The organism is Haloactinopolyspora sp. (assembly GCF_027324685.1).
GTDB lineage: Bacteria > Actinomycetota > Actinomycetes > Jiangellales > Jiangellaceae > Haloactinopolyspora.
The window spans coordinates 1-57,671 of sequence record NZ_DAHVSH010000085.1 but is presented as its reverse complement, the minus strand read 5'-3'; the positions used below and the strand labels follow the sequence as shown (position 1 = coordinate 57,671).

General features: G+C 67.7%; 47 protein-coding genes and 3 pseudogenes (1 of these 50 running past the window's edge). 34 read left to right on the top strand and 16 right to left on the bottom strand.

Features of this window, described 5'->3' with window-relative positions:
- A protein-coding gene (locus M6444_RS09520; RefSeq protein WP_298326085.1) for a LacI family DNA-binding transcriptional regulator crosses the window boundary here: on the bottom strand, positions 1-853 show its 5' portion. Its footprint begins 185 nt before the window's first position; the window shows 853 of its 1,038 coding nt (coding positions 1-853); the start codon lies at positions 851-853; its stop codon lies off the left edge, out of view.
- 78 nt (positions 854-931) lie between these two features.
- Between M6444_RS09520 and M6444_RS09515 the strand changes: the two genes are divergently transcribed.
- From M6444_RS09515 to M6444_RS09500, 4 genes are read left to right on the top strand one after another with little or no spacing between them, the layout of a single operon-like run.
- A complete protein-coding gene (locus M6444_RS09515; protein WP_298326082.1) occupies positions 932-2,299 on the top strand; it encodes an extracellular solute-binding protein in 1,368 nt (455 codons plus the stop codon).
- The gene (locus M6444_RS09510) at positions 2,296-3,213 is read left to right on the top strand and encodes a sugar ABC transporter permease (protein ID WP_298326079.1); all 918 of its coding nucleotides are present in this window, start codon (positions 2,296-2,298) and stop codon (positions 3,211-3,213) included. The genes M6444_RS09515 and M6444_RS09510 overlap by 4 nt, the downstream gene beginning before the upstream one ends.
- A gap of 2 nt (positions 3,214-3,215) precedes the next feature.
- Positions 3,216-4,133, top strand: a complete 918-nt coding sequence (locus tag M6444_RS09505) for a carbohydrate ABC transporter permease (RefSeq protein WP_298326076.1) — start codon at positions 3,216-3,218, stop codon at positions 4,131-4,133.
- A 3-nt stretch (positions 4,134-4,136) separates the two neighbouring features.
- Entirely contained in the window at positions 4,137-6,230 is a 2,094-nt protein-coding gene (locus M6444_RS09500) for a glycoside hydrolase family 2 TIM barrel-domain containing protein (protein WP_298326073.1), read from the top strand.
- 13 nt (positions 6,231-6,243) lie between these two features.
- Here M6444_RS09500 and M6444_RS09495 read toward each other — a convergent pair whose 3' ends face one another.
- Complete coding sequence (locus M6444_RS09495; protein WP_298326070.1) at positions 6,244-7,014, bottom strand: FadR/GntR family transcriptional regulator; 771 nt, start codon at positions 7,012-7,014, stop codon at positions 6,244-6,246.
- Positions 7,015-7,166: 152 nt separating this feature from the next.
- Between M6444_RS09495 and M6444_RS09490 the strand changes: the two genes are divergently transcribed.
- From M6444_RS09490 to M6444_RS09440, 11 genes are all read left to right on the top strand, one after another.
- On the top strand, positions 7,167-8,441 hold the full coding sequence (locus M6444_RS09490) for an extracellular solute-binding protein (protein WP_298326067.1): 1,275 nt from the start codon (positions 7,167-7,169) through the stop codon (positions 8,439-8,441).
- Between the two features lie 4 nt (positions 8,442-8,445).
- Positions 8,446-9,432: a sugar ABC transporter permease gene (locus tag M6444_RS09485; RefSeq protein WP_298326064.1), complete on the top strand. Its 987-nt coding sequence runs from the start codon at positions 8,446-8,448 to the stop codon at positions 9,430-9,432.
- Positions 9,432-10,262: a carbohydrate ABC transporter permease gene (locus M6444_RS09480; RefSeq protein ID WP_298326061.1), complete on the top strand. Its 831-nt coding sequence runs from the start codon at positions 9,432-9,434 to the stop codon at positions 10,260-10,262. Before M6444_RS09485 ends, M6444_RS09480 begins: the two co-directional genes overlap by 1 nt.
- 1 nt (position 10,263) lies before the next feature.
- Entirely contained in the window at positions 10,264-11,463 is a 1,200-nt protein-coding gene (locus M6444_RS09475) for a mandelate racemase/muconate lactonizing enzyme family protein (protein WP_298326058.1), read from the top strand.
- A 172-nt stretch (positions 11,464-11,635) separates the two neighbouring features.
- A complete protein-coding gene (locus M6444_RS09470; RefSeq protein ID WP_298326056.1) occupies positions 11,636-14,842 on the top strand; it encodes a right-handed parallel beta-helix repeat-containing protein in 3,207 nt (1,068 codons plus the stop codon).
- Positions 14,843-15,078: 236 nt separating this feature from the next.
- Positions 15,079-16,080, top strand: coding sequence for an ABC transporter permease (locus tag M6444_RS09465; protein WP_298326054.1), 1,002 nt, complete (start codon positions 15,079-15,081; stop codon positions 16,078-16,080).
- A 43-nt stretch (positions 16,081-16,123) separates the two neighbouring features.
- A complete protein-coding gene (locus tag M6444_RS09460; RefSeq protein ID WP_298326052.1) occupies positions 16,124-17,197 on the top strand; it encodes an ABC transporter substrate-binding protein in 1,074 nt (357 codons plus the stop codon).
- Entirely contained in the window at positions 17,197-18,015 is an 819-nt protein-coding gene (locus M6444_RS09455) for an ATP-binding cassette domain-containing protein (RefSeq protein WP_298326048.1), read from the top strand. The genes M6444_RS09460 and M6444_RS09455 overlap by 1 nt, the downstream gene beginning before the upstream one ends.
- Positions 18,012-19,037 carry an alcohol dehydrogenase catalytic domain-containing protein gene (locus M6444_RS09450; protein ID WP_298326045.1) on the top strand — a complete coding sequence of 342 codons (1,026 nt, stop codon included), beginning with the start codon at positions 18,012-18,014 and terminating at the stop codon, positions 19,035-19,037. The genes M6444_RS09455 and M6444_RS09450 overlap by 4 nt, the downstream gene beginning before the upstream one ends.
- The gene (gene kduD, locus M6444_RS09445; RefSeq protein ID WP_298326042.1) at positions 19,037-19,798 is read left to right on the top strand and encodes a 2-dehydro-3-deoxy-D-gluconate 5-dehydrogenase KduD; all 762 of its coding nucleotides are present in this window, start codon (positions 19,037-19,039) and stop codon (positions 19,796-19,798) included. The genes M6444_RS09450 and kduD overlap by 1 nt, the downstream gene beginning before the upstream one ends.
- Entirely contained in the window at positions 19,798-20,796 is a 999-nt protein-coding gene (locus M6444_RS09440) for an aldo/keto reductase (protein ID WP_363326300.1), read from the top strand. The genes kduD and M6444_RS09440 overlap by 1 nt, the downstream gene beginning before the upstream one ends.
- A gap of 7 nt (positions 20,797-20,803) precedes the next feature.
- On the opposite strand, the gene M6444_RS09435 is transcribed toward M6444_RS09440, so the two are convergent.
- Together M6444_RS09435 and M6444_RS09430 are read right to left on the bottom strand one after the other, a co-directional pair.
- Positions 20,804-21,529 carry a FadR/GntR family transcriptional regulator gene (locus tag M6444_RS09435; RefSeq protein ID WP_298326036.1) on the bottom strand — a complete coding sequence of 242 codons (726 nt, stop codon included), beginning with the start codon at positions 21,527-21,529 and terminating at the stop codon, positions 20,804-20,806.
- A 15-nt stretch (positions 21,530-21,544) separates the two neighbouring features.
- On the bottom strand, positions 21,545-22,918 hold the full coding sequence (locus M6444_RS09430) for an enolase C-terminal domain-like protein (RefSeq protein ID WP_298326035.1): 1,374 nt from the start codon (positions 22,916-22,918) through the stop codon (positions 21,545-21,547).
- 496 nt (positions 22,919-23,414) lie between these two features.
- Between M6444_RS09430 and M6444_RS09425 the strand changes: the two genes are divergently transcribed.
- The 5 genes and pseudogenes from M6444_RS09425 (at position 23,415) to M6444_RS09400 (ending at position 29,462) form a co-directional block, all read left to right on the top strand.
- A complete protein-coding gene (locus M6444_RS09425) occupies positions 23,415-23,705 on the top strand; it encodes a type II toxin-antitoxin system RelE/ParE family toxin (protein ID WP_363326299.1) in 291 nt (96 codons plus the stop codon).
- 104 nt (positions 23,706-23,809) lie between these two features.
- Positions 23,810-24,082 carry a helix-turn-helix domain-containing protein gene (locus M6444_RS09420; RefSeq protein WP_298326031.1) on the top strand — a complete coding sequence of 91 codons (273 nt, stop codon included), beginning with the start codon at positions 23,810-23,812 and terminating at the stop codon, positions 24,080-24,082.
- A gap of 242 nt (positions 24,083-24,324) precedes the next feature.
- A complete protein-coding gene (locus tag M6444_RS09415; protein WP_298326028.1) occupies positions 24,325-24,633 on the top strand; it encodes a hypothetical protein in 309 nt (102 codons plus the stop codon).
- A gap of 59 nt (positions 24,634-24,692) precedes the next feature.
- A pseudogene (locus M6444_RS22955) lies at positions 24,693-26,364 on the top strand (IlvD/Edd family dehydratase).
- Between the two features lie 476 nt (positions 26,365-26,840).
- Positions 26,841-29,462, top strand: a complete 2,622-nt coding sequence (locus M6444_RS09400) for a LamG-like jellyroll fold domain-containing protein (RefSeq protein ID WP_298326021.1) — start codon at positions 26,841-26,843, stop codon at positions 29,460-29,462.
- Here M6444_RS09400 and M6444_RS09395 read toward each other — a convergent pair.
- Positions 29,449-29,688, bottom strand: coding sequence for a hypothetical protein (locus tag M6444_RS09395; RefSeq protein ID WP_298326019.1), 240 nt, complete (start codon positions 29,686-29,688; stop codon positions 29,449-29,451). The genes M6444_RS09400 and M6444_RS09395 overlap by 14 nt on opposite strands.
- 53 nt (positions 29,689-29,741) lie before the next feature.
- Here M6444_RS09395 and M6444_RS09390 point away from each other — a divergent pair, with 53 nt between their 5' ends.
- The 3 genes from M6444_RS09390 (at position 29,742) to M6444_RS09380 (ending at position 34,476) form a co-directional block, all read left to right on the top strand.
- Complete coding sequence (locus M6444_RS09390) at positions 29,742-30,161, top strand: hypothetical protein (RefSeq protein ID WP_298326016.1); 420 nt, start codon at positions 29,742-29,744, stop codon at positions 30,159-30,161.
- A 164-nt stretch (positions 30,162-30,325) separates the two neighbouring features.
- Positions 30,326-33,622, top strand: coding sequence for a glycoside hydrolase N-terminal domain-containing protein (locus M6444_RS09385; RefSeq protein ID WP_298326012.1), 3,297 nt, complete (start codon positions 30,326-30,328; stop codon positions 33,620-33,622).
- Between the two features lie 11 nt (positions 33,623-33,633).
- On the top strand, positions 33,634-34,476 hold the full coding sequence (locus tag M6444_RS09380; RefSeq protein ID WP_363326298.1) for an amidohydrolase family protein: 843 nt from the start codon (positions 33,634-33,636) through the stop codon (positions 34,474-34,476).
- Between the two features lie 74 nt (positions 34,477-34,550).
- On the opposite strand, the pseudogene M6444_RS09375 reads toward M6444_RS09380, so the two are convergent.
- Positions 34,551-35,015 (bottom strand): annotated as a pseudogene (locus M6444_RS09375) (tripartite tricarboxylate transporter permease); the annotation flags it as partial.
- Between the two features lie 47 nt (positions 35,016-35,062).
- On the opposite strand from M6444_RS09375, the gene M6444_RS09370 reads away from it, so the two are divergent.
- The 4 genes and pseudogenes from M6444_RS09370 to M6444_RS09355 all read left to right on the top strand — a co-directional run bounded on the left by M6444_RS09370 (position 35,063) and on the right by M6444_RS09355 (position 38,880).
- Entirely contained in the window at positions 35,063-35,380 is a 318-nt protein-coding gene (locus M6444_RS09370) for a helix-turn-helix domain-containing protein (RefSeq protein ID WP_298326004.1), read from the top strand.
- Between the two features lie 72 nt (positions 35,381-35,452).
- Positions 35,453-35,656 (top strand): annotated as a pseudogene (locus M6444_RS09365) (hypothetical protein); the annotation flags it as partial.
- A gap of 66 nt (positions 35,657-35,722) precedes the next feature.
- The gene (locus M6444_RS09360; protein ID WP_298326000.1) at positions 35,723-36,346 is read left to right on the top strand and encodes a hypothetical protein; all 624 of its coding nucleotides are present in this window, start codon (positions 35,723-35,725) and stop codon (positions 36,344-36,346) included.
- A gap of 404 nt (positions 36,347-36,750) precedes the next feature.
- Positions 36,751-38,880: an alpha/beta hydrolase-fold protein gene (locus tag M6444_RS09355; protein ID WP_298325998.1), complete on the top strand. Its 2,130-nt coding sequence runs from the start codon at positions 36,751-36,753 to the stop codon at positions 38,878-38,880.
- A 51-nt stretch (positions 38,881-38,931) separates the two neighbouring features.
- On the opposite strand, the gene M6444_RS09350 is transcribed toward M6444_RS09355, so the two are convergent.
- Positions 38,932-39,990 (bottom strand): LacI family DNA-binding transcriptional regulator, encoded by a 1,059-nt coding sequence (locus tag M6444_RS09350; RefSeq protein ID WP_298325996.1) that lies wholly within the window; start codon positions 39,988-39,990, stop codon positions 38,932-38,934.
- A 238-nt stretch (positions 39,991-40,228) separates the two neighbouring features.
- Between M6444_RS09350 and M6444_RS09345 the strand changes: the two genes are divergently transcribed.
- The 6 genes from M6444_RS09345 to M6444_RS09320 all read left to right on the top strand — a co-directional run bounded on the left by M6444_RS09345 (position 40,229) and on the right by M6444_RS09320 (position 47,479).
- Positions 40,229-41,593, top strand: a complete 1,365-nt coding sequence (locus M6444_RS09345) for an extracellular solute-binding protein (protein ID WP_298325993.1) — start codon at positions 40,229-40,231, stop codon at positions 41,591-41,593.
- Positions 41,594-41,674: 81 nt separating this feature from the next.
- The gene (locus M6444_RS09340; RefSeq protein ID WP_298325990.1) at positions 41,675-42,607 is read left to right on the top strand and encodes a sugar ABC transporter permease; all 933 of its coding nucleotides are present in this window, start codon (positions 41,675-41,677) and stop codon (positions 42,605-42,607) included.
- Positions 42,604-43,488, top strand: a complete 885-nt coding sequence (locus M6444_RS09335; RefSeq protein ID WP_298325987.1) for a carbohydrate ABC transporter permease — start codon at positions 42,604-42,606, stop codon at positions 43,486-43,488. Before M6444_RS09340 ends, M6444_RS09335 begins: the two co-directional genes overlap by 4 nt.
- 43 nt (positions 43,489-43,531) lie before the next feature.
- Positions 43,532-45,040 carry an alpha-N-arabinofuranosidase gene (locus M6444_RS09330; RefSeq protein ID WP_298325985.1) on the top strand — a complete coding sequence of 503 codons (1,509 nt, stop codon included), beginning with the start codon at positions 43,532-43,534 and terminating at the stop codon, positions 45,038-45,040.
- Positions 45,037-46,449, top strand: coding sequence for a cellulase family glycosylhydrolase (locus tag M6444_RS09325; RefSeq protein ID WP_298325983.1), 1,413 nt, complete (start codon positions 45,037-45,039; stop codon positions 46,447-46,449). Before M6444_RS09330 ends, M6444_RS09325 begins: the two co-directional genes overlap by 4 nt.
- Positions 46,450-46,465: 16 nt before the next feature.
- The gene (locus M6444_RS09320) at positions 46,466-47,479 is read left to right on the top strand and encodes a LacI family DNA-binding transcriptional regulator (RefSeq protein WP_298326150.1); all 1,014 of its coding nucleotides are present in this window, start codon (positions 46,466-46,468) and stop codon (positions 47,477-47,479) included.
- Positions 47,480-47,545: 66 nt separating this feature from the next.
- Here the strand turns inward: M6444_RS09320 and M6444_RS09315 are convergent, their stop codons facing one another.
- The 5 genes from M6444_RS09315 to M6444_RS09295 all read right to left on the bottom strand — a co-directional run bounded on the left by M6444_RS09315 (position 47,546) and on the right by M6444_RS09295 (position 53,029).
- The gene (locus tag M6444_RS09315; RefSeq protein WP_298325980.1) at positions 47,546-48,748 is read right to left on the bottom strand and encodes a fumarylacetoacetate hydrolase family protein; all 1,203 of its coding nucleotides are present in this window, start codon (positions 48,746-48,748) and stop codon (positions 47,546-47,548) included.
- Positions 48,745-49,926 carry a mandelate racemase/muconate lactonizing enzyme family protein gene (locus M6444_RS09310; RefSeq protein ID WP_298325978.1) on the bottom strand — a complete coding sequence of 394 codons (1,182 nt, stop codon included), beginning with the start codon at positions 49,924-49,926 and terminating at the stop codon, positions 48,745-48,747. The genes M6444_RS09315 and M6444_RS09310 overlap by 4 nt, the downstream gene beginning before the upstream one ends.
- 6 nt (positions 49,927-49,932) lie before the next feature.
- Complete coding sequence (locus tag M6444_RS09305; RefSeq protein ID WP_298325977.1) at positions 49,933-50,763, bottom strand: carbohydrate ABC transporter permease; 831 nt, start codon at positions 50,761-50,763, stop codon at positions 49,933-49,935.
- Positions 50,760-51,701: a sugar ABC transporter permease gene (locus M6444_RS09300; protein ID WP_298325975.1), complete on the bottom strand. Its 942-nt coding sequence runs from the start codon at positions 51,699-51,701 to the stop codon at positions 50,760-50,762. The genes M6444_RS09305 and M6444_RS09300 overlap by 4 nt, the downstream gene beginning before the upstream one ends.
- 68 nt (positions 51,702-51,769) lie before the next feature.
- Positions 51,770-53,029, bottom strand: coding sequence for a sugar ABC transporter substrate-binding protein (locus M6444_RS09295; RefSeq protein WP_298325971.1), 1,260 nt, complete (start codon positions 53,027-53,029; stop codon positions 51,770-51,772).
- Positions 53,030-53,157: 128 nt separating this feature from the next.
- On the opposite strand from M6444_RS09295, the gene M6444_RS09290 reads away from it, so the two are divergent.
- The gene (locus M6444_RS09290; protein WP_298325967.1) at positions 53,158-53,931 is read left to right on the top strand and encodes an IclR family transcriptional regulator; all 774 of its coding nucleotides are present in this window, start codon (positions 53,158-53,160) and stop codon (positions 53,929-53,931) included.
- On the opposite strand, the gene M6444_RS09285 is transcribed toward M6444_RS09290, so the two are convergent.
- From M6444_RS09285 to M6444_RS09270, 4 genes are all read right to left on the bottom strand, one after another.
- Positions 53,928-54,779 carry an ABC transporter ATP-binding protein gene (locus tag M6444_RS09285; RefSeq protein WP_298325964.1) on the bottom strand — a complete coding sequence of 284 codons (852 nt, stop codon included), beginning with the start codon at positions 54,777-54,779 and terminating at the stop codon, positions 53,928-53,930. The two genes, M6444_RS09290 and M6444_RS09285, sit on opposite strands and share 4 nt — an antisense overlap.
- Entirely contained in the window at positions 54,776-55,852 is a 1,077-nt protein-coding gene (locus M6444_RS09280) for an iron ABC transporter permease (RefSeq protein WP_363326297.1), read from the bottom strand. Before M6444_RS09280 ends, M6444_RS09285 begins: the two co-directional genes overlap by 4 nt.
- 5 nt (positions 55,853-55,857) lie before the next feature.
- Positions 55,858-56,841 (bottom strand): iron ABC transporter permease, encoded by a 984-nt coding sequence (locus tag M6444_RS09275; protein ID WP_363326296.1) that lies wholly within the window; start codon positions 56,839-56,841, stop codon positions 55,858-55,860.
- A gap of 56 nt (positions 56,842-56,897) precedes the next feature.
- The coding region (locus M6444_RS09270; RefSeq protein WP_298325956.1) for an ABC transporter substrate-binding protein at positions 56,898-57,671 on the bottom strand (774 nt) is incomplete at its 5' end.

Below are 57,671 nucleotides of genomic sequence, written 5' to 3'. Positions count from 1 at the left end.
AGCGGCCTTCGTCGATGTCGTCGATCCCGATGACGGCGACGTCGTCGGGCACCCGCAGCCCGGCGTCGAACACCGCCCGCATGGCCCCGATGGCCAGCAGGTCGGAGAAGCAGAAGATCGCGTCCGGCCGGGGCGAGGTGGTCAGCAGGGCCACGCAGGCGGTGTAGCCGCCGGTGCGACTGTAGTGCGCGGCGGGGATCGTGTGCTCGGGGCGGACCTGCAGCCCGGCTTCGCGAAGCGCGGCTTCGTAGCCGGCCGTGCGCTGCAGGGGGGTGGCGTACCCTTCCAGCGGCTGGGTGCCGACCGCGGCGATCCGCGTGCGGCCGAGCGAGATCAAGTGAGTCACCGCGTCGTGGGCGGCCTGCACGTTGTCGATGGCGATGTGGTCGTAGCGGCCGTCGAACTCGTGCTCGCCCAGAAGCACCAGTGGCATGCGGCTGCTGCCGTGCATGTCCAAGAGCTCGGCCTTCGTGACCAGCGGGCTGAACAAGATCCCGTCGAAGAGCATGGTGCGGTTTTCGCCGAGCAGTAGCTGTCGCTCGCGCTCGTGGTCGTGCCCGGTCTGGTCGACCATCACCCGGTAGCCGAGCTCAGCGGCGGAGTCGATCACCTCGCGCGCCAACTCGCTGAAGTACGGCACGTCGATCTCGGGAACGACGAGCGCGAGCATGCCGGTGCGCCCGGTACGCAGGGTCCGCGCGACCGGATTCGGCCGGTAGTCGAGCTCCTCGATGGCCTGCAGGACCCGTTGCCGCATCTGTGGGCTCACGTGCTGGTAGCCGCTGACCACGTTGGACACGGTGCGGACGGAAACCTGGGCGCGGTCGGCGACGTCACGAAGTGTTGCGGGCATGAACGCCATCGTAGCGTTTGCAACGTGTGCAAACCGGCGCTAGGGTCCTTTGCACACGATGGAAAACCGGGAGGGGCCATGGACCGACACCACCGCCGACGCCGGCCGGCACGACTGACTGGCGTCGCTGTCGTCGCCGTCGTCGGGCTCGGGCTGGCCGCATGTGGGCCCGAGGTGACCGGGGGTGACGACACCGGCGATGCCGGGACCCTTCGGGCACCCGATGCTGAACAGCCCGCGGGAGAGATCACGATCTGGGACCGGTCCGGCGATCTCTTCGAGGTCTTCGAGGCGGTCATCGACGACTTCAACGCCGTGTACCCCGACATCACGGTCAACCACGTCGCCGTCGACATCGACGCGCGACTGCAGAACACCCTGATCACCGGCGCCGACGTGCCCGACGGCGTCTTCCTCGACGACGCCAAGGTCGGCGGTTACGCCGAGTACCTGTGGGACCTCAGCGACGTGCTCGCCCCGTACCTCGACGACATCGCGCCGCAGAAGGTCGAGGTGAACTCCGTCGACGGCGGAATCTACGGCGTGCCGTTCGATTTCACGCCGGGCCTGCTGTTCTACAACGCAGCCGCGCTCGATGCCGCCGGCGTGGACGTCAGCGCGATCGAAACCTACGACGACCTCCTGGACGCCGCCCGGGCCTACAAGGCGGCCAAACCGGAATCCGGTCCGATTCACCTGGAACGATCCGAGTTCCTCGGCCAGCTTCAGCTCGAGATGTACGCCGGTCAGCTCGGCACGTCGCTGGCTGATGCCGACGGTGAGCTCCGCTTGGACAGCCCCGCGTTCGAGCAGGTCCTGACCTTCCTCGATACCGTGCGTGCGGAGGAACTGGGCACCCGCGCCGAGTACTTGTCGCCGACTGACCTCGCGGAGCTGGAGAACGGCAACCAGGTGTTCTATCCGTGGGCCATCTGGTTCAGTTTCGCGCCACAGCAACTACTCACCGACACCGCTGGCCAGTGGCGGGCGATGCAGTTGCCGGCCTGGGAGCCGGGCGGCGCGCGCAGCGGCGCCATGGGTGGTTCGTCGTTCGTGGTGCCCAAAGACGGCGAGAACGCCGAACTCGCGTGGCTGTTCTACGAGTTCCTGATGTTCGACGAGGCCGGTTACACGGCCGTGTGGGGGCCGAACGACGTCTACCCGCAGGGCCTCAACACCTCGATACCGAGTTACCAGCCCGCAGCCGACCCGTCAGCGCCGCTGTTCGAGCCGGTCGAGGCTCTCGGGGGCCAGGATCTGTGGGCCGTGGCCACCGAGGCGGGCGCTCAGATCCCCGGTGGCACACCGATACCGAGCTGGTGGGACGGGGCCGTCGACTATCTCGGTACTGACCTGCAGCGGATGCTGGACGGTGACCTCACCCCCAGCGACGTCATGACTCAGGCCACCGAGTCGATCCAGACGAACCTCATCGACCGGCAGTGACCACCGTCTCGGCCGCCCACCACTCCGTGGCTCGCCGGCGGCGAACCAGGACCACCGGCCTGCGCCGCAGGTCGGCTCCCTACCTGTTCGTCCTGCCGTTCGTCGCGGTGTTCCTCGTGTTCAGCGTCTATCCGTTGATCTTCACCGCCCGGTTGAGCTTCACCAACTGGCGGGGGACGGGAGCCGCGCAGTGGGTCGGCTGGGACAACTACACCTACCTGCTGACCAGCTCGGCTTTCTGGGGCTCACTGGGCAACTCCGGCGTGTTGTGGCTGCTGATCGTTCCGATCCAGCTCGTGGTCGCGATCGTGGTCGCGGTGCTGCTGAGCTCGGCCACGCTCAAACTGCGCGGGCTGTACCGCGTGGGGTTCATCGTGCCGTTCGTGACGCCGCTGGTTGCCGTCGCCCAGATCTGGGTCGTCCTGTTCGACCAGGAGTACGGCGCGGTCAACGCGTTGCTGGGGCTGGCCGGGCTGCCCGACGTCGGCTGGTTGACGACCAGCGCTTGGGCGAAGCCCACGTTGGCGCTGCTGTTCTTGTGGAAGACCACCGGATTCGTGGTCATCATCGTGTTGTCGGGGCTGCAGTCGATCGACGCCGACCTCTATGAAGCGGCGGAGCTCGACGGCGCCTCGAAGTCCCGCCAGTTGCTGAGCATCACGGTGCCGCTGCTGCGGCGGACCGTCATGTTCGCCGTCGTCCTGCAGACGCTGGCGGTGTTTCAGATGTTCGCCGAGCCGTTCGTCCTCACTCAGGGTGGTCCCTACAACTCGACCACCACGGCCGGCTACCACCTCTACAACCACATCACGCGGGCGGACCTGGGCACCGGCGCGGCGAACTCGTTCCTGCTGGTGTTCCTCGTCATGGGCCTCTCGTTGTTCTTCGTCCGTCTCCTGCGAGCCAAGGACTAGCGATGACCGAGACCACAGCCGCGATGAAGCAGGCGCAGCGACCCGCAGCGGATGCGGCGCCCGTCGGCAGGAGGCGCCGCCGGCGCAGGCACCTCGGCTCGCACGTCTTCCTCATGCTGCTGCTCGCCGCGCTGCTGGCTCCGGTGGTGTGGGCGCTGCTGTCGGCTTTCAAGCCGGCGAACGACATCGTCCGATCGCCGCTGACGTTCGACCCGTCGGCGGTCACGTTCGACAACTACGCGGCGATGTTCCAGGACGTGCCGCTCGGGCAATCCTTCGTCAACACCACAGTCGTGCTCGTGTTCAAGGGTGCGATCACGATGTTCTTCGCGCCGTTGGCGGCGTACGCCTTCGCGAAGTACCGGTTCGTCGGGCAGAACCTCATCTTCGGCGCCGTGCTCGTGACGCTGATGATGCCGACGATCGTGTTGATCGTCCCGCTGCTGCTGCAGATGAAGAGCCTCGGCTGGGTCGACACCTACCAGGCGCTCATCCTGCCGGGGTCGGTGGACGCCTTCGCCATCTTCTGGATGCGGCAGGTGATCGCCGCCGTGCCCGACGAACTGCTCGACGCCGCCCGGGTGGACGGTAGCGGTGAGTTCGGCACGTTCTTGCGGGTGGTCGTGCCGGTCATCCGCCCCGGCCTCGCCGGCCTGGCGGTGCTCACCATCATGAACATCTACAACGACTTCGTCTGGCCGGTGGTGGTGGCGAGCTCGGAACGGATGGCGACGTTGCAGGTGATGCTGTCGACGCTCGCCCAGAACATCACCGGGAACCGGATCGGTGCCGACTACGCCACCGTGACAGCTGAGTTACTCGCGGCGAGCTCCGTCGCGCTCGTGCCGCTGCTGGTGCTGTTCATCGTGCTCCAGCGGCATTTCATCAACGGCATCCTGGCCGGCAGCGTGAAGGGTTGATGCATGACAGTGTTCCGTTCCGAGGCCGCGACGTTCCGCGCTGCGGACGACTCGCCCACGGTTCCCCGGCCTGAATACCCGCGGCCCGACCGGGACCGCTCCGACCGGTGGCTCAACCTCAACGGTCGCTGGGACTTCCGTGCCGACGGGTACGAGGGGCCGATCACCGTGCCGTTCGCCTGGGAGACCCCGGCCTCGGGCGTGCACCGCACGTGGTTGGAGGAAGGGGTCTATCGTCGCGCGGTGATCCCGCCGACCGCCTGGACCGGTGCCCGTGTCGTGCTCTGTTTCGGGGCCGTGCACCATCGTGCTGTCGTCCGTATCGACGGCGTGGTCGTCGGCGAGCACGTCGGCGGCTACGAATCGTTCGAGTTCGACGTGACCGATGTGGTGGCCCCGGGCGAGACACACGACCTCGAGGTCGCGGTGATGGCCCCGGCGGACAAACGCGCCATCGCGCACGGCAAACAACGCTCCATCCCCCGCGACGACTATGACGGCGTCGCGTTCACCCCCACGTCCGGCATCTGGCAGACGGTGTGGCTGGAAGCCCGCGGGCGGACGTATTCGCGCAGCGTGGCGCTCCGGGGCGACAGTCTGACCGGCATCGACGTGACGGCGGAGCTCGCCGGCGATGCGCCGGGCAACGCGCCTGTCACCGTCACGGTCCTCGGCTCGGGCGAGACGGTGCACCTCACCGCCGACGAGCACGGGCACGTCTCGGGCCGGATCGACCTCGACCAACCGGTGACCTGGACCCCTGAACGTCCGCACCTCTACGAGGTGGCGGTGCGCACCGGCGACGGCGATGGTGCAGACCGGGTCGTGGCGACCACTGGCCTGCGCCGGTTCGAAACTCGCGGGGAACAGCTGTACCTGAACGGCAAGCGTTGCTATCTGCGCGGTGTGCTCGACCAGGGGTACTGGCCCGGCACCGGGCTCACCGCAGCCGACGCGCCGACGTTGTTCCGCGACCTGGCCCTGGCCCGCGAGCTCGGGTACAACCTCGTGCGCAAGCACCTGAAGTTCGAGGAGCCGCTGTGGCTGCACGAGGCGGACCGTACCGGCATGCTCGTGTGGGCCGAACCGCCCAACCCGAGCCGTTTCTCGGCTGAGGCGGTACACGCGTTCGAGGCGCAGCTACCGGGGATGGTCGAACGCGACGGCAACCATCCGAGCATCGTCATCTGGGGGCTCTACAACGAAGAGTGGGGGCTGGACTGGAACATCCCGGGCAGCGCCAAGTGCCGGGAGGCAGCCGTCCGGGCTTACGACCTGCTGCGCGAACTCGACGGCTCCCGGCCGATCGTGGAGAACTCCGGCTGGTCTCATGTCGTCACCGACCTCGTCGATTGGCACTATTACGAGCCTGACGTGGGGGAGTGGAAGCATGCGCTCGCCCGGATGGCCGCGGGCGAGCAGGAGACCTTCCCGGTCCGCCTCGGCCCGGACTTCACGGTCGACAAGTCGCTCTACGCGTCTTCAGCCGTGCCTCGTCGTGGGCTGCCGATCATCAACAGCGAATACGGCGAAGGCGCGACGAGTCTCGAACGCGCCTGGCAGCTGCGGTGGCAGACCCAGGAACTCCGGCGACAGGATCGATTCGCCGGCTACGTGTACACCGAGTTGGCCGACGTGGAACACGAGGCCGCCGGACTGCTCGACGCCGAGCGCCGGCCGAAGGACTGGGGCGGCTGCATCCCGGCATTCGTCAACGCCGAGACGGTGCTCGTGCTCGACATCGTGCCCCGCGTCGCCGGAGCGGACATCGAGCCGCCGACCGATACGTTCCAGTTCGACCTGCACGTCTCGCACCACGGGAGAGCGCCGCTGTCCGGCGTCGTACACGCCGCGTGGGTCGCGTCGGGGACACCGGTTGACCGCGTCGTGGATCATCCCCAGGCCAGTACGGCACCCGTGACGGCCGAGCCGTTCCTGCTCTCACCCGCGGTGACCATCGCGGTTCCGCCACCTGCCGGCCCGGCCCGGCTCCTGCTGTGGCTCACCGACACCGACGGCCGGGTGCGTGCCCGCTCCTTCCTGGACGCGGCGGAGGTGGAACAGCCGAACCGGGCCGGCGCTCGGCCCGGCGAATAGATGTATCCCGGCCTCAGCGGACGATGCGCTCGGGGTCGCCCCGGTCACCCCGCCGGACGAGCCAGGCTTCGGTGATGTGGGTGTACATCGCCTCGGTGGCGCCGTCGGGGTCGTGGGCGGCGATGCGCTCGTAGATGCGACGGTGACCCAGGTTGGACGCCACGCACAGTTCGCGTGCGGTCTGGCCCATGTAGCGGGCGGTGTTGACGACCTGGCTCTCCAGCGAGCGCACGACGGCGCGAGCGATGCGGTTGCCGGAGGCGCGCATCACGGTGTCGTGAAACTGGCGATCATGGTCATGATAAGCGGCCTGGTCGTCGACGAGCTGGTCCATCCGATCGACGAGGGACTCCAGCTCCTCGAGAATCTCCGGCGTGGCTTGACGTGCGGCGACATTGGCCATGTCCGACTCGAGTAGTCGCCGGGTGACCACGAGGTCATCGAGAATCGACAGGGTGTCGTCCTCGGCGATGACCGCGGCCAGAACGACCTCGTCGAGCATGTTCCAGGCCGTGGAGGGCTGCGCGATGGTGCCCGATCCTTGGCGGATCTGCACCAGGCCCTTCTCCTGGAGAATCTTCACCGCTTCACGGACGACCGTGCGGCTGACCGAGAACGCTGTGCACAGTGCGGGCTCTGGCGGCAGTGCTTCACCGGGCCGGTACTGTCCCCGGACGATCCGCTGCACCAGCTCGGCCGTGACGGCTTTGGCCAGGTTGGTCGGGCGCTGAGGCCAAGGTGCAGGCGTGGCCACGCTAGCCGTTGCGTCTTCCGATGCCGTCATGTCCCCTCCCCGTAGCCAACGGCGCCAGTCGCCGTAGCCCGGCTCACATCATACGTCACTCCATTGACGTTAGACGTCATACGAGTTACGTTTGCGGCCCATCTACACACCGTTGGCCGGTGATCCGGTCACCCACGAGAAAGCGAGCGGCAATGAAGCAGCGAGCACTGTTCTCGGCGGTCCTGATCGGGGGGCTGGCGTTGACCGGCTGCGGCAGCGCCTCGGAGCCGGGATCGTCGTCGTCGACCGGAGGCAGCACAGACAAGCTGGTGGTCTGGGATTGGAAGTCGGGTGAGGAGAACGCTGCGGGGTACTTCGAGCAAGCGAAGGCGGACTTCGCGGAGAAACACCCCGACGTGACCGTCGAGTTCGTCGCGCAGCCGTTCGATCAGTACTACACCTTGCTGGGTACCGCGATCCAGGCGGGCGAAGGGCCCGACGTGGTGATGTTCAACGGCGGCGGCCAGATCCGGGACCGCGTGGATGCGTTGCTCGTCTTGGACGACTATGTGGCCGACGACCGTGAGCGCCTCGCCGGATGGGAGGCGTTCAGCAAGGACGGCGAGGTCTTCGCGGCGCCGCTGACCCTGCAAGGGCACCCGATCTACTACAACAAGGCTCTGTACGAGGAGGCCGGGCTCGACCCGGACAACCCTCCGAGCACATGGGAAGACTTCGTCGCCGGCTGCGAGAGCATCAAGACGAAGACCGGGGCCGCCTGCATCGGGCTGGGCAACAAGGAGGGCTACGGCATCGAGTTCTTCCTGTCGGCGATGGGTTCGGCCGTGCTCACGCCGGAGGAGTACGACGCCTGGATCGCTGGTGATCGGGACTGGTCGGCGCCGCACGTGAAGCAGATCTTCGAGCTGTGGCAGACGGCAGGCGACACCGGACTCAACAACGAGGGCGCGAACTCGACCGCGATGTTCAACGACTCGTTCGCGATCTTCCAGGCCGGTGAAGCGGCCAACATCATCGGCTTGATGTCAGACATCGGCCATTGGAAAGACTTCAACGAGTTCCTCGAGCCGGACAACGTCGGGGTGATGCCGGCGCCCGTGGTGAACCAGGAGGCCACGCCGAGCCTGCCGTACGACGGCGGCATCGGGTACGCCGTGATGAACTGGACGCCGAATCCGGACCTGGCAGCTGACCTCGTCCGCTCGCTGACGTCCTCGGAGGCGCTGGAAGCGTTCTACGCCGACGCAGGCGCGATCGTGTCTGACACCACGATCGACGTGTCCGGCGCCGGCCCGGCTGTGGCGACGATCGTCGGTGAGCTCCAGAACGGAAAGCAGGCCCTCCACGTGGCGTTGTCGTCGCAGACGCTGGACCTCATGCATCGCCTGTCTCAGCAGTTGCTGAGTGGCTCGGTCACCGTGGACGACGCGGTCGAGCAGCTGGCGGCTTCGGACGAGGCAGGCTGATCGAGTGCCAGACGCAGGCTCGTTGCCGTCGAGCGGCCCCACCATGGTCGGGCCGGTCGGCGGAACCGAGACACGAGCCGCGGGCGACCGGTCCGGCCCGGGCTCCGGCCCGCAGGCTCGGTCCAGACGCCGTAACGCCGAGCGCTGGGCGCCGTACATCCTGGTCGCGCCGGCGGTGCTCATCATCGCCGGGTTGCGGCTGTATCCGCTGCTGCTGGGGGTGAACTTCTCGTTCACCGGCGATGGCGACCGCAACGGGCAGTCGGTGGGTCTGGACAACTATGTAGCGCTGTTCGACGATCCGCTGTTCCAGCAGGCCCTGCGCAACGTCGGCCTGCTGGTGCTGCTACTGCCGGTGGCCGTGGCCATACCCGGCCTCCTCGCGACGTTCATCTACCTGCGCGTCCCGGGCCATCGGCTCTTTCGCAGCGTGTACTTCTTCCCAGCGGTGTTGTCACCGGTCATCGTCGGTGCGATCTTCAACCTCCTGCTCGCCTACGACGGCCCGCTCAATGACGTGCTCGGTACCGTCGGAGTCGCGCCGATCGACTGGCTCGGTGATCCGGACATCGCCGTGTTCGCGGTCGTCGGTGTTCATATCTGGGCGACGTTCGGCATGGCGCTGGTCGTGTTCCTCGCCGGTTTCGCCACGCTGGATCCGACGCTGCTGGACGCGGCGCGGGTCGACGGCGCATCGCTTCAGCAGGTGATCCGGCACGTGATCGTCCCCGGGCTGTCACGCACGATCCAATTCGTCTTCGTGACCACCATGCTCGGGATGCTCACCTCGATGTTCGGCCTGCTCTACGTCATGACCAACGGCGGGCCGGAAGGCTCCACGTACCTGCCGGAGTACTACATCTGGATTCAACAGGGGCAGATGAATCGCCCGGCGCTGGCCTCAGCGGCTTCCACGGTCCTCTTCGTGATCATGCTCGTCGTCGGGCTCGCGCAGATCAGCATCCTGCGACGGTCGGGGAAGGAGGACTGATGGGCACCGGAGTGCGGCTCGGAAAGTGGATCGTCGCCGTCCCGATGGCTCTGCTTGCTGTGGCCACGGTCTACCCGCTGGTCTTCACCACCAATGTCGCGATGAAGACCCGGCACGAATACATCCTCGACCGCTTCTCGTTGACGTCGGCGCTGCGCTGGGAGAACGTCGACACGGCGTGGAACAGCGTCGGGATGGCCCGGTACTTCGTCAACTCCGTCGTCGTCGTCGGGTGCTCGGTGGCGATCCTGCTCCTTTTCGGCTCGATGGCGGGCTTCGCCCTGGGCCAGTTGCGCTTCAGGGGCTCGCGCGTCCTCTTCCTGGCCTGTCTCGCGGCGCTGTTCATCCCGTTCCAGGTGATCATGGTGCCGCTGGCGCGCACGATGGCCGACACCGGCCTTCTCGACACCTACCCGGGCTTGATCCTGGCCTACGTCGCGCAGTTCCTCCCGTTCACGATCTTCCTGATGACCAGCTACTACGCCGGTGTTCCGAGCGATATCGTCGACGCTGCTCGCATCGACGGCAACACGTTGTACGGCGTCTACCGGCGGATCATGCTGCCGCTCGGCAGGCCCGCCCTGCTGTCGGTGGGGATCCTGAACGCCTTGTTCTGTTGGAACGACGTGCTGATCTCGTTGATCCTCATGCCCTCCGCCGAGCACCGAACGCTCATGGTGGGCGTGACCTCCCTGCGGGGGCAGTATTCGGACAACATCCCCACATTCGCGGCCGGAGTCCTCATCGCTGCCGTGCCGGTTCTCTTGATTTATCTGTTCTTCCAGAGGCAGATCGCCGACGGCGTCACGGCCGGTTCCACGAAGGGCTGACATGCGGATCACTGGGTATCGAACCCTGACGACAATTCAGGAATGGGGCCGGTCCGTCGGCGACGCCAACGGCGTCTTCGACGATGGCGTGACGGTGGTGCCGATCATCGTGGTCGACACCGATGAAGGAATCACCGGTATCGGCTTGGGCTCACACATCGAAGCCGACACAGTATTCGCCGCCATCGAAGGCGAGGATCCCCGTAGCGCTGCGACGCTGTACGACCGCATGCTGAGGCACACGTTCAAGGCAGGTCATGGTGGTGCGCGTTTCGGCACGATCGGCACCTTCGACACCGCCCTGTGGGACATCAAGGCCAAGGCTGCCGGCGAGCCGCTCTGGCGACTGCTGGGTGGGCGCGACCGGATCGTCCCGGCTTACGCCTCCGGTCTGGACATCGGGCTGTCTGACGACGAGCTGGTCTCGGCCTACGAGCTCTACGCCGCGTACGGCCTGCGAGCGGCCAAGCTCAAAGGCGGCCTGGACATCGAGAGCGACCGGCGCCGGCTGCATCTCGTCCGGGACGTCCTCGCCGAGGCCGGGGGCGGTTCTCGGCCGGGCCTGATGCTCGACGTCAACGAGTCCTGGACGCGCAAGCAGGCTGTTCGACACATCTGCGAGCTGGAGGAGAGCCTCGACCTGACGTGGGTGGAGGAGCCAGTGCGGCGGTGGGACGCCGACGGCATGGCAATCGTGGGCCGCGGCATCCGCGCCTCGGTGGCCAGCGGCGAGAACCTCACCGGGCTGGAACAGTTCCGGCCTCTGCTCGCCACGGGCGCGGTCGACATCGTGCAGACCAGTGCGGTAGGAGGGATCACCCATTTCCTGCGTGTCGCGACGGTCGCGCATGCGCACGACCTGCCCGTCAGCCCGATCGGCAACGTTCCGATGGGATTGCTCCACGCCGCGACCAGCGTGCCGAACCACATCGTGAGTGAGCTGCAGGACCTGCAGCCGCCCCGCGGAGTCGTGCTGGATCTGAGCATCGAGGACGGCTCGTTCGTGCTCGGAGACAGCCCTGGGCTCGGGATTCACGTCGACGAGCGGGCGATCGTCTCGAGCGTGGACACCTCGACCCGGCCCTCGGCCGTCGGGCCACACGTGCGGCCCGAAGCCGCCGGCCGGCGGTTGCTGGCGGCTGCGCCGCCCGTCGAACTCAGTGAGCCCGTCGAGCCGACAACACCGCTGACATCGAGTTGACGGGGCACGCCGACACCATGCCGTCAGGGGGTGATCTTCGCCTGTGACCGCGTGAACGGGGAGACCGCCGCGAGCAACGCCACACGAGGAGCGCCATATCGATGTGCAGAGAAATCGCTCAAGGAACAAGGCGTCAACACCGCCGTCACGAGCTCGGAAGGAAGTGCAAGCCATGAGCAGAACAGCACCGGCACGGCTCAGGCGAAGGTTGGGCACCTGCGCCGCATTGGTGGCCACGGCGCTCGCAGCCGCGACCGCGCTCGTCGGTGGCCCGGCGCCGACTTCGGCAGCGGCCGAGAACGCGTTCTATGTCGCCCCCGACGGTGACGATTCGAATGCGGGCACACTGGAGGCTCCATTCCGGACACTCGAGCGCGCACGTGACGCGGTACGCGAAGTGAACTCGGACATGTCTGGTGACATCCACGTCTACCTTCGTGGCGGCTCGTACCCGATCGACAGCACGGTCGAGTTCGGCCCCGAAGATTCGGGCACGAACGGTCATCAGGTGATCTACTCGGCGTTCGAGAACGAGTCGCCCGTGCTCGAGGCGGGCACCGAGATCACCGGCTGGACACAGCACGACGGAAACATCTGGGCGGCTCCGTTGGACCGGGCGGAAAAACTCCGGGCTCTCTACGTCAACGACCAGCGTGCCGAGATGGCCTCTCAGAACGTGCAGTCGCAGGGATGCTACGGCGAGTACACGGTGACCGCGGGGCAGGCACCGTGGGCATGGGAATCGGGCACCGAGTGTGATGGCGCGAGGTATGCGCTGGCCGACGTGCCGGAGATCGACGACAACGCCGAGGACATGGAGATCCAGACGGCCACCACGTGGACCACGGCCATCGTCGGCGTGCGCGACGTCATCACCAGTGATGACGGGGAGAACCGTGTGCTGCTGTTGCAGCAACCAGGCGCCGCGATCGCTGCGGGTGCCTTCAACGGCAACTTCCAGATCCGCGGCAATCACAAACTCATGAACGCCTATGAGTTTCTCGATGAACCCGGCGAATTCTATTACGACCGCAGCGCCAAGACCGTCTACTATTTCGCAGCCGAGTCCGAAGACATGGCCGCCGCGTCGGTTTTCGCTCCGAGCAACACTCAGACAGTCCTGAGGATCGCGGGCACCTCGAGGGCGGACCGCGCCCATGACCTCAGCTTCGAGGGCATCACCGTGCGGCACACCGACTGGAACCTGGCCGAGGTGGACGGAGCCTCGTTCAAGCAGGCGCAGCAGGCGAACATCATCAACTCCGCCTATGTGCACGGAAACTTCCACGAATACCACTACCGCAACGTCGACCTTCAGCCCGCGGCCATCGAGGTGACCAGCGCGGCGAACATCTCTCTCGAGCGCAACCGGGTCGAGCACACCGGAGCAGACGGCATATCGCTCATCAACGACGTCGTGGACTCCCAGATCACGGGCAACAGGACGAGGGACGTGGGCGGTACGGCGATCAACATCGGCCACCCGCAGCACGTGTACATCGGCGATGCGACCGCTGACAACAAGGAGAAGTTCCCGGCTGACGTCGAGGGTGCCCCGACGAACATTCAGATCACGAACAACTACGTGTACGACAGCGCGAAGCTGTTCCTCGGCTCCGCCGCGGTCGCCGCGTACTTCGTCGACACCATGTCCTTCGACCACAACGTGATCGAGAAGACGTCCTGGGCCGGGATCTCGATGGGCTGGGGCTGGTGGAACTTCAACGGGTCACCCGGCTCGATCGAGCCCGGCAACCCCACCGAAGTCGCCAGGAACAACAGCATCCGGCACAACGTGTTCATCGACACCGTGAACGACCGCAACGACACCGGTCCGGTCTACACTCTCGGCGCTCAGCCGGACACCGTCATCTCGCACAACTACATCGACGGCGTGCGGGGCGGGCACACGTACGGATTGCACGCCGACGAGGCGTCGGCCTACATGACGTTCGACCGCAACGTGCTCGACATCTCCGAAGACGTGACCTACACGATCAACTCCGAGGACTGGGGGTCCAAGCATCATCTGACGATCACCAACACGTGGGCCACGGTGTGGAACAAGTACCAGACCGACCCGCCGGACAGCCACATCGAGCCCATCATGGTCTTTTCGGATGCAGTCTGGCCGCTGGAGGCCTACGACGTCACGGTGAACGCCGGGCTGGAGCCCGCCTATCGCGACCTGCTGGGGGTGGAGGCGACCCTGTCGCCCGACCACGTCCTACCGTCCAGCGTGGACGTCGACGCTTCGGTGACCTCGATCCCGATCCGGAGCACGGGCGACGAGTCGGCGACCATCTGGCTCGCGCCCGAGGGCACCACGGATTTCGCCGCCGGTGCCACGATGACCACGGCGGACGGAGACGCGACGAGCATCGCCGTGCCGAAGAAGCCGGGCGAGTATCGCCTCTTCGTCGTCACTGCGGGCGGTGACGTGGCCAGCTCGACTGATGTGGTGCGTCGCAGTGGTCCGCTCGGGGTGTCCCTGACGGCAGACGCGACGAGCCTGGACGCCGGAGGCTCCACCGTCGTCACCGCTTCCCTGCAGAATCTGACCGATGAGCGGCTGTTGGGCCTGCGCGCCAAGATCGATGTTCCCGAAGGATGGAGCGCGGTCCGGGATGGCAAGCCGGTGAAACCTGTGCTGGCGCCGAAAGCCACGGCCTCCGCGTCGTGGACGGTGACGGCGCCGGAGTCGTTGTCGGCGCCGGTAAGTCAGGCGACGATCGAGGCCGCGCTGACCGTGCGCTACGACGGTCTGGAGTACGCCGAGGACAGCTCTCTGACGCTCACCGCGGTCAACCCGTTGACCTCGTTGAACGGCTACGGATCCGTGCCGAGCAGATTCGGCGAAGCCGGATCGGACTACGCGATCCTCACAGCCGGCACCGATATCTGGCAGGACGGCGCCGGATCGTTCGACGAGTACGGCGTGATCTACGACGACGACGCCGTCGGCCAGGACACCACGGTGACCGCGAAGGTGACTCACCTGGACGACACCCATGCCTGGGCGAAGGCCGGTGTGGTCATTCGCAACGACGTCACGGCGCACGGCGCATCGGCCGGCTACGCGATCATGGTCGTCACCCCGGACAACGGCGTCGCGTTCCAGTGGGATGCCGATGGCAACGGCTATCTGGACTCGTTGAGCGGCGCCGGCGGTGTCAGTGCACCTGCCTGGGTGCGGCTGGTCCGTTCAGGGGACGAGGTCAGTGGCTACTACTCGACCGACGGAACGACCTGGACGAAGGTCGGGTCCAGCGTGACTCTGGCCGGCATCGCCCCCACGCAGGACGGTGGACTCATCGCCACCTCGCATGCGCCTGACGTGACCGGGCAGTTCAGCTTCACCGATTTCAGCGTGAGCTGACCCACGGCGGTGATCGTTGGCGCACAGTGGCGGCCATAGCCCCCAGAACGCGCCAACGATCACCGAAGGTCGGTCCGGGCCGGAACATCAGATGAAACCGGCGCGCCGACCTATGTCCGGCCCCAAAAACCTGCTGGTAACCCCTTGGCAACGAGCGGATAGGCATGGCAAGGTAGCGCCTACTTCACTAAACATCAGATCTATCCACCCTTCTGTTGGGGAGGTCCGACCCGGTGATGACTACCGTCGAACGTGCTGACGAGGCCGTCCGGCCGGGTGACTGGTTGCGAGAACGGCTCTCCAACGCCCTGTCCGAGTTCACGGCGGCGGCCGCGCTCATCGTGCTCTTCGTGGCGCTGAGCTTCGCCAGCCCGCACTTCTTGACGGCGGACAACCTGTTCAACATCGGCGCGCAGACGGCCGTCATCGCGATCATCGCCACCGCGCAGACGATGGTGATCATCACGAAGGGCATCGACCTGTCCGTCGGGTCGGTGGCCGCGCTGGCCGGCGTCGTCGGCGCGATGACCGTGCGAGACCTCGGGTTCTCCGTCTGGACGGCGACCCTGGTTGCGATCGTGATCGGTGCCCTCGCCGGGCTGGTCAACGGTCTGCTGGTCACCGCGGCGCGGATCCCGCCGTTCATCGCCACCCTGGGCATGATGTCGGCCGCGCGCGGCCTGGTCTTCATCATCACCGGTGCCGTCGGCGTCTACGGCCTGCCCGAGTCGTTCCAACTGCTGGGCAACGGAGAGATCGCCGGCATTCCGTTCGCCATCGTGCTGACCGGCCTCGTGGCCATCGGCATCGCCTTCCTGCTCTCGCAGACGCAGTTCGGGCAGTACACGTACGCGATGGGGTCGAACCTCGAGGCCGCGCGTCGCTCCGGAATATCCGTCGGGCGTCATCTGACGACCGTGTACGTCATCGCCGGCGTTCTGGTCGGTCTGGGCGGGATGATCGCGGCCTCACGGGTCAACTCCGGGCAGCCGAACTACGGCATCGCGCTCGAACTCGACGTCATCGCCGCGGCCGTGATCGGCGGTGCCAGCCTCTTCGGCGGGCAGGGCCGGATCATCGGCACACTGATCGGCGCCTTCCTCATCGCGCTCGTGCGCAACGGCGCCGTCCTACTCGACATCAGCATCCACGTCCAGATGGTGATCGTCGGTCTGATCATCTGGGCCGCCGTCTACTTCGACCAATACCGCCGCCGCCGACTGGAGTCACGAGGTTGACGCCTCCGCTCCCACGACCACCCGATTCGGAGAGGACTCACTGATGGCGCACAGCATCAAGACCCGTCGCCGCCCGCCCGCCCGTCGTCGTCATGCCGCGGCGCTCACCGTCCTGGTCGCCACCACCGTCCTGGGCGCTTGCGGTGGCGTCGAGGTCCGCGACGGGAACGACGACCAGGCCACGGAGGCCGCCGACCCATCGGGCGACGCGCCCGGACCGCTGGAATTGGCCGTCCTGCCCAAGGCGGTCGGCCATGAGTTCTGGACCACCGTACGGGCCGGCGCGGAATGCGCCGCCGAGCAGGCCGGTGACGTCACCGTCGAGTGGGACGGCGTGACGGCCGAGACCGACGTGGAAGGTCAGGTCAACCTGGTCCAGAATTTCGTGACCACGCAGGTCGACGGGATCGTGTACGCCGCGACCGACTCGGCGGCGCTCGCTCCGGCCACCCAGGCGGCACTCGACGCCGGCATCCCGGTGGCGATGATCGACTCGGGGACCGAACCCCAGCCCGACGAGGTGCCGCTGTACGCCACCGACAACCGCGCCGCGGCGGTCGAGGCGGCGAACCTGCTGGCCGAAGAACTCGGTGAAGGCGAGCACGACGTGGCGCTGATCGAGTTCCAGCCCGGCTCGCAGACCAACACCGAAAGGGTCGAGGGTTTCACCGAGGGATTGGCCCAGCACGACAACCTCACCCTGGTCGGTCAGCAGCCCAGCCACAGTGACGTCAACGAGGCCCGGCGGGTCACCGAGGACATCCTGACCGCCAATCCCGACCTCGCCGGCATCTTCGCGGCCAACGAGCCCAGCGTGCTGGGCGCCGCGCAAGCGGTCGAGGCGGCGGGGCTCTCGGGCGAGATCGTCATCATCGGCTGGGACGCGGCGCCCGACGAGGTGGCGGGTCTACGCAGCGGCCAGATCTCGGCCCTCGTCGTGCAGAATCCGTTCAACATGGGTTACCTCGGGGTGACGAACATGGTGAACCACCTGCGCGAGGGCACCCCGCTGGAGTCCGCCGACACCGGGGTGACGTTCCTGACGCAGGAGAACGTCGACACCGACGAAGCCGCGGCGATCCTCGAGCCCAGCTGCGACAACCCGCCGGTCGGATGATGAGCACCACATCGCGGCCTGAGCCAACCACCGAGCCGACCGATGCCGGCGCCGGAGTGCCCGTGCTCGAAGCACGCGGGATCGTCAAGCGATTCGGCCACGTCGAAGCACTGCGCGGTGCGGACTTCACCGTGCACAAGGCCGAGGTGGTTGCGCTCATCGGCGACAACGGCGCCGGGAAGAGCACGCTGATCAAGACGCTCTCCGGCGTACACGCCCCCGACGAAGGCGAGATCCGCGTCAACGGCCGACCGGTGCGGTTCTCCACACCCGTCGACGCGCGGCAGGCGGGCGTGGAGACGGTGTACCAGGACCTCGCGGTCGCCGACGATCTGACCGTCGCCGCCAACCTCTACCTGGGGCGCGAGATCCTGCGATCCGGTCCGCTCGGCCGGCTCGGTTTGCTCGACAAGCGGGCGATGCGCCGCGGCGCGACGGAGGCCTTGAGCCAGCTGGGTGTCCGTGTCCCCCGGGTCACGACGCCCATCGCCATGTTGTCCGGCGGCCAGCGGCAGAGCGTCGCGGTCGCCAGGGCGATCATCTGGGCGACCAACGTCGTCATCCTCGACGAGCCCACCGCGGCCCTGGGCGTGGTGCAGACCGAGCGGGTCTTGGACGTGGTCCGCCGCGCTCGCGATGCCGGCATGTCCGTCGTCCTGGTCAGCCACAACATGCCACAGGTGCTCGAGGTCGCCGACCGCGTCGAGGTGCTGCGGCTGGGCCGGCGCGCCGCCCGCTTCCAGGCGGATCAGGCCACGACCGACGACCTCGTCGCCGCCATGACCGGCGCACGGGCCACACAGACGGAGGAACCATGACAGCGGTGGTGTACCGCGGTGCGCGGACACTGGAAATCGAACAACGCGACCCCGAGCCGCCGGGGTCCGGGCAGGTACGCATCGACGTGGCCTACACCGGCATCTGCGGAACCGACCTTCACATCTATCACGGGGACATGGATGGCCGGGTGGGTGCGGCCGCGGTGATCGGTCATGAGATGTCCGGCCGGGTCGCGGCTGTCGGAGCCGGTGTGACGGCGTTGAGCGTCGGAATGCCGGTGACGGTCATGCCGACGAAGTTCTGTGGCCAGTGCGCGGCGTGTCGGCGTGGGAACTCCCACATCTGCCAGGCGATGGACTTCATGGGCATCGACTCGCCGGGCGCGATGCAGGCGTCGTGGACCGTGCCCGCCGAGCTCGTCATCCCGCTTCCGGCTGAGCTTTCGCTACGCCACGCCGCGCTGGTCGAGCCCGTGGCCGTGGCCGTGCACGACGTTCGCCGGGCCGACGTAGGCGCTGACGATCACGTCGTCGTCATCGGCGGCGGGCCCGTCGGTGTCCTGATCGCCGCAGTCGCTCAGGGCCGTGGAGCCCACGTCGTTCTGGCCGAGCCTGATGCGTTCCGGCGCGGTGTGGCCGATGAGATCGGCATCGAGTCGATGGACCCGACCACCGACGACGTGGTCGCGCTGATCGACAAGCGCACCGACGGTGCGGGCGCGGACATCGCCTTCGAGGTCTCCGGCTCGGCCGCCGGCGTTTCCACCGCCGTCGACGTACTCGGCACGCGGGGACGCCTGGTCATGGTGGCGATCCACACCCAACCGCGCGAGATCGACCTGCACCGGTATTTCTGGCGCGAGCTGGAACTGTTCGGTGCCCGGCTCTACCAACGCGATGACATGACCGAGGCCGTCCGGCTGATGGCGGCCGGCGCCATCCCGGCGGACCGGCTGATCTCGCGGATCGAGTCCGTGGACTCGGTCGGTGCTGCCTTCGAGGCCTTGGAGGGCGGAGGCAGCGTGATGAAGGTTCTGATCGAGTGGCAGAAGGAACATTGATGACGACTCCGTTCGACCTGTCCGGCCGTGTCGCCGTCGTGACGGGTGCCCGGCGTGGAATCGGGTTGGCGATGGCCGAGGCGCTCGCAGCGGCGGGCGCCGACATCATCGGCGTCTCGGCGAAGTTGGAGCCGACCGGCAGCGACGTCGAGAAGAGGGTGCGCGCGGCCGGGCGGCAATTCACGCCGATACGTGCCGATCTTGCCGATCGCGCCGCCGTACAGGAGTTGATCAGGCGACTGAAATCGCTCGGCCCGATCGACATCCTGGTGAACAACGGCGGCACCATCGCCCGTCGCCCGGCGGTCGAGCATCCCGATGACATGTGGGACCACGTCATCGAGGTCAACTTGACCAGTCAGTTCCACGTGAGCAGGGAGATCGGCGCCGACATGGTGCGTCGCGGCCGCGGAAAGATCATCTTCACCGCCTCGCTGCTGAGCTTCCAGGGCGGTGTCAACGTTCCCTCGTACACCGCGTCGAAGTCCGGCGTAGCGGGTCTGACCAAGGCGCTCGCGAACGAGTGGGCCGCTCACGGGGTGAACGTCAACGCCATCGCGCCCGGGTACATCGCGACGGACAACACCCAGGCACTTCGGGATGACCCCGAGCGAAGTCAGTCGATCCTGGCGCGCATCCCGGCCGGCCGCTGGGGGCAGGCCGAAGACCTCGGCGGTGCCACCGTGTTTCTCGCGTCGTCGGCGTCGGACTACGTCAACGGCGTGGTCCTCCCGGTCGACGGCGGATGGCTGGGACGCTGATGGGCATCGGATCGGCACTGAACCGTCATCAGCTGATACGAAGGCCGGCCATCGGACTCACCGAGCTGGGCTTCGGCGCAGCGCAGGGCGGGAATCTCTACCGCGCGACCTCCGACGAGGAATTCGAGGCCGCAGCCGAGGCCGCCTGGGCGGCGGGCATCAGATACTTCGACACCGCCCCGCACTACGGACTCGGCTTGTCCGAGCGGCGACTCGGAGCCGCCCTGCGGGGACGGCCGCGTGCGGATTTCGCCGTGTCGACGAAGGTCGGCCGCCTTCTGGTGCCGTCGCCGCAAACCGCGCACCAGCGAGACTCCGAGGGCTTCGACGTGGCCGCCGACCACCGCCGAGTCTGGGACTTCAGCCGCGACGGCATCCTGCGCTCGGTGGAGTCCAGCCTGGAGCGTCTCGGCCTGGACCACGTCGAGATCGCGTACCTGCACGACCCGGATGATCACGGGGACCAAGCGGTCGCCGAGGCGATCCCCGCGTTGATCGAGCTACGCGACCAGGGTGTCGTCGGCGCTATCGGCGCAGGCATGAACCAGTCGGCGATGCTCACCCGGTTCGTCCGTGAGACCGACATCGACGTCGTCATGTGCGCCGGGCGTTTCACGCTGCTCGAGCAGGGCGCGCTGGCGGATCTGCTGCCCGCCGCGGCCGAGCGAGCGGTGGGCGTCGTGATCGCCGGGGTGTACAACTCGGGGCTGCTGGCCAGCGACCGCCCGCCGGCCGACTCCACCTACGACTACCAGCAGGCGCCGAGGCGCGTGGTCGAACGGGCGAACGCGATCGCCGACGTGTGTGCCGCCCACGGCGTCACGCTGCCCGAAGCGGCGCTGGCCTTCGTGTGGAGGCACCCGGCGGTCGTCTCGACCGTCGTGGGGATGCGTACTGCCGAACAGGTGCACGAGACGCTGCGACGCGCCCGGGTGACGGTGCCGGACGAGCTCTGGGCGGAGCTACGAGCGGCGGGACTGTTGGATTCGGCCGACTGAGGTGCGCTCAATCGGCGCTGGGAGATTCGGCGGGGGAGTCGCCGTCCTCGAGGTGGTCGTGCAATGACTCCTCGACGCCGATCAGGTGGTTGGCCATCCTGATGTGGGCGGCATCGGGGTCGCGCGCCTCGAGCGCCCGCAGGATCGCCAGGTGCTCCTCGTGCGTGCGCCGATCCGCGCCCTCTTCGTGCAGGCTGCGCCACAGGCGTTCCCGGACCGTGCGACCGGCGAAGGCCTCGATCAGTCCGCTGAGTACGGGATTGGCGCTGTGGGTTGCGATGAGGCGGTGAAAGGCGATGTCGATCTCGATCAACTGCTCGTGTCGCTCGGGCTCGTCGTCGATGATGCGTGCCGCCTCGTCGAGTAGATCAGCGGCCTCACGCAGCGCCTCGTCAGAGATCCTGCTTCCGGCCAGCCGGGCGGCCTCACATTCCAGCAGGCGGCGGACCGCATGGGTGTGCGAGGCGGAGAGGTCGCCGTGAACGTCCACCACGAACTCCATGGGGGCGAGCAACCGGGTGACGTCCAGATTGGTGACGTAGGTGCCGTCGCCCTGGCGAGTGTTGAGGATGCCCAGAATCGACAGCGCGGACACACCTTCGCGCAACGGCCCGCGCGAGACTCCCAGGGCCTCGGCGAGGTCCTTTTCGATCGGCAGCCGGTCGCCGGGGCGCAGCGTGCCTTCGAGGATCATCCGCTTGATGCCGTCGACGACTTCTTCGGTGCGAGACATGAGACGAGTATGTGCCTACGGCTTCACGGCGGCTGCCACACCGATGTTCCCGAGCCCAGGTGTCGGCGCCGAGGCCCAATAGTGGCCCTCAGGGAACCGGTAGGTGTCGATCGATTCCGGGTGCAGTCGCGTCGAGTAGCCGGGATCCCGGGGCAGGACGTAGGCCGTCCCATGGCCGCTGTCGCTCACCACGCAGGGGTCGGTGAAGTGCTCGTGCAGGTGATCGACGAATTCCGTGACCCGGTTCGTGAGATCGCCGGAGACGGCGACGTAGTCGAGCACGGCGACATGCTGAACCATCTCGCACAGGCCGACGCCGCCGGCGTGCGGGCAGACCGGCACGCCGAACTTCGCCGCGAGCAAAAGCACGGAGACGATTTCGTTGATGCTGGCCAACCGCCCGGTGTCGAGTTGGCAGAAGTCGATTGCGCCAGCCTGGAACAACTGCTTGAACATGACGCGGTTGTGACAGTGTTCGCCGGTGGCCACCCCGATCGGCGCGACCGCTCGGCGAATGGCCGCATGGCCCAGGATGTCGTCGGGCCCCGTCGGCTCCTCGATCCACAGCGGCTCGAACCGGGCCAGTTCCCGTACCCACTCGATCGCCTGCCCGACGTCCCAGACCTGGTTGGCATCGATCATCAGTTCGCGCTCGTAGCCGATGATCTCGCGGGCGATCGTGCAGCGGCGGATGTCGTCGTCGAGATCGGCGCCGACCTTGAGCTTGACGTAGCCGTAGCCCGCGTCGACGGCTTCTTGGCACAGTCGCCGCAGCTTGTCGTCGTCGTAGTTCAGCCAGCCCGCCGATGTGGTGTAAGCGGGGTAGCCGCGCCGGGCCAGTTCGGCCACCCGCCCGGCCTTGCCGGCCTCCTGGGCCTGGAGGATCTCCAGCGCCTCATCGCGAGTCAAGGCGTCGGAGAGGTACCGGAGGTCGGCGATGTCGACCAGTTGCTCGGGTGTCATGTCGGTCAGCAGTTGCCACAGCGGCTTGCTCGCCCGGCGCGCGACGAGATCCCAGGATGCGTTCAACACGGCCGCGAGCGACAGATGCACCACGCCCTTCTCCGGGCCCAGCCAGCGCAGCTGCGAGTCCGACGAGAGAAACCGGTAGACCCGGCCCATGTCGGCGGCCATCTCGTCGATGTCCCATCCGACGAGGTGGGCGGCCTGTTGGGCCGCTGCTGCCGCAACGATGTCGTTGCCACGGCCGATCGTGAAGGTCAGGCCATGGCCGGCGAGAGGCGCGCCCGTCGTGTCGGTGCCGTCGGTGTGCAGGACCACGTAAGCGGCCGAGTAGTCGCCGTCCTTGTTCATGGCATCCGAGCCGTCGCCGGTCAACGACGTGGGGAAGCGCACGTCCTCGACGGTGACAGCGGTGATCTGCGGCATAGGGGTCCTCGCCAATACAGAAGCAGCAAATGCAGGCGTAAAGATCAGATGATTCTGGAGTATATGGAAGTGTTTCCTCGCTCGTCAACCTAGAGGTGTGCACAAACCACGTTGAGACATCTTATGTATCTGCGGACTGTGGGTAGTTGGTGATCAGTCGGAGTGAGGCAGGCACGGGTTCGGGCAATCGCCGCCTCACCCACTACGCGCTGCTGAGTGGCCACGCGGTCGCCGTGGACGACGCCCGCGTCTACACCGACATGCCCGAGAAGCGTCGAGGGTCTGCCGCAGCGGGTGTCGAGCGTCGATTCACGCGCTGTTCAAAGCACGCTCCTGCCTATGTCATGTCACGTCACCTCGTCGAGGCCACGGTTTCGGCGGGTGCGCGTGTCTCCGGCCCACGTGACATGACGTGACATACCCTAGGCGTTGTACACCTTAGGAGGTATAGTCGGTGTCATGGGCGATCCATCAGCACCCCGAGGTCGCTGCATGGCTGGCGGATCTGAGCGGGCCGTCCGCCGAGAACGTGACTGCAGCCATCGACCGGCTCGCCGACGATGGCCCGAGTCTCGGCCGGCCCCTGGTCGACACGATCAAGGGCAGCCGTCACAACAACATGAAAGAGCTTCGAGCCCGAACAGTCCGGATCCTGTTCGTATTCGACCCTCGCCGCCAGGCGGTCCTCCTCGTGGCCGGCGACAAGCGAGGGGAGTGGAGCCGTTGGTACAGGAAAGCCGTACCGCTCGCGGATGACCGATACGACGAGTGGCTGAGCGCCACCTGACCTTAAGGGGACACGATCAGCATGCAGTGACACCCACGACCAACAACAAAACCACCACTACCGCCACCCGACACTGGCCCAGGTGGGACGAAACGCGTCCCCGTATGAACGTCACGGAGGAAGGTCTGGCGCGAGCTCGTGCCGAGCTGGACGCAGAAGTGGCTGCGTACCACCTGGCAGAGATTCGCAAGGCGCAGGGCCGCACGCAGACCGACGTGGCCAAAGAGATGGGGGTCAGCCAGAAGCGCATCAGCAAGCTCGAGTCGGCCGAGCTGTCCAAGACCGAAGTCGACACCATCGCCCGGTACGTGGCTGCACTCGGCGGCCGCGTCCGGCTGGTGGCGGACTTCCCGGGGCACTCGATCACCCTCCGCTGACCGTTCCAACGAACGACGAAGGCCCCCGCGCCACACCTCGGCGCGGGGGCCTTTCTTTCGTTCGAGGGCTACTTGCCGGAGCCGTCACCGCGCCACGACCGCTGCACCCGCCATCGCCACGGCGCGCCACCGCAGACACCGGCAGCGCGCCACCGTCCACCACCGGCACCGCGCCGAACGCCGGCGCGATCCGCCGGGTCTCGGGCAGCGCTCCGGTCCTGGAGCGGAAGGCGCGCTTCGGCGTGGATTCCTGGGGATCGACCGATGCGGAGATCCGCCACATCCTGCGGCCGATCGAGGAGCTGTTCGAGCAGGAGTTCCCGGACTTCCAGCCTTACCCTTGGGGAGCCAGGCGCTGGATCCACGGTCATGTGCGCCACGTCATGCTGGCTGAGGCCATGGTCGGCGACTTCGCGAAGGCGTTCGAAGGAGTCACTCCGGACGAGGCCGAACGCCTCGCGGACTCGTTCGCACTCGGCCAGTGCGGTGTGCGCGGGAACCTGGCCGGCATCCTGCGCGACGCGTCGAATACGACGGAGGTGACCCTGTGACGCCCGACGACGATGTTCGCCGCAGCCAGGCGTGGTTCGGGGCGGCCGGCCGATCCGGCATGATCTACCGGTCCTGGATGCGCAACCAGGGCTTCGGTCCCGACGCCTTCGACGGCCGGCCGGTCATCGGCATCGCGTCGACGTGGTCCGAGCTAGCGCCGTGCAACGCGCACCTCAACCGGGTCGCCGAGTCGGTGAAGCGGGGCGTCTGGCAGACCGGCGGTTTTCCGCTCGAGTTCCCGGTCATGGCCACCGGCGAGACGCTGATGCGCCCGACGGCGATGTTCTACCGGAACCTGCTGGCCATGCAGGCCGAAGAGCTGATCCGGGCCAACCCGCTCGACGGCGTCGTGCTGCTGTCCGGCTGCGACAAGACCACGCCCGGCCTGCTCATGGGCGCGGCCAGCGTCGACCTGCCGGCGATCATGGTCACTGGCGGACCGATGCTCAACGGCAAGTTCCGCGGCCAGGACGTCGGCTCCGGCACACACGTCTGGAAGTTCGAGGAGGACCTCAAGGCCGGCCGGATGACGCAGGACGAGGTCTTCGAGGCCGAAGGGTGCATGGCCCGGTCCAACGGGCACTGCATGACCATGGGGACGGCCTCGACCATGGCCTGCGTCGCCGAGGCGCTGGGCATGCAGCTGCCCGGTTCCGCCACCTGGCCGGCGGTGGACATGCGCCGGTTCGAGGTGGCGCAGGAGGCCGGGCGCCGCATCGTCGGCATGGTCGAGGAGGACCTGCGGCCCAGCGCCGTCATGACGCGGGCGGCGTTCGGGAACAGTATCCGGGCCAACGCGGCCATCGGCGGGTCCACGAACGCGATCATCCATCTGATGGCGATCGCCGGGCGGCTCGGCGTCGAGCTGAGCCTGGACGACTTCGACGAGTTGGCCCGGCAGGTGTCCACCGTCGTCGATCTCATGCCTTCGGGCCGGTTCCTCATGGAGGACTTCTGCTACGCAGGGGGGGCTGCCGGTCGTGCTGCGCGACCTGGCCGACGCCGGTCTGCTCGACGGCGACGCGCTGACCGTCACCGGGCTGTCCATGGGTGTGAACGTCGCGACCGCGGAGTGCTGGAACCGCGAGGTGATCCGCCCGCTGGCCGAGCCGATGCAGCCGGCCGGCTCCGGCACCGCGGTGCTGCACGGCAACCTGGCTCCGGGCGGCGCCGTCGTCAAGCAGTCCGCTGCGTCGCCGGGGTTGCTGCGGCATACCGGGCGGGCCGTCGTCTTCGACACCCCGGAGGCCTACCACGAGGTCTGCGACGACCCCGACCTCGACATCGCGGCCGACGACGTCATCGTCATCCGTGGCGCCGGCCCGCGCGGTTACCCCGGCATGCCCGAGGTGGCCAACGTCCCGATCCCGACGAAGCTGCTGCGCGCCGGCGTCACAGACATGGTGCGCATCTGCGACGGCCGCATGAGCGGGACCGGCTACGGCACCGTCGTGCTGCACGTCGCCCCGGAGTCGGCGGTCGGCGGGCCGCTCGCGTTCGTCCGCACCGGCGACTCCGTCACCCTCGACATCGCGGCGCGCGCTCTCACGCTGGACGTGGACGACGACGAGATAGAGCGGCGGCGCGCGGCCTGGAAGCCGCCGGAGCCGGTGCACGGCACTGGTTACGGGTGGCTCTACACGCAGCACGTCCTGCAGGCCGACCAAGGGGCCGACTTCGACTTCCTGGTCGGCTCGCGTGGCCCCGCCGTGCCCCGCGAATCCCACTGACGGCTCGCCAGCTCGGCTTTGCCGCTCCGGGGGCGAGCGTGGGCTGTACTCCCGGTGATCGTCTGCCAGGTTTGACGATGTAGTCGTTGATCCCGGTTGTCGAGTGGCTCTTGACAGGCGTGTTGTTAACGCTCACAATTGTCGCCACAATTGACCGGGAACATTCCCTGCCCGAAACGCCGATTCACGCACAGAGATGCTTCCGAGGCTTTCGAACCGGTTCGACATCCGCGGGCTCGGCCGCTGGCAATGAAAGAAGGGAGGAAGCGCGAGGCTCCGGACGGCCCGGGGCGAGATTCAAGAATTCGAACGATCCCGTTTGCGGAGGGCCCCGATGCGGTGCCGTCCGCGTCAGCACGAGGGGAACAAGGATGTCTCTGACGAGAAGATCACCGATGGCGCGCCGGCGTCGATGGATCGCGACGACGGCCATTGCGGTCGCGAGCGCCGTTGCCCTCGGCACCGTGGGAGCCGCCGTGAACACGACCACGGTGGCTGCCGAGCCGGGGCCCGAATCGACGCTGGTCGTCGAGGCGGATCAGCCGTTCCGCGAGGTCTCGCACGTGGCCACGGGGTCGTTGTACGGGCTCGCCGACGAGGGCGTGCCGTCCGACGACCTCATCGCCCCGATCAAGCCGAACACGTTCGTCCAGATGCCGCCCGGCGGACGCCAGCAGCCGACCGGCGACACGCTCGACGTCTGGCAGACGGCTGCTCGCCACGACGCCGGGATCGTCGTCCGGCTCTGCGACTACTACCCGGGCTGGCCGTACCAGTTCAGCTGGGAGAACACCGAGGACCGCAAGGCGTGGGAGGACGTCATCCGGGACGTCGTGGCGGATGTCGAGGCGGCGGGAGTGACGAACGTCGTCGCCTACGCCCCGTGGAACGAGTCGGACAACACCTGGCTCGAGGAGAACGGCACGTTCGAGGAGCTGTGGGAGTTCAGCTACAACATCCTGCGTGAGGAGTTGGGCCCCGACGTCCCGATCCAGGGGCCGAGCTTCTCGGACAACATCTCCGACATGCGACAGTTCCTCGAGTTCGCCAAGGAGACGAACACCGTCCCCGACGTGCTCGAGTGGCACGAGCTCATCCGATCGTCCAAGATCAAGGGCGATGTCGAGTCGGTGCGCGCCATGCTTGACGAGCTGGGCCTGCCAGACCTCCCGATCGACATCGCCGAGTACGCCCACCCGCAGGAGGTGGGCCTGCCCGGACCTCTCGTCGGGTACATCGCCAAGTTCGAGCGCTTCGGGATCCATCGCGCCGAGCTCGCCTTCTGGAACCAGTCCGGGACCCTGGGCGACCTGCTGGTCGAGCGCGGTGGCGCGCCGAACGGTGCGTACTGGCTGTACACCTGGTACGCCGACATGACCGGGGACATGGTCACCACCACGCCGCCGTCGAACGAGAGCCCGCTGGACGGTGCGGCCGCGGTGAACGATGCCAAGGACGAGGTGCGGATCATCGCGGGCGGCAACAGCGGCCCGACCTCGATCGAGGTCAACGGACTCGACCAGCTCGCCCTGGGTGACGAGGTCAACGTCAAGCTCGAGGTCACGCCGTCCTACGGTCGCACGACGCCGACCGAGGGACCGATCACCGTCTCGGAGACGACGTACGCCGTCGGCGACGACGGGTCGATCACCGTTCCCGTCGTCATGAACCCGGCGTACGGCTACCACGTCGTCGTGTCCGAGGCGGGGGAGACCCAGAGCCTGGCGGGGACGTACACCCTCGACAACGTCCACTCCGGCCTACCCCTCGGCACGGACGACGGCGGTGCCGTCCAGTCCGTGGCCGGCCAGGGCAGCACGTGGGAGATCCGCGACGCCGGTTCGGGCCTCTACACGGTGGCCGACACGGCCAGCGGGCTGCTCCTCGGCGCGCAGCCGGGCGCGACCGGCAACGGTGCACCCGCCGTCGTCCAGGAGGAGGACGGCAGTGAGGAACAGCTGTGGCAGCTGGTGCCCGACGGCCGGGGCAACGTCCGCCTCGCCAACTACGCGACCGGCCTGACCCTCGGCGTCGAGCGGATGAGCACCGAGCCGGGCGCCGCTGTGGTCCAGTGGACCGACGGGACACCGACCTCCAACTGCACCCCCGACGGGCCGCGGCAGCCGGGAAGGCTCGGGACAGCGCTCGACATGTGCGGGACCGACTCGTACGTCACGCTGCCGGACGGCGTCGTCGACGGGCTCGACGGCGACTGGTCGGTCTCCACCTGGGTGAAGCCGTCCGCCCTGCCGACGTGGGCCCGGGTCTTCGACATCGGTTCGGGTACGGGATCGAGCATGTTCCTCACCCTCAACGCCGGGAGCGGGCCGCGGTTCGCCATTACGACGGGCGGGGCCGGGGGAGAGCAGCGACTCGACTACCCGGGTCAGAACCTCCCTCTCGACGAGTGGTCGCAGGTGACGGTCACCGTGTCCGGAACCACCGGCACCCTGTACATCGACGGCGAGGCCGTCGCCACGAACGACCGGATCACCGTGTCACCGGCCGACCTCGGCGCCTCGAACGGGCGGAACTGGCTCGGCAGGTCGCAGTACGGCAGTGACCCGGCGTTCGAAGGTGCGCTCGACGACTTCGCGATCTACAGCCGCGCGCTGTCCGCCGCTGAGGTCTCCGAGCTCGCCGCCGGGGCACCGGCCGACGGAGACGTCATTCACTACGCGTTCGACGAGCCCGACGGGGGTACCGCGGTGCTCGACTCCTCCGGGAACGGCCACGACGGCACGATCACCGTCGGGCTCGGTGCCAGCGACAGGACGACGGCGACCGACGAGGAGACCGCCGACCGGTTTTGGACCCTGACGCCGGTGGACCTCAGCCCGGTGAGCGCCGAGGTGGCCACCCAGTGCCGAGGCACCCAGGCGTTCGTCGTGGTGCGGACGACCAACACCTCGGATGCCCGCACCAACGTGACCGTCACGGCCCTGGGCGAGTCCCGGGAACGAGACGTGCTGAAGCCCGGCCAGGTCTGGCGGACGCCGTTCGCGGCCGGCGCCTCGTCGCTTGAGGCGGGGCAGACGGTCGTCCGGGCCGACGGCGTCGAGACGACCCACGACCACGAGGCCATCAACTGCCGCTGACGGCCACCTGAGACCAGCGGTCGGTCGGCGTGCCGCTGCCTGCGGGACGCCGACCGACCCGTTGCGCGGCTCGTTCGACCGACACCTCGGCGGGACCGACGGCGCCCGGCCCGTCCACCTGCGCAACGTCCCCGGCGACGTCTTCGGTGACCAGGTCCGGGTGAGCATGCGGGAGATCCCGTGGACGGGCCGGCGACAAGACGCTCGGCGTGGATCTCGTCGGCACGGCGACCGGGTCGGGACAACGCCCGACGGCAGGACGCCGCGGCTGCCGGTTCGATGCTGGGTGCCGATGCGGCGTACGACGGTCTGCCGTACTTCTTCTCCGCTCAGTTCGGAATGGCGTTCGAGTACGTCGGACGCGGGAATCCGACGGACGACGTCGTCATTCGCAGCAAGTCCGAGGACGGCGCACTGGGCGACGGGTTCGCCGCGTTCTGGACGTGCGACGGCGTGGTGCAGGCCGGCATGACGGTCAACGCCTGGGGAGCGTCCGAGACGGTCGAGCGGCTCTCATCCGTGCCGGCGAGCCGATCGACCCCGACCGGCTCGCCGACCCCGACGTACCGATCGGCGAGGTCGGCTGACACCCGGCCATTACCCCGCCCGCAACGCAGTTCCTGGATAGGACCGCCCAGTAGATTAGATGTTTACTCGAACATTCCACCACTTTGGGGCATCCGATATGTCAGCTGGTGATGCCATTGACGTAAAGATCAGATCTTTGTAGATTTGCCGTCACCTTGCACGGAACCTCCTCGTGCTGCCGGCGCGCACCGAGCACGTTCCCGCGGTGTCGAGTCGGCAGCTCCAGCGGCCCCGAGCCGCCCGCCTACGTCGACGACGTCCACCGGAGGATCGAGATGCCAGACCTGACACGACGGCAAGCAATCAAGTTCGGCGCGGCGGGAGCGGGTGCATTGCTGCTGCCGCTGCAGTGGACGGCAGCAGCACGGGCCTCGTCCACCCCGCCACCCGAGGTGCAGGCGGCGAACGACCTCGCCCTCTGGTACGACGAGCCGGCCGGCGGCGACTGGCTGCGTGCTCTCCCGCAGGGCAACGGCCGCCTGGGCGCCATGGTCTTCGGCAATCCGGGCACCGAGCGGTTGCAACTCAACGAGGACTCGATCTGGGCCGGCGGACCGTGCGATCCGGCCAATCCCCAGGCGCTCGCGGCTCTGCCAGAGGTCCGCCGGCTTGTCTTCGAGAACGAGTGGATCCAAGCGCAGGACCTCATCGACCAGACCATGCTCGGCGACCCGGTGGGGCAACTGGCGTACCAGACCGTGGGCAACCTGCGGCTCACCGTGCCGGGCATGAGTGGCGCCACCGACTACTCCCGGCAGCTGGACCTGACCACGGCCACAGCGCTCACCAGTTTCGTCGTCGACGGGGTGAACTACCGGCGTGAAACGTTCGTCAGTGCGCCGGACCAGGTCGTTGCCATGCGGCTGAGCGCGGACGTGCCCGGGTCGGTCTCGTTCACGGCGGAGTTCGACAGCGCCCAGCGGACCGTCGTCGCCAGTCCGGACGACGCCACGATCGCGCTGGACGGCGTCTCCAGCGACCAAGAGGGCGTCACCGGACAGGTCCGGTTCCTGACTCTGGCGCGGGCTATCGCCGACGGCGGGAGCGTCAGCAGCGCCGAAGGCGAGCTCACCGTGGTTGACGCCGACAGCGTCGTCCTGCTGCTCTCGATCGGCAGCAGCTACGTGAACTACTCGGACGTCAGCGGCGACTACCAGGGCATTGCGCGGCGCCACCTCGAGGCCGCGCTGGGGACGCCGTACGACGAGCTGCGCAGCCGGCACGTCGCCGAGTACCAGGAGCTGTTCAACCGGACCACGCTGGACTTGGGACGTACCTCGGCGGCGGACCAGCCGACGGATGTCCGGATCGCTCAGCACGGCGGCGTCGACGACCCGCAGTTCTCCGCGCTGCTGTTTCAGTTCGGCCGGTATCTGCTGATCTCGTCGTCGCGGCCAGGTACGCAGCCGGCGAATCTCCAGGGCATCTGGAACGACGAGCTGTTCCCGGCGTGGGACTCGAAGTACACGCTCAACGCCAACCTGCCGATGAACTACTGGCCTGCTGACACGACGAACCTGTCCGAGTGCTTCGAGCCGGTGTTCTCGATGATCAGCGACCTCAGCGTCACCGGTGCGCGCACCGCTGAGGTGCAGTATGGGGCGCGTGGTTGGGTGACCCATCACAACACCGACGGCTGGCGCGCGACGTCGGTGGTCGACGGCGCGTTCTGGGGTATGTGGCAGACCGGCGGTGCATGGCTGGCCACGATGATCTGGGATCACTATCAGTTCACCGGTGACGTGGACTTCCTCCGCGAGTACTACCCGGCGATGAAGGGTTCTGCGCAGTTCTTTCTCGACACTCTGGTGGAGGAGCCCGACCTCGGTTACCTCGTCACCAACCCGTCTAACTCCCCGGAGCTCAGCCACCACCCGAATGCCAGCGTGGCGGCCGGTCCGACGATGGACAACCAGATCCTCACCGACCTGTTCACCGGATGTGCCAAGGCGAGCGAGGTGCTCGGGATCGACGCCGACTTCCGGGCGCAGGTGTTGGCCGCCAAGGACCGTCTGGCGCCGATGAAGATCGGCTCGCGCGGCAACATCCAGGAGTGGCTCTACGACTGGGTCGAAACCGAGCGTCTGCATCGGCACGTGTCGCACCTCTACGGCTTGCACCCCAGCAACCAGATCACCAAACGCGGCACCCCGGAGCTTTTCGAGGCCGCCAAGCGGACGCTCGAGATCCGCGGCGACGACGGCACGGGATGGTCGCTGGCGTGGAAGATCAATTTCTGGGCGCGGCTCGAAGAAGGAAAACGCGCCCACGACCTGATCAATTACCTGGTCACACCGGCCCGGTTGGCGCCCAACATGTTCGACCTTCACCCGCCGTTTCAGATCGACGGCAATTTCGGGGCCACCGGCGGTATCGCGGAGATGCTGCTCCAGAGTCATGCCGGCGAGGTGCACCTGTTGCCGGCGCTGCCACCGCAGTGGCCGAACGGCACCGTGGACGGACTTCGAGCGCGTGGTGGCCACACGGTCGGCGCGACGTGGAGTGACGGACAGGCCGACGAGTACCGGGTCACCCCCGATCGAGACGGCACCGTGGCTTTGCGCGGAAAGCTCTTCGCCGGCCGATTCGCCGTGGTCGACGCGACTCGGGGCGGGCGGGCCAGGATCAAGAAGACCGCGAGCGACCAGGTCGAGTTGGTCGGTGAGGGCAACCACACGTATCGCGCTTACGCCTTGCAGAAGATGGCGGTGAGCACGCCTGTCGAGGTCTCACCCGGCTCGCCGTTCTCAGTCGGTGTGACGCTGCGCGCCGTCGAACGTCCAGTGGTGCGTGCATCCGTGTCACTCGAGGTCCCGGAAGGCTGGTCGGTCGAGCCGGCGAAGGTCGCACTCCGTCCCGTCCGGCCGGGCGCTGAGCAGGCGGTGGAGTTCCAGGTGACCGTCCCGGACGGCACGCCCACCGGTACGGCGACCCTGACTGGTGCGGCCACTGGCCCCGACTGGTCGACCAGCGCTGACAGCGAAGTTCGGGTGTGGGGCGGCACCACCGTCACGCTGCGGGAAAGCTTCAGCAACGTCGCCGTGACCGACGACACCGACACCGACGCCGGGAACTTCGACGGCAATGGCGCATCGATCTCGGCGCAGGCACTGGCGCAGGCCGGCGTCACGCCCGGAGCCGTCGTCAGGCACCGCGGCCTCGAGTTCACCTGGCCTGACGTGCCGGCGGGCAGGCCTGACAACGCGATCGCTTCGGGACAGTCACTGGCGATCTCCGGTCGGGGAGCGACACTGGGCTTTCTGGCGTGCGGTACCTACGGAGCGGTCGCAGGACCGGCGACCGTGGTGTACGTCGATGGCACGCGGCAGACCTTCACGCTCGCCGTACCGGACTGGTACGGCGAGCCCCGGCCCGACGGCGACGCAGTCATCGTGGCGCCCTATCAGAACCGCCCGGGCAACCAGCAGACGAACACGGCGGCAACCATCTACTGTGCGAGCACTGCACTGGAGGACAAGGAGGTCGCGCGGGTGGATCTGCCGAAGATCAGCGACGACGTGGTCGGTGGCGTGCCGGCGATGCACATCTTCGCCGTGGCCATCGGGAGCTGACCGCGGTGCACATCGTCGATGCACATCATCACCTGTGGGATCCGGCCGACCGGGACTATCCGTTCATGCGGCCCGCGGCGTTCGACCCGATCCGGCGCCGGTACGGGCTCGATGATCTGCGTGCTCGGGCGGACGCTGCGGGGGTCGCGGCGACAGTGCTGGTCCAGACCGTGAGCGACACGACAGAGACGCGCGAGTTCCTCGATGTCGCCGCGGCCAGCGACGGGCTGGTGGCCGGGGTGGTGGGCTGGGCCGACCTGACGTCGCCGGCCTTTGCCGCGGAGCTCGACGAGTTGCGTTCGGCTCCGGCAGGACGATGGTTGGTCGGGCTGCGGCATCAAGTCGAGACCGAGCCGGACGCTGGCTGGCTGCAACGCCCGGACGTGCGGCGCGCGATGACGGCGCTGGAGTCGGCGGGATTGGTTTACGACCTGTTGATCCGCGCTGATCAGGCCGCATCGGCCGTCGAGCTCGCGCACGACCACGACCAACTGTCGTTCGTTCTGGACCACGCGGGCAAACCGCCGGTGGCCGGCGGCGCCGTGCCGGCCTGGCGCGAGTGGATCAGTGGACTCGCCGCCGCGCCGAACGTCTACGTGAAGCTGTCCGGCCTGGTGACCGAGGCGGACTGGGCGAGCTGGGCGGTCGCCGATCTGCGGCCGTACGTCGAGGTCATGCTGGAGCTGTTCGGACCGGAGCGGATCATGGTCGGCACGGACTGGCCGGTGTGCGAACTCGCCGCGCCCTACGGCCGCGTGATCGACGCCGCGACGGAGCTCACCGCGCACTTGTCCGCCTCGGAACGCCACGAGATGTTCGCCGGCACCGCCCGGCGGGTCTACGGCATCAAGTGACGGTCCGGGTCGGGGATTGCATGGCACGCTGAACTGCTCCACAAAGCGGGCATATCGGGCGCCGTAGGTCACTTTCAGGGTGCCACGCGGTGCGTTCTGGTGTACCACGTGCGCGCTGCGATGATGACGAGCAGGATCGCCAGCACCGCATAGGTCGCGACGGCGAACGGCGTCGACCACAGCACTGACCAGTCGCCATTGCTGATCTGCAGCGCCTTGCGCAGCCGTGTCTCGGCCAGCGGGCCGAGGATGACGCCGATGATGGCGGGCACGACGGGCAGACCGTAGCGGCGCATGAGGTAGCCGAGCATGCCGACGGCGAGAAGCACCATGATGTCCACGGTGCTCGCGTTGACGCTGTAGCTGCCGAGGACCGCGAAGAACAGGATCCCGGCGTACAGGTAGGGCCGGGGTAGCTGCAGGATCCGCGCCCAGAGCGGTGCAAGCGGCAGGTTGAGCACGAGGAGCATCACATTGCCGATGAACAGGCTGGCCAGCAGGCCCCACACGAGGGTGGAGTCGTTCTCGAACAACAACGGGCTTCGGGCAGCAGGACCTGCGCAACCGGCTGCTCCGCGTCCATCGGATGCGTGCGGAGCTGACCGCGCGTAGCGACTCCACCGTCATGCAGTACGACGTCGACCGACTGTTCAGCGGGACGCCGGAAAGCAGTCCGGCTCGGCTGCCGAAGGGGCTGTCCACCGTCACCATGGACGTGGTCGTGGCCCGGTTGCGTGAACTAGCCGAGCCGTGTTCGGCCACCTCATTGGCCGAGGACGTCGGCTTGTCCCGGGTCAGTGCCCGCCGGTATCTCGACCATCTGGTCAAGCTCGGCGCGGTCCGGGTGGAACTGCGCTATGGCGACGTGGGCCGTCCGGAACATCTTTATCGCTGGGCGAGCTAGCCGGCCACCCGCACTCGCGCAGCTCCTCCAGGACGAGGTGCGCCTGCTCGCACGCGGGTGTCGGCGACCGAACTCGCGGGGGCCGGGCTGATTACGTCCGGGCCGGCGCAGGTCGTGGGGCTGACCGACCGTGGCCGGCTTTCCCCGGGTATGCGCGCCGACCTCGTCCTGGCCGATCTACGGGGAGCGAACCCGATCGTCCACTGGGTCGGCAGGAGGACCACGCGGCGACGGGGCCACTCCGCAACCGTTGTCCTCTTGACGGCCCTCCGGTAGCGACGGAGCGTGGGAGTAGAGGCAGCGCCGCCGGGACGCTGCCGTGCACAAAGATGGGAGCGCGACATGTTCGTACGCGCCACCGAAATGCAAGCCGATCCCGCCAACCTCGACGTCGGCGTCGGGCTGGTCCGCGACGAGATCTTCCCCGCAGTGTCGGAGATGGACGGATGCGTGGGCATGTCGTTGCTCGTCGACCGCGACTCAGGCCGCAGCATCGCGGCGACGGCGTGGGAGACCGAGGACGCGATGCGGCGTAGCGCCGAGGCGGTACTGCCGCTGCGCGGCCGGGCGGAGCAGCGGCTCGGGGCCGCCGACAGCGACGTGCGCCACTGGGAGGTGGCGGTGATGCACCGCGACCACGCCACCCCCGAAGGCGCCTGCGCTCGCCTCACCTGGCTCAGCGGTGACCCGTCGTCGGCCGAGCGAGCCATCGACACGTTCAAGATGGCCGTGCTGCCGCGGCTTCAGCAGATGGACGGGTTCTGCAGCGCGAGCCTGATGATCGACCGCGCGGCCGGCCGAGTGGTGGGCACCGCAGCGTTCGACAGCAGGCAAACCCTGGAAGCCAGTCGCGACGCAGCCATGCAGATCCGTGAGCAGGCTGCTGGCGAGATGGGTGCGCGAATCACCAACGTCGACGAGATGGAGATCGCTTTCGCCCACCTCCACGTGCCAGAGATGGCGTAGGGCACAGCGTCAAGCTCGCATGCGGCCCGGCGGGCCACTCGTCCGCCGGGCCGCAAGCCTGTCCGCCGGGCTTGCCGCCGAAGATTAGTCGTTGCATATGACGCAACCTCCTACAACGTTAGAAATGATCGTGACGAAAGTCTTGACACTGAGAGTGGCGCCGAAGAACACTGGCCTCGGGTGAGGATTGCCGACGTTGTAAATCGGCAATCTGGAGCAGCGCGCGGCCCCTTCACCTTGTCCGTGTCAACAGCGCCGAGTGATCGATCTGCTCGGTGCTCGTCGTGTCCGTCGTCCCCGGCCATGAGCCGGCGGTCCGGCGGATGGAACGGAGAGGGTCAATGGTGATGACATCTCGCGCGAGTGGGTCACGCCGCTCGCTATGGCGTCAAGGCCTGGTGGCCATGGCGGGCGGTGCTGCCTTGGCCGCCGGTAGCTTGGTCGCTGCGACTCCGGCGACCGTTGCGGCGGAGCAGCCGTGGGTCACGGTGTCCGACGACGGCTTCGTCACGTTCACGGTGTCCGACGAAGCGGTGCAGGAGCACTTCGGCGACGTCGATCAGTTGGTCGCCGAAGGGAACTTCGGGCCGTCGGCCAACTGGGCTCAGTGGGGCATCTCGCACCGGGGCGGCACGTGGTCGTCGGTGATGGGACCGCTCGAGCCCGGCCTGTACTACTACCAGTTCACCGGCGACGACACGAAGGTCGTCAAAGACCCGACGAACCCCACGAGCGTGGCGTCGGAACCGGAATGGAGCACGTTCTTCATCCCCGGCGAGTCCGCGAGCCTGCTGGCCGATGTGCCCGAGGGTCAAGGCGGCGAGATCGAGACGATGACATACCACAGCACGGTGACCCGCGGGCCACGATCCGCGCTGGTGTGGACGCCGCCTGACTACGACCCCGAACGACGCGAGCGATACCCGGTGCTGTACCTGCAGCACGGCGGCGGGCAGGGCTATCGCGACTGGGTCGAGGTGGGGCGCGCAAAACAGATCTTCGACAATCTCACGCTGCGCGGCGACATGGAGCCCATGGTCGTCGTCATGGGTGACGGCAACGTGGCGGACTTCGACAAGGAACTGCTGCGCAATCTCAGGCGGGCGGCTCGCCACGAGTACAACATCTCGCACCGGCGCGAGCAGCAAGCGCTGGCCGGGCTCTCGATGGGTGGCTACCAGGCACTGGGCACCCTGTTCGCGCACCCGGGGGAGTTCGCCTACGTCGGCTCGTTCGCCGGCTCCCGCGAAGCACCGCCCCGCATCGATGCCAAGAAGATCAACAAGGGCACCGAGGTGCTGCGGCTGTACACCGGCAACATCACCGACGGCGCCTACAACCGCACCTACCGCCTCATGCAACAGCTCGACTCCGCCGGCGTGGAGTACCAGTTCGACGGCGTCAACCCCGACCGCGGCCACAACTGGAACGCCTGGCAGGAGAACCTGATCGACTTCGTGCCGCGCCTGTTCCGCGACGCACCGGACGACGGGCCCAGTCCTGGGCACCTGCCGCTCGAGGCCGAGTTCGAGCAGCCGCCGGCCGGTACCACGCCGACGCCGTGGATCACCGAAGACCGATTCGTCACTTTCGAGACCACGACGGCGTTCAAGGACGCTGAAAACGTCACCGTCTGGGGCAACTGGGCGCCGGGCGGGAGCTGGATCCGGGTCGAGATGGACCGTGTGGGGGACAGGTGGCGGGCGACGATCGGCCCGCTCGAACCCGGCTTCCACCACTACCGGCTCATCGTCGACGGCGTAGCCACCAAGGACACGTCGAATCCGACCAGTGTCACGTCCGAACCGACCTGGAGCACGTACTTCATCCCGGGCGAGTCGGCCCGGCTGCTCGCCGACGTCCCGGAAGGTCAGGGCGGCACCGTCGAAACGCTGAATTACCACAGCGAGGTGGCCGGTGAGGAGCGCGAAGCCTACGTCTGGACGCCGCCGGGCTACGACCCGGACCGCGCCGAGGCGTACCCGGTCTTCTACCTCCAGCACGGTGGCGGGCAGAGCTACACCGACTGGATCGAGATGGGCCGGGCCAAACAGATCCTGGACAACCACAGCCTCGATGGGAATCTCGAGCCCATGGTGGTCGTCATGGCCAACGGCAACGTGGCGGACTTCACCACGGAGCTGCGCGAGAACATCGTTCCGGCCGCCCGCTCGGCGTACAACATCTCCGACGAACCGTCGAAGCAGGCTCTGGCCGGGTTGTCGATGGGCGGCGGGCACACCTACGGCGTGCTCAAGAGTCACCCGGGCGAGTTCGCCTACATCGGCGTCTTCTCGGCCGGTTTCGGCAGCGCGGACGGTGTCGATGCCGCGGCGATCAATGCGGGAACGAGTCTGCTGAAGGTCTACGTGGGTGACCAGACCGACTTCGTCTATCCCTCGTTCATGGAGTCGCTGGAGACTATGGACCAGCTCGGCATCGACTACGTGTTCGACGGGGCGACGCCGGGGCCGCACGGCTGGGACGTGTGGCAGAAGAACCTGATCGACTTCGCTCCGCTGCTCTTCCAGTAGCCGGTACGCACGTCCGGCCGGCGCATGCGCCATGGCCGGGGGCGCCAGCGTTCAGCTCGCTGCGCCCCCGGCCGTAGGCTCGTCCGTGCCGGTGTGGCCGGTGGACTCGCGCGCGACGATACGGAACTCCGGCTTGATCGTCCGGGGTGGCCGTTGGCCTTCCTTCTCGTTGATCCGCTCGATGAGGAGCTCGACAGCCGTCGCGGCGATGACGTCGCGGCCGGGGTCGACGCTGGACAGCGACGGGAGTGAGAACCGGGCCTCGTCGATGTTGTCGAAGCCGATCACCGCGACGTCGTCGGGAACCCGGCGGCCGGCATCACCGAGGGCGCGCAGGGCGCCCAGCGCCAGCGTGTCGTTCAGGGCGAACAGCGCGTCGAACGGGATTCTCGCGGCGATGAGCGCACGCATGGCCTCGGCGCCGTTCTCTCGGTGCCATGGTGCTGCGACCCGGATGAGTTCAGGCACGACGGGGATCCCGGCTTCGTGGAGCGCAGCCTTGTACCCACGCACGCGCAGGTCGGCCGAGCGCAGTTCCTCGCGTTGGTCCGGGTGGGCGCCGATGAGTGCGATGCGTCGCCGGCCGATGCGCAGGAGATGCTCCACAGCTGCCTGCGCCGAACTCACGTTGTGCATCGTCACGTGGTCGATGGGCCCGCCGAAGATCCGTTCACCGAGCAGCACCGACGGGAACCCGTTGTCGAGGAGGTGCCGGTCGTCCTGGCCGAGTCGCTCGGGGCTGAACAGCAGCCCGTCGGTCAGCCGTAGGCGACCGGACCCGGTGACCGCTGCGATCTCGCGGTCGCGATCGCCGCTGGTCTGTTCGACCAGGACCCCGAGGTCGTGTTTCTCCGCAGCACGAATGATCGCGTCGGCGAGTTCGGCGAAGTAGTTCTGCCGCAGCTCGGGGACTGCGAGGCCGATCACGCCGGTACGCCCGGAGCGCAGACCGCGGGCGGACAGATTGGGGCGGTACCCGAGTTCCTTGATGGCGGAGAGAACTCGGGTGCGGGTGCTCGGCCGGACATGCGGGAAGTCGTTGATCACGTTCGACACGGTCTTGATCGAGACGCCCGCCACCCGTGCGACGTCGTGCATCGTCGGGCTCACATCCGTCTCCGCTCCGTTGCTCGGCGCCGGCTTCTGCCGCCTCTGCATTCTAGGGCTCGCGATCCCCTTGACACCGGTCCCCCTGATTGCCATAGTCGCATTCCAACGATAGAAGTACAACGTTATAAACGCCTTTCAGCACTGCGTTCCGATCACGGGGGCGGCGGGCGCGTGATGGTCCGGCCGCAGGTGGACGCGCCGACGATGAGGTCCTACGCATCCCGAAAGGAACACGCCCATGAAGCGAAGGCCACTGTTCGTGGCGACGGCGACGCTCGTGCTTGCGAGCGCGCTCGCCGCCTGCTCCTCCGGCGATGATGAGGAGACAAGCAGCAGCGGAGGCGGAAGCGACCCCGGTAACTGCACGAACACCATCCCCAAGGCCGACGTCCCGGTCGTCACGTTATGGGCCTGGTATCCGAACATGGAGCTCGTCGTCGACAACTTCAACGAACTGCACGACGACGTCCAGGTGTGCTGGACCAACGTCGGCCAGGGCGGCGACGAGTACGACAAGTTCCAGACGGCGATCGCCGCCGGCACCGGCGCGCCCGACGTCATCATGATCGAAGCCGACCGGATCCCCACGTTCCAGATCCAGGACGCGCTCGTGGACATCAGAGAGTACGGCTACGACGAGGTCGCCGACGACTACAGCGAGGGCTCCTGGAAGGACGTCTCAGTCGGTGACGCGGTCTACGGTGTGCCGGTCGACGGCGGCCCGATGGCGATGATCTACCGCAAGGACGTCTTCGACCAGTACGGCATCACCCCGCCGACCACGTGGGCGGAGTACGAACAAGCGGCTCAGACTGTGCGTGACGCCGGCGGGCCGCTGTTCGGCGACCTCGGCGCGAACGTCCCGGCCGTCATGATGGCGCTGCAGATCCAGAAAGGTGCGGACCCCTTCACCTATGACGAGGCCGACCCCGAGAACATCGGCATAGAACTGAACGACCAGGCGTCGAAGGACGTGCTGGACTACTGGGCCGGCCTGGTCGAGAAGGACCTGGTCGGGACCCAAGATCAGTTCACCCCCGAATACATCTCCGGCGTCATCGCCGGTGACTACGCCACCTACATCTCGGCAGCCTGGGCTCCGGGCTACCTCACCGGTGCCGGCGTGGGCGAGGGTGCGGACTCCGGCACGTTCGGCGTCGCGCCGCTGCCGCAGTGGGATCCGGCCAATCCGGTCCAGGTGAACTGGGGCGGATCGGCGTTCTCGGTGACCAGTCAGGCCTCGGACCCGGAGCTGGCGGCGAAGGTCGCGTTCGAGATCTACGCCGACGAAGAGTCGCTCACCGACGGCTGGACCAACCAGATCATCTTCCCGTTGAACCTCAACGCGCTCGACGATCCGGCATTCGCCGAGCTCGAGGTGGAGTTCTTCGGTGGGTACCAGGCCAACAAAGAGGTCTACATCCCGGCGGCGAACGCCTACGAGGGTTTCACCTACAGCCCGCTGCAGCAGTACTACTTCGACGCCATGACCAAGCAGCTCGCGGCGGTCAACGAGGGCTCCATCTCCGGTTCCGAGGCTGCGGATCGACTCCACGAGGACGTCGTGGGCTATGCCGAGGAACAGGGATTCACGGTTCAGTGACCTGACGAGCAAGGGCCCGCACGCCTGCGAGCGGGCCCTTGCTCATCCGCCGCCGTCACCACACTTCCCCGGAGCTCGATCATGACCCTCACCGCCGAGCCGGCACCGCCGCGCACCGAACCGGCCACAGGCGCACCAGGCAAGGTGCGGCTTCGTGAGCAACTCACCGGCTGGCTGTTCGTCGCGCCATTCGGGCTGGTCTTCCTGGCCTTGCTGGTCGCGCCGCTGGTCTATGCGCTGTACCTGAGCCTGTTCCGCAAGGCGCTGATCGGGGGGACGAGCTTCGTCTTCCTCGACAACTACACGAAGGTGTTCACCGACCCGAGTTTCCTCGGGGGCGCCTGGTTCGTCATCCGCTTCTCGCTCGTGCTGATCCCGCTGCAGATGTTGATCTCGCTCGCGATCGCGCTCATCCTCGACTCGGTCACGTCGAGGTTCGCGCGCTTCTCGCGGCTGATGATCTTCCTGCCGTATGCGATCCCGGTGGTCATCGGCGCGCTCATGTGGGGCTTCCTGTACAGCAAGAACTTCGGGCCGCTCCACGACGTCTTCGGCGCCGCAGCGCCCGATCTGCTCAGCAGCAACATGATCTTCTACGGCCTGCTCAACATCGTCGTGTGGCAGTGGGCCGGCTACTACATGATCATCATCTACGCAGCGCTGCAGGGCATCGACCCGACGCTGTACGAAGCGGCTCGAATCGACGGAGCCGGCGGGTGGCAGATCGCGCTGCGGATCAAGATCCCGCTGATCACGCCGGCACTGCTGCTCATCCTGGTCTTCGCGTTGATCGGCACGTTGCAGTTCTTCAACGAACCCCAGATCTTGCGCGATCTCGCCGCCGGCTCGATCGGACCCGACTTCACCCCGAACATGTACGCCTACCAGCAGGCGTTCGGCCTGGCGAACTTCAACTACGGCTCGGCCATCTCGTTCGCACTCGGCGGCGTCGTGTTCGTCTGCGTCTACATCTTCTTGTTCGCCACCCGCAAGCGGGGGAGCTTCCTGTCATGAGCCTCCAGGTCCAGGGCGCCGAGCGGCGGCGCCGGTCGCAAAGCTCCCTGCCGCTGCAGGTGCTCCTCGGGTTCCTGCTGGTCTACTTTCTCGTGCCGTTCTGGTGGGTCATCGTCAACAGCTCGAAGAACGCCGCGGGGTTGTTCGGCGGCGGCAGCTCGCTGTGGTTCGCCGAGGACGTCGACTTCATCGGCAATCTGCGGGACCTGTTCACCTACGACGGCGGGATCTACACGCGATGGCTGCTCAACTCCGCGCTCTATGCCTTCGTGGGCGGCGCAGGGGCGACCGTGCTGGCGGTGCTGGCCGGATACGGCTTCGCGAAGTATCGCTTCGCCGGCCGGCGGTTCAGCTTCGCCGTCCTGCTCGGAGCGGTGATGGTCCCGGCCACCGCGCTGGTGATCCCGACGTTCGTGCTGTTCTCCCGGCTGGGGCTGACCAACACGATCTGGGCGGTGATCCTGCCGTCGCTGCTCAACCCGTTCGGGGTCTACTTGATGCACGTGTACGCGCGGGATGCGGTCTCCGACGAGCTGCTCGACGCTGCGCGGGTCGACGGCGCGGGCGAGGTGCGGTCGTTCCTGCAGATCGCACTCCCGCTGATGCGGCCGGTCATCGTCACGGTGCTGCTGCTGTCGGTCGTGGCGACCTGGAACAACTACTTTCTCCCGCTGGCGATGCTGTCGGACAACGACCTGTATCCGGTGACGGTCGGCATCGGGCAATGGCAGGGCGTAGCTTCGGCCAACAACGCCGGCGGCACGTCGCTGTGGAGCCTCATCGTCATGGGCTCTCTCGTGTCCATCGTCCCGCTCATCATCGCCTTTCTCAGCTTGCAGCGTCATTGGCGCGGAGGCCTGTCCATCGGGAGCTTGAAGTAGCCCGAGCTCTCGTCCGTGCCGCCAACCGACCCAGAAGAGGACCATGATCAGCGCTCACCTGACAGTCGACCCGTATTTCACCGTCGGCCCGATCAACCGCCGTCTCTTCGGCGCGTTCGTCGAGCATCTGGGCCGCTGTGTGTACGACGGCATCTACGAACCCGGCCATCCCACCGCCGATGATCAGGGGTACCGCGAAGACGTCATGGCGCTGGTCCGGGAGCTCGGCGTGACGACCATCCGCTATCCGGGCGGGAACTTCGTCTCCGGATACCGCTGGGAGGACGGCATCGGCCCTCGTGAGCAGCGGCCACGACGCCTCGATCTGGCCTGGCACTCCACCGAGACGAACGAGGTCGGGCTCGACGAGTTCGCCGCGTGGTCGCGCAAGGTCGGCAGCGAGCTCATGTACGCGGTGAATCTCGGGACGCGCGGCGTGCAGGACGCCCTGGACGTCCTGGAATACGCCAACATCCGCTCCGGCACACGACTCTCGGACCTGCGGGTCGCCAACGGCACACCACGCCCGCACGACATCCGCATGTGGTGCCTGGGCAACGAGATGGACGGCGCCTGGCAACTGGGGCACGGCAGCGCGCAGGAGTACGCGAGCCTGGCCGCCAAGACCGCCCGGGCCATGCGGCAGATCGACCCCGGCCTCGAACTCGTCGTCTGCGGCAGCTCGAGCGCGCAGATGGCGACGTTCGGCAGCTGGGAACGGACGGTGCTCGAAGCAACCTACGACGAGGTCGACTACATCTCCTGCCATGCCTATTACGAGCCGAAGGACGGTGACCACCCCAGCTTCCTCGCCTCGGCGGTGAACATGGACCGGTTCATCGAGTCGGTCGCGGCGACCGCCGACCACGTCAAGGCCGAGCGCCGCAGCACCAAGACGATGCACATCGCCTTCGACGAGTGGAACGTGTGGTACCAGTCGCGCTACGGGGTCGAGAAGCTCACCGGCATCGACGACTGGCCGGTCGCGCCACGCCTGTTGGAGCACACGTACTCGGTCATGGACGCCGTCGTGGTCGGCAACCTGCTGATCTCGCTGATCCGGCACGCCGACCGGGTCACCGCCGCGAGCCTCGCACAACTGGTCAACGTCATCGCACCGATCATGACCGAGCCGGGTGGGCCGGCGTGGCGGCAGACGACCTTCTATCCGTTCGCCTTCACCGCGCGACTGGCCCGGGGCGAGGCGCTCGAGCTCAAACTGGACAGTCCGACCTACGACTCGGCCCGGCACGGCGAGGTCGCGGTGATCGACGCGGTGGCCACCCACGACGCCGATGGTGGCGGGACCGCGGTCTTCCTGGTCAACCGGGACGAGACGGCGGACGCCGAGATCGAGATCGACGTGCGGATGCTCGGGGAGGTCGGCGTGCGTGAGGCGTGGACACTCAGCGACAAGGACCCGCACGCTGCCAACACGCTCGAGCAGCAAGACCGCGCGCGGCCGGTGGCCAACCCGACGGCACGACGCGACGGCGGGTCGGTGACGATCTCGCTGCCTCCGGTCTCGTGGACCGCCCTGACCCTCGGATGAACGGAACCGCTGTGCTCAAAGTCGATGGACACCACATCGTCGCCGGTGACCAGCCGGTGATCCTGCGGGGTTTCGGCCTCGGCGGCTGGATGAACATGGAGAACTTCATCTCCGGCTACCCCGGGACCGAATCGCAGCACCGCAAAGTACTGCGCCGGGTTCTGGGCGAAGAGGGCTACACCAGATTCTTCGATCGGTTCCTCTCGGTGTTCTTCACCGACGACGACGCCGCCCTGCTCGCGGATCTGGGGCTCAATTCGTTGCGGATCCCGTTCAACTACCGCCATTTCGAGGACGACGCGGCGCCGTTCCAGATCAAGCCCGAGGGGTTCGCGCTGCTCGATCGGGTGGTGGACACCTGCGCGCGCCACGGCATCTACACGATTCTGGACCTGCATGCCGTGCCCGGGGCGCAGAATCAGCACTGGCACAGCGACAACCCCACCCAGTGGGCGCATTTCTGGAGTCAGCGGCAGTTCCAGGACCGGGTCGTCCACCTGTGGGAGCACATCGCCGAGCACTACAAGGACCATGCGTGGGTGGCCGGCTACAACCCCGTCAACGAGCCCGCCGATGCCGAGGGCGTGACCATCGGACCCTTCTACCGGCGGCTGGAGGCGGCCATCCGCGCCGTCGACCCCGACCACATCCTGTTCCTGGACGGCAATCGCTATTCGACGCAGTTCGACCAGTTGGGTGATCCGCTGCCCAACTGCGTCTACACCGCCCACGACTACGCCATGCCGGGATTCGTCGACGGCGGTCCCTACCCCGGGGTCAGCCGAGGGGAGTACGTCGACCGCGACCGTGTGGAGGAGACTTTCCTCGCCCGGACCGAGTTCATGCGGCAAACCGGCACGCCTGTCTGGGTCGGTGAGTTCGGCCCGGTGTACACCGGCGACGCCGCGCGCGACGAGCAGCGCCACCGCCTGCTCGAGGACCAGTTGGAGATCTATCGCCGCTATGACGTCAGCTGGGCGTTGTGGACGTACAAGGACATCGGGCTCCAGGGACTGGCGACGGTCGACCCGGCGTCGCCCTACGCGCAGCGAGTGGCGCCGGTCTTGGAGAAGAAGGCACGCCTCGGTGTCGACTCCTGGGGATCGACCGACGCCGAGATCCGCCACATCCTGCAGCCGATCGAGGACCTGTTCGAGCAGGAGTTCCCCGACTTCCAGCCCTTCCCGTGGGGCGCCCGCCGGTGGATTCACGGGCACGTACGTCACGTCATGTTGGCCGAGGCCATGCTCGGAGACTTCGCCGCGGCATTCGAGGGCGTCACGCCCGACGAAGCGGAACGGCTCGCGGACTCGTTCGGTCTCGGGCAGTGCCAGATCCGTAAGCCGCTGGCCGATCTCCTCCGGCGGGCGGCCACCGGTGATCGTGCCCGGCCCGAAATCGGGGGATGATGGTGGCGTGGTACGGATGATCGATGTGGCGCGGGAGGCCGGCGTGTCGGCCATGACGGTCTCCAACGTCATCAACGGGCGGCCCGGGGTGAGCCCTGAGACGCGGTTGCGGGTGCTGGCGACCATCTCGAGGCTCGGGTACAAGGTGAACCACGCCGCGCGTCATCTGCGCACGGGCCGCACCGGTGCCGTCGGGCTGATCGTCCCGGACATCGACCGCCCCTACTACGCGCAGCTGGCCCGACGACTTGCCGACGTCGTGGAGCGCCGTGGCCTGCACCTCGTCGTCGAGCGCACCGGGGGCAACGCCGAGCGCGAGCTCGAAGCCATCTCGTTCGGCCGGCTGCGCAAGTACGACGGAGTGATCATCAGCCCCCTGCACCTCGACGCCGCCGACCTGGAGCACCTGCGGTTCGAGACACCCGTGGTGTTCATCGGGGAGAAACCGGTCCCGAAGAGGTTCGACCACGTCATGATGGACAACGTCGGCGGAGCTCGGATGGCCACGCACCACCTGCTCAGCACCGGGTCGCGGCGCATCGCCATCATCGGCGGGCGCCACGACGACCACGTCGACGACATGCCCTCCCTGCGGACCCGGGGCTACCGGCAGGCCCATGCCGAGTTCGGCGTCGAGGTGGACGAGCGGCTGGTGGTCGAGGTCGAGTCCTTCGATCCCGGGTCCGGCGCCCGCAGTCTCAAGCACCTGTATGACTCCGGCGTGGCGTTCGACGGCGTTTTCGCGCTCACCGACGCCGCCGCGATGGGGGTGTTGCGGGCTTTGGCCGATCTGAACATCGACATACCGGGTGAGGTGCAAGCGATCGGTTTCGACAACGACGAAGAGACGGAGTTCTTGGTACCGCGGCTGTCGTCGGTGGAACCGTGCAACGACGCGATGGCCGAGCGGATCCTCGAGATGCTGGAGTACCGCATGGCGGCCAACGGCGACGACCCCCGGGACGTGCCGGAGCCGGCGACGACCATCGTGAACTCGCAGTTGGTGCTGCGCGAGTCGACCCGCCGCTGAGGCGGGGCCTACCGGCCGCTGAGGCGGGGCCCACCGGCCGCGAAGCGACCGGCGGCCCCGCCCGGTTCACAGCAGACCGCGCTGGGCGAGGTTGCCCATCAAGTCGCGCACGCCGAAGTCCCACGGCTCACAGTCCTCGGCGTGGCGGACACGGTTGACCAAGGTGCCCAGCTCCGGCGAGCTGATCCGCACGATGTCGTCCACGTGATGCGTGAACCCGTCCCCGGGCCGGTCGCGGTCTTCGGTGGGCGCGAACATCGTGCCGAGCATGAGCACCGCGCCATCGGGATACTGGTGGTGCCGGCCGATCAGTTGTTCCACCAGCGCCTGCGGATCACGCGAGATGTGCGACATCCGCGAGACCGCTTCGAGGTGGAAGCCGTCCGCCGCTTCGACGTCCAGGCGCACCTCGAGTTCGCGCACCCGGTCGAGGTCGAAGCGATCGTCGAAAAGCCGGATGAACGGGCCCAGTGCACAGGAGGCGTTGTTGTCCTTGGCTTTCGGCAGCAACAGAGCGGAGCGGCCCTCGACGTCACGCAGGTTCACGTCGTTGCCGAGGGTCGCTCCCACGATCTGCCCGCTGGAGTTCACCACCGCGGCCACTTCGGGTTCGGGGTTGTTCCAGGTGGAGTCCGCGAGTACACCGACCGGCACGGCGGTGCCCACTGCGGACAGCACCTGGCCCTTGGTGAAGATCTCGGCATCGGGGCCGATCCCGACCTCGAGGTACTGGCTCCAGGCGCCCTCGGAGATCAGGCTGTCCTTCAACCGCTGTGCTTGCTCGGAGCCTGGTGTGAGGTCGTGGAAGTCGTCGCCGATGTCGGCGAGCATCCGGCGGCGGATGTCCGCGGCGAGGGCGAGGTCGCCGCGAGCTCGTTCCTCGATGACGCGTTCGATCATCGACACCGCGAACGTCACCCCGGCGGCCTTCAGAGCCTGCAGGTCGACGGGCGCGAGCAGCCACGGGCGGGTGGTGTCGCGCTGCGGGGCGCCGGTGTTGGCCAGCGCATCGGCGACGCTCGCCACGATCCGGCCGTCGAGCCCGGCGATCTCGGCTGCAGGCTTGGGCAGCTCGCAGATGTCGCGGACGGTGGCGAAGCGGTCGCTGAGATCGAGCAGCTGCCCGTCCCGGACGAGCACCGGTGACGGCCCTCCCACGGCCGGGTCCCAGACCCGGCCGACCAGGACGCTCTCGGTGGCGTCCTGCGGCAGTGCGTCGGCGGCGGTGCCGAACCAGGCGGTGGCGGACTCGGATGCAGACTGGCTCATTCGTCGGCTCCCAGATTGAAGAACGAACGCTCGTCGTGGGGACGGATGTCGGCGACCGCATGATCGAACAGGCGCATCGGGTGCGGGGTGAACGGGTGGCGGGCGATCTCGTCCAGATTCAGCTCGATGCCGAGCCCGATGCCGGTCGGGATGATGATGTCGCCTTCCTCGGTCAACGTGAGGCGTTCGTTGGTGATCGCCGGACGCCAGGGTACGTCGGTCGCCATGATCTCCAAATAGTGGAAGTTGGGCAGCGTTGCGCCGAGCTGCAGCGTGGCCGCCGTGCTCAGCGGGCCGCTCGGGTTGTGTGGCGCGAAGCCGACGTAACTGGTGGCAGCGAGGGTGGAGATGAAGGCCAGCTCGGCCAGGCCGCCGGCATGCGTGACGTCGGGCTGGACGAAGTCGACTGCCTGGCGGGCGAGAGCGGGCGCGAACCCCTGCCGGCCGAACCACCGCTCGCCCGCGGCTATCGGCACCGGTGACGCTCGGCGGATGTCGACCAGAGCATCGAGGTTGTCCGGCGGGCACGGTTCCTCGAACCAGACTGGATCGAACTGCGCGAGTTGCCGCGCGACCAGGATCGCGTGGCGGACGTCGAAGCGCCCGTGGCCCTCGATGAACAGCTCGACGTCCGGCCCGACGGCCGAGCGGACCGCGTCCACCTGGGCCAGCACGCGGTCGAGTTGGCGGGAGGTGATGACGAGGTCGTAGTTTTCGAACGGGTCCCACTTCAGCCCGCGGAACCCGGTCGCGACGGTGGCTCTGGCGGCGGCCGCGTAGTCCTCAGGCGTGGCGGCGCCGGAGAACCAGCCGTTGGCGTAGGCCCGCACCCGGTCGCGGGTGGCGCCGCCGAGCAGCCGGTGTACCGGCACACCGAGGTCGCGCGCGGAAATGTCCCACAGGGCCATCTCGAAGGCGCTCAGCGCTGTCATGATGACCGGCCCGCCGCGCCAGTACCAGTCGCGGGCCAGCTGGTAGATGGTGCCGGAGATGCACGTGGGGTCGAGACCGGTGACCGCTTCGGCGAGCTCGGCGATCGCGCCTTGGACGGCGCGTTCCTTGCCTTCCAGCGTGGCCTCGCCGAGCCCGACGATGCCTTCATCGGTGCGGACGCGGACGATGACGAGGTTGGTGCGATAGAAGTCGACGACGAAGGTGTCGACCGCGATGATTTTCATGAGTTCTCAGCCTTTGACTGCGCCGGCGGTCATGCCGGCGACGACGTATTTCTGCGCGAAGAGGTAGAACGCGACGGCGGGTAGCGTGAACATGAAGGCGACCGCCATCACCGTCTGCACCGGTGTGCCCACCTCGCCGATGAAGCTCGCGATCCCGACCGAGGCCGGCTGCATCTGCGGGGCGTAGATGAAGGTCACGGCGAACACGTACTCGTTCCAGGCGTGGAAGAACGCGATGACCGCGGCGGCGGCGATCGACGGAGCGATCAGCGGCACGTTGATGCGAACCAGCATGGTGAACGGACGGGCACCGTCGACTCGCCCGGCCTCTTCGAGCTCACGCGGGACACCGTCGATCGCGCCCTTGAGGATCAGCGCGACGATCGGCAGCACGAACGCCGAGTTGGCCAGGATCAGTCCGGTGAGAGAGTCCAGGAGGTCGAACCGGTTGAACAGCGCGAACAACGGCACGACCATGAGCGCTTCGGGAAGCATCTGCGTCAGCAGCAGTGCGACCGTCATCAGGGTCTTGCCCACGAACGAGAACCGCGAGAGCGCGTAGCCCAGCGGAATGCCCAGCCCGATCGACAGCACTGTCGTGCCGGCCGCGATCACCAGGCTGTTGCGAAGCCAGCGCAGGGTATCGCCTCCGGTCAGGGCGTCGACGAACCCGGTGAACTGGGAGAAGTCGGGAAACAGCCGGGCATCCGCCGCGAACAGGTCGGAGTCGCTGGACAGTGCGGTGACGAACATCCAGTACAGCGGGAAGACCGCGATCCCGATGACGAACAGGACGGTCACGATGCGCAGGGTGAGTCCGATGCGGAGCCGGCTCATCGGGTGTTCTCCTTCTCGGCTGCGCGGGCGACGAACCTGCTGCCGGCGATGACGATGAGCGAGATGACGACACCCACCATCCCGATCGCAGCGGCCGTGCCGAGCTGCTTGGAGTCGAATGCCTGGGCGTAGAGATCGATGACGAGCGTCTCGGTGGAACCGACGGGGCCTCCCTTGGTCATCAGCCAGATCAGCTCGAATCGACGGATCGACCAGATCGTCATGAGTAGGGCGAGCAGCCCGACGGTGGGCTTGATGACCTGCCAGGTGACCGCTCGGAACGTCCACCATCGGCCCGCGCCGTCCATCGTGGCGGCCTCGGTCAGGTCTTTCGGCACCCCCTGGAGCGCGGACAACAACACGACCGAGGCGAGGGGAAACAACTGCCAGGTGGTCGTGACGAGGATCGCAGGCAGGGCGTAGGTCTGGCTGTCGAGGATCGCGCCGCCGGCGACGCCCAGCCCCACGGCGTCGAGGAACCGGTTCACGATCCCGTACTGGGGGTTGAGCATCCAGGTGGCGATGAGTGCGACGGCGATCGCCGGAGCCGCCCAGGGCACGGTGACCAGGGCGCGCGCCACGCCACGGCCACGGAACCCGCGGTTGAGCAGTAGCGCGACGAGCAGCCCCGAGCCGACGGATCCCACGACGCACACCACGACGTAGACGAGCGTGATCAGCAGGGTGCGCCGGAAGTCGTCGTCACCGAAGATGTGGGCGTAGTTCTCCAGCCCCACCCAGGTGCTGTTGGTGGGGTTGAGCAGCGACGTCTTCGTGAAGCTCAAGAAGACCTGTTGGGCCAGTGGCACGCCTTGAAAAATGGCGATGAACAGGGCGGCGGGAGCGAGGAACAGATACGGCGTCCATCTGCTTCCCAGCGGGCTACGTCGGCGCCCGGCCTCGGTCTGAGGCGCTCTCGTGTGCTCGAGCACGGTCATCGAGTGGGTGTCCTTCGTCAAGATAGGCCGACGCCGGGGCGAGCGGGCTCGCCCCGGCGTCTGCAGGGTCAGCCGACCAGGTCGCTCGCCTGGTCCTGAGCGTTGTCCAGCGCGGTCTGGAGGTCCACTTGGCCCTGGAGCGCGGCGATGACGTTCTGGATGACGACCTTGCGGATGTCCGGCGTCTGGGACTCGAAGCCCAGGACGGTGTGCGGAAGGCTGGACTCCGTGAGGTCATCGAAGGTGGTGAGGAACGGCATCTGCTGAAGCGACTCGTCACTGCGCTCGGTGGCGGTGGCAACACTGCTCGCGCCGAGGATCTCCTGCAGCGACACCTGGTTCTCCTCCTCGAGTGCCCACTCGATGAACGTGGCCGCCTCTTCCTTGGCGGAGCTGGCCTCGTTGATCACGATGGGGGCGAGGATCGCGCCCTGGCTGCGTTCGGGGAAGGGGATCGGGGCGACGTTGAAATTCAGGTCCGGGCTCTCGGCGATCAGGTGCGTGGCGTACCCGCCGTTGTTGAGCTCCATGGCGACCTTGCCTTCGGCGAACATGCGCCGGAAGGTCGCCGCGTCGGCGCCGCGGGGGATGACCTCGGCGTCGTAGAGGTCCTTGTAGGCCTGCAGGCCTTCGAGGTTCTCCGGCGCGTTGATGGTCAGGTTCTCCCCGTCGGACCAGGCGCCGCCGAAGCCGTACACGTAGTTGAAGATGTCCTGCCACATGCCGGCTTCTTCCGCCTCGGTCTGGCGGAAGGCGAGGCCGAAGACGTCACCGTTGGTCAGTGACTTTGCCGTAGCGACGAAGTCGTCATAGGTCGCCGGCGGTTCCGGCATCAGGTCGGCGTTGTAGAACAACGCATAGTTGGATGCCTCGAAGATGACCCCGTGTCGCACGCCGTCGTGGCTCATGAACTGATCCGGCTGCTCAATCAGTTCGTATCCGCTGAGGTCGATCAGATCGTCCAGCGGCGCGATCAAGCCGGCCTCCGAGGCGGCCTCGAACTCGGGCATGTCGAAGCGGATGAGGTCCGGCCCCTCGCCACCACCCATCTGGGTCAGCACCGTCTGGCCGAACGTGGGGTAGGGAACCGACGCCGCCTCGACTCGGATCTCGTCCTGGCTCGCGTTGAACTCCTCGAGCCACTCCTCCAGCTGCGGGCCGCGGCCCGGGTCGCCGAAGGTCGAGGCGGCGAAGGAGAGCGTGGTGACGCCGCCGTCCGAGGACGAGCTCGAGTCGGAGTCCGAGCCGCATCCCGCAGCGAGGGCGGCGGCAAGACCGACGGCGGTGGCCGCGGCTACTGTGGCGCGGCGAACGCGAGGTTTCCTCATCGGGTGCTCCTCTAGAGGTCGTGGCTTGGTTGAACGTTAAAGGTGCAACGATCGTAGTAACATATGCAACGCTGTCAAGTGGATGTTGCGCTCTGCGCCTGCACGTTCAGCGCACGACGGAGGTGGACGTGTCGCAGACGATCCAGCGGGCGATCGAGCTCGTCAAGAAGACCGCGGAAGAACCGCTGAGCCTCGCGCAGGCGGCGGAGGTGCTGGGGGTCCACAAGTCGACGGCGCTTCGGATCCTGCGGACGCTCGAGGCAGCCCGGTTCGTGCGAAAGACCGGCGCGGGGACGTACGTGGTCGGAAGTGGGCTCATCGAACTGTCCGAACTCGCCCTCGGGTCGATGGACCTGCGTCAGTTCGCCTCGGCGCACCTGCGCGAGCTCGGGCGCGAAACCGGGCACACCGTGCACCTGGCGCAATTGACCGGTGACGAGATCATCTACATCGACAAGGTCGACAGCCCTGCGTTCGACGCCGTGACGCTGCCATCACGGGTCGGGAGAGCGGTGTCGATCTATGCCAGTGCCGTCGGCAAGGTCATCTTGGCCTACCTGTCCCGGGTGGAGCGCGATCGGCTGCTTGCCCACGTCACGTTCGAGCGGCACACGGACACGACGCTCACCAATCGCGGCTCGCTCGAACGCGAGCTCACCGAAATCCGCCGGCGCGGCTGGGCTACCGACGACGGTGAACACGACGCCTACGTGAAATGTGTGGCCGCCCCGATCAGGGACTCCCGCGGGCAGGTCGTCGCCGCCGTCTCGGTCACTGCCATCGAGGTCGTCGCGACCCTCGCGCAGCTTGAGGAGAGGCTGCCGTTGTTGCTCGACACCGCCGAAGCGATCTCCGCGGAACTCGGCTACACGGCTCCGGCCGGGGCGCAGCCGGGCGCCTAGGCGAGACGCTGCCCGGCGGTGTCTGGACCGGACGGGGCGGCGTGGGGTTGCAGCCGGCGATGCCGCCCGATGGGCAGCATGAGGGGCCGGCCGGAGATCGGGTCGACGATGACCTGGCTGTCCAGGCCGAAGACAGCGCGCACCGTGTCAGCAGTGAGCACGGCCTCCGGCTCGCCCGCCGCGTAGATCGCGCCGTCGGCCATGGCGACCAGGTGGTCGGCATACCGGGCGGCGAGATTGAGGTCGTGCAACACCATGACGATGGTGGTGCCGCGGTGGCGGTTGAGATCGGTGAGCAGGTCGAGGACCTCGACCTGGTGGCTGACGTCCAGGAAGGTGGTCGGTTCGTCCAGCAGGAGGACGTCGGTCTGCTGCGCCAGAGCCATGGCGATCCAGACGCGCTGGCGCTGGCCGCCGGAGAGCTCGTCGACCGGGCGATCGGCGAGGTCCAGGGTGTTGGTGGCCTCCAGCGCGGCGGCCACGGCAGCGTCGTCGTCACGGCTCCAGCGGGAGAAAACGCCCTGGTGCGGGTGGCGGCCGCGGCCGACGAGGTCCGAAACGGTGATCCCCTCGGGCGCCAGCGGCGACTGCGGCAGCAGTCCGAGCGTGCGTGCGAGCTCTTTGGCCGGGCAGCGGTGGACCTGTTTGCCGTCCAACAGGACGTGCCCGGCCCGGGGGGCCAGCAGCCGTGACATCGAACGCAGCAGGGTGGATTTTCCGCAGGCATTCGCACCGACGATCGCAGTCACTCGGCCCGGCGGCACCTGCAGGTCGAGCGAGCTGATGACGAGACGGTCCTTGTAGCCGAGGGCGAGCCCCTCGGCCACCAGGCGGTGCGCGCTGGTCACAGCGTTCCTCCGGCACGGTTGGAACGGACGATGAGATAGATCAGGTACGGGGCGCCGAGGACTCCGGTCACGACCCCCACCGGGTAGCGCAATCCGAAAGCGAACTGACCGGTGAAATCCGCCACGAGCACCAGCACCGCGCCCACCAGGGCAGCCGGAAAGAGCAGCGAGAATCCGGGCCCCACCAGGCGGGCGGCGATCGGCCCGGAGAGAAAGGCGACGAACGCGATCGGCCCGGCCGCAGCGGTCGCGAACGCGATGAGGCACACCGCGGCGACGATCACCAGCAGGCGGGTGCGCTCCACGCGGACCCCGAGCGCCGCCGCGGCGTCGTCGCCGAGTTGCATCATCGTCAGCCCGCGCCCGCGCGCCAGCAGCAGCGGCCCGAGGACGACGAGCGCGACCAGCACCGGCAACACGTCGGCCCACCTGGCCCCGTTCAGGCTCCCGGTGAGCCATCGCAGCGCCTCCTGCAGGTCCCACTCGGCCGCCCGCGAGAGGACGTAGGCGGTGATCGAGTCCAGCATCGCGGCCAACCCGATACCCACCAGGATGAGTCGCGTCCCGGCCGCGCCCCCGCGGACGGACAGGGCGTAGATGAGCAGCGCCACGCCCAGAGCGGCGACGATCGCGACCATGGAGACCTGGGCGCCGCTCAGCGACCAGAAGACGATCGCGCAGGCGGCCGCGGCGCTGGCCCCGGAGCTGATGCCGATGATGTCCGGGCTGGCGAGCTGGTTGCGCAGCATCGTCTGGAAAGTGACGCCGCCCAGCCCGAAACACAATCCGGTCAGCACCCCCAGCGTCGCGCGCGGCAGCCGCAGCCGGCCGACGGTGAACGAGGCGCCGGACACCTGCTCACCCAGGATCACCGACGTCACCTCGCCGGGGCCGTAGAAGGTCTGGCCCACCATGAGCGTGACGGCGAACGTCGCGACCAGGAGCGCGGCCAGTACGGCGACGACGACGTTGCGACGCCGGCCGCGGCGCCGGCGACCGCGGGCGACGACGTCGACGGCGTCTCGCGTGGCGGCCGGACCGGCGGCCGGCGGTGTGGTCTCCGGGTTCGCGATCGTGCTCACAGGGCACGCACCTTGTGCCGGCGCACGACGACGATGAAGAACGGCGCCCCGATCAGCGCGGTGACGATACCCACGTCGATCTCGCTCGGCCGGGCCACGATGCGCCCGAGCACGTCCGCCGCGGTCAGCAGGCCCGCCCCGGTCAACGCGGAGAACGGCAGCAGCCAGCGATGGTCCGGGCCCACGAGCAGCCGGCACAGGTGCGGAATGACCAGGCCGACGAATCCGATCGGCCCCGCGATCGCCGTCGACGCGCCGCACAGCAGTACCGCGCCCAGCGCCGCCACCGCCCGGGTGAGGGCCACCCGCTCACCCAACCCGGCTGCGACGTCGTCGCCGAGGGCGAGGGTGTTCATGCCCCGCGCGGACAGCAGGCAGATGACGAAACCGGCCACGAGGAACGGTGTCAGCTGCCCGATGCGGTCGAACGACGCGCCACCCACGCCGCCGATCTGCCATGAGCGCACGTTCGCGCCGATGTCGTTGCGCGGCAGTGCGATGGCGGTGATGAACGACACGAAGGCCGCGGACGTCGCGGCGCCGGCGAGAGCGAGCTTGAGCGGCATGGGCCCGCCGCGGCCCAGCGAGCCGATGACGTAGACGAACACCGCCGAAATGCCGGCACCGACGATCGCGGTCCAGATGTAGCCGGTCGCCGACGTCAAGCCGAACCAGGCGATCCCGATCACGACCGCCAGCGCGGCGCCCATGTTCACGCCCAGGATGCCGGGGTCGGCCAGCGGGTTGCGGGTGACACCCTGCATGACGGCGCCGGACACCGCGAGCGCGGCGCCCACCGTCACCGCCAGAACCGTGCGCGGGATGCGTACCGACACCGCGGCGCGGTCCAGTCCGTCGGCCGACCCGCCGAGGGCGGCAACGATGTCGGACCACCCGACCTCGCGGGAGCCCACGGCGACCGACACCGCCATGAGCACGACCAGGACCGCGACCACCGCGAGCAGCCACAGCAGCCGCATCCGCCGGGGGCGGCGCAGCTGCGCGACGCCCCCGGCGGATGTTGCCTCGGTCGTCGTCACGACGCCTTGGCGGCAGCCTCGCCGAGCAGGGCGACGTAATCGTCCAGAACCCACGAGATGGCCAGCGGCGTCGGGTTCGCCGCCGTCCCGAGCGGACCGTTCTCCAGCGAAACGATCGCCCCGTTGGCCACGGCGGGCATCTGCGAGAGCAGCGGATCGCTCTTCAGCACGTCGACCACCGCCTGGTCGCCGTAGGTGACGATGACCTCGACGTCGTCGAACACGTCGACGTGCTCCGCGCTGACGGTCTGTACGAACTGGTCGTTGCCCGCCGAGGCTTCTGCCACGCTCTCGGGGGTCGTCAGGCCGAGATCGGCGAAGAACGCGCTGCGGGTGTCGTTGGCGGTGTAGAAGCTGACCTCGCTCAGGTCCGAGGCGTCCACGTGGGTGAGGAACATCGTCGACACCCCGTCGAGCTGCGGGTATTCGGCGACGGAGGCGGCGATCTCCTGTTCGATGTCCGCCACCAGCTCCTGGCCTTCGTCGCCCAGGCCGATCGCCTGGCTGTTGAGCTCGATGGTGTCGCGCCACGATGTCGCCCAGGGCGCCTCCGGATACGCGACCACCGGGGCGATCTCGCTGAGCGTGTCGTAGTCCTCCTGCGTCAGCCCCGAGTACGCGGCGAGGATGACGTCGGGCTGGGTGTCGGCCACGGCTTCGAAGTCCACGCCGTCGGTCTCGTCGAACAGCACCGGCGTCTCGGCGTCGAGCTCCTCCAGACGCTCCTCGACCCAGGGCAGGACGCCGTCGCCGTTGTCGTCGCCGAAGTT

Bases quoted from the DNA above. Each gene is read 5' to 3' on its own strand.
- M6444_RS09310 (WP_298325978.1), bottom strand. From the start codon at position 49,926: ATGAAAATCATCGCGGTCGACACCTTCGTCGTCGACTTCTATCGCACC.
- M6444_RS09460 (WP_298326052.1), top strand. From the start codon at position 16,124: ATGGCGCACAGCATCAAGACCCGTCGCCGCCCGCCCGCCCGTCGTCGT.
- M6444_RS09340 (WP_298325990.1), top strand. From the start codon at position 41,675: ATGACCCTCACCGCCGAGCCGGCACCGCCGCGCACCGAACCGGCCACA.
- M6444_RS09500 (WP_298326073.1), top strand. From the start codon at position 4,137: ATGACAGTGTTCCGTTCCGAGGCCGCGACGTTCCGCGCTGCGGACGAC.
- M6444_RS09440 (WP_363326300.1), top strand. From the start codon at position 19,798: ATGGGCATCGGATCGGCACTGAACCGTCATCAGCTGATACGAAGGCCG.
- M6444_RS09320 (WP_298326150.1), top strand. From the start codon at position 46,466: ATGATCGATGTGGCGCGGGAGGCCGGCGTGTCGGCCATGACGGTCTCC.
- M6444_RS09495 (WP_298326070.1), bottom strand. From the start codon at position 7,014: ATGACGGCATCGGAAGACGCAACGGCTAGCGTGGCCACGCCTGCACCT.
- M6444_RS09505 (WP_298326076.1), top strand. From the start codon at position 3,216: ATGACCGAGACCACAGCCGCGATGAAGCAGGCGCAGCGACCCGCAGCG.
- M6444_RS09475 (WP_298326058.1), top strand. From the start codon at position 10,264: ATGCGGATCACTGGGTATCGAACCCTGACGACAATTCAGGAATGGGGC.
- M6444_RS09450 (WP_298326045.1), top strand. From the start codon at position 18,012: ATGACAGCGGTGGTGTACCGCGGTGCGCGGACACTGGAAATCGAACAA.
- M6444_RS09330 (WP_298325985.1), top strand. From the start codon at position 43,532: ATGATCAGCGCTCACCTGACAGTCGACCCGTATTTCACCGTCGGCCCG.
- M6444_RS09515 (WP_298326082.1), top strand. From the start codon at position 932: ATGGACCGACACCACCGCCGACGCCGGCCGGCACGACTGACTGGCGTC.
- M6444_RS09335 (WP_298325987.1), top strand. From the start codon at position 42,604: ATGAGCCTCCAGGTCCAGGGCGCCGAGCGGCGGCGCCGGTCGCAAAGC.
- M6444_RS09385 (WP_298326012.1), top strand. From the start codon at position 30,326: ATGCCAGACCTGACACGACGGCAAGCAATCAAGTTCGGCGCGGCGGGA.
- M6444_RS09470 (WP_298326056.1), top strand. From the start codon at position 11,636: ATGAGCAGAACAGCACCGGCACGGCTCAGGCGAAGGTTGGGCACCTGC.
- M6444_RS09355 (WP_298325998.1), top strand. From the start codon at position 36,751: ATGGCGGGCGGTGCTGCCTTGGCCGCCGGTAGCTTGGTCGCTGCGACT.
- kduD (WP_298326042.1), top strand. From the start codon at position 19,037: ATGACGACTCCGTTCGACCTGTCCGGCCGTGTCGCCGTCGTGACGGGT.
- M6444_RS09315 (WP_298325980.1), bottom strand. From the start codon at position 48,748: ATGAGCCAGTCTGCATCCGAGTCCGCCACCGCCTGGTTCGGCACCGCC.
- M6444_RS09305 (WP_298325977.1), bottom strand. From the start codon at position 50,763: ATGAGCCGGCTCCGCATCGGACTCACCCTGCGCATCGTGACCGTCCTG.
- M6444_RS09325 (WP_298325983.1), top strand. From the start codon at position 45,037: ATGAACGGAACCGCTGTGCTCAAAGTCGATGGACACCACATCGTCGCC.
- M6444_RS09370 (WP_298326004.1), top strand. From the start codon at position 35,063: ATGCGTGCGGAGCTGACCGCGCGTAGCGACTCCACCGTCATGCAGTAC.
- M6444_RS09465 (WP_298326054.1), top strand. From the start codon at position 15,079: ATGACTACCGTCGAACGTGCTGACGAGGCCGTCCGGCCGGGTGACTGG.
- M6444_RS09490 (WP_298326067.1), top strand. From the start codon at position 7,167: ATGAAGCAGCGAGCACTGTTCTCGGCGGTCCTGATCGGGGGGCTGGCG.
- M6444_RS09435 (WP_298326036.1), bottom strand. From the start codon at position 21,529: ATGTCTCGCACCGAAGAAGTCGTCGACGGCATCAAGCGGATGATCCTC.
- M6444_RS09345 (WP_298325993.1), top strand. From the start codon at position 40,229: ATGAAGCGAAGGCCACTGTTCGTGGCGACGGCGACGCTCGTGCTTGCG.
- M6444_RS09360 (WP_298326000.1), top strand. From the start codon at position 35,723: ATGTTCGTACGCGCCACCGAAATGCAAGCCGATCCCGCCAACCTCGAC.
- M6444_RS09455 (WP_298326048.1), top strand. From the start codon at position 17,197: ATGAGCACCACATCGCGGCCTGAGCCAACCACCGAGCCGACCGATGCC.
- M6444_RS09480 (WP_298326061.1), top strand. From the start codon at position 9,432: ATGGGCACCGGAGTGCGGCTCGGAAAGTGGATCGTCGCCGTCCCGATG.
- M6444_RS09275 (WP_363326296.1), bottom strand. From the start codon at position 56,841: ATGCGGCTGCTGTGGCTGCTCGCGGTGGTCGCGGTCCTGGTCGTGCTC.
- M6444_RS09430 (WP_298326035.1), bottom strand. From the start codon at position 22,918: ATGCCGCAGATCACCGCTGTCACCGTCGAGGACGTGCGCTTCCCCACG.
- M6444_RS09420 (WP_298326031.1), top strand. From the start codon at position 23,810: ATGAACGTCACGGAGGAAGGTCTGGCGCGAGCTCGTGCCGAGCTGGAC.
- M6444_RS09300 (WP_298325975.1), bottom strand. From the start codon at position 51,701: ATGACCGTGCTCGAGCACACGAGAGCGCCTCAGACCGAGGCCGGGCGC.
- M6444_RS09295 (WP_298325971.1), bottom strand. From the start codon at position 53,029: ATGAGGAAACCTCGCGTTCGCCGCGCCACAGTAGCCGCGGCCACCGCC.
- M6444_RS09390 (WP_298326016.1), top strand. From the start codon at position 29,742: ATGCTGGGTGCCGATGCGGCGTACGACGGTCTGCCGTACTTCTTCTCC.